Origin of the sequence: Pseudomonas nicosulfuronedens (genome assembly GCF_005877905.1) — a bacterium.
In the GTDB taxonomy this organism is placed as follows: domain Bacteria; phylum Pseudomonadota; class Gammaproteobacteria; order Pseudomonadales; family Pseudomonadaceae; genus Pseudomonas; species Pseudomonas nicosulfuronedens.
This window is the reverse complement of record NZ_SWDV01000029.1, coordinates 1-55,704: the sequence shown is the minus strand read 5'-3', so window position 1 is coordinate 55,704 and position 55,704 is coordinate 1. Positions and strand designations below refer to the sequence as shown.

General features: G+C 65.2%; 51 protein-coding genes (1 of these 51 only partly in view). 31 read left to right on the top strand and 20 right to left on the bottom strand.

From position 1 onward, the window contains the following. The 6 genes from rpmE to FAS41_RS20950 form a co-directional block, all read left to right on the top strand. Positions 1-17, top strand: the 3' portion of a protein-coding gene (gene rpmE, locus FAS41_RS20975; RefSeq protein ID WP_024766509.1) for a 50S ribosomal protein L31. The gene continues 199 nt to the left of window position 1, outside the view; 17 of the gene's 216 nt are visible here — the last part of the coding sequence; its start codon lies beyond the left edge, outside the window; it ends in the stop codon at positions 15-17. 25 nt (positions 18-42) lie between these two features. Further along, positions 43-846: a thermonuclease family protein gene (locus tag FAS41_RS20970; protein ID WP_171049527.1), complete on the top strand. Its 804-nt coding sequence runs from the start codon at positions 43-45 to the stop codon at positions 844-846. A 2-nt stretch (positions 847-848) separates the two neighbouring features. Continuing rightward, entirely contained in the window at positions 849-2,294 is a 1,446-nt protein-coding gene (locus FAS41_RS20965; protein WP_138525404.1) for a M48 family metalloprotease, read from the top strand. 103 nt (positions 2,295-2,397) lie between these two features. Then, on the top strand, positions 2,398-3,666 hold the full coding sequence (locus FAS41_RS20960) for a malic enzyme-like NAD(P)-binding protein (protein ID WP_138525365.1): 1,269 nt from the start codon (positions 2,398-2,400) through the stop codon (positions 3,664-3,666). Positions 3,667-3,846: 180 nt separating this feature from the next. Beyond that, positions 3,847-4,620: a phosphatase PAP2 family protein gene (locus FAS41_RS20955; RefSeq protein ID WP_246084910.1), complete on the top strand. Its 774-nt coding sequence runs from the start codon at positions 3,847-3,849 to the stop codon at positions 4,618-4,620. A 62-nt stretch (positions 4,621-4,682) separates the two neighbouring features. Further along, positions 4,683-5,417 carry a substrate-binding periplasmic protein gene (locus FAS41_RS20950; protein ID WP_138525364.1) on the top strand — a complete coding sequence of 245 codons (735 nt, stop codon included), beginning with the start codon at positions 4,683-4,685 and terminating at the stop codon, positions 5,415-5,417. Positions 5,418-5,443: 26 nt separating this feature from the next. On the opposite strand, the gene yccS is transcribed toward FAS41_RS20950, so the two are convergent. Continuing rightward, positions 5,444-7,639 (bottom strand): YccS family putative transporter, encoded by a 2,196-nt coding sequence (gene yccS, locus FAS41_RS20945; RefSeq protein WP_138525363.1) that lies wholly within the window; start codon positions 7,637-7,639, stop codon positions 5,444-5,446. 151 nt (positions 7,640-7,790) lie between these two features. Then, entirely contained in the window at positions 7,791-9,167 is a 1,377-nt protein-coding gene (gene dbpA, locus FAS41_RS20940; protein ID WP_138525362.1) for an ATP-dependent RNA helicase DbpA, read from the bottom strand. 324 nt (positions 9,168-9,491) lie between these two features. Here dbpA and FAS41_RS20935 point away from each other — a divergent pair, with 324 nt between their 5' ends. Together FAS41_RS20935 and rloA3 are read left to right on the top strand one after the other, a co-directional pair. After that, the gene (locus FAS41_RS20935; RefSeq protein ID WP_133860530.1) at positions 9,492-9,701 is read left to right on the top strand and encodes a cold-shock protein; all 210 of its coding nucleotides are present in this window, start codon (positions 9,492-9,494) and stop codon (positions 9,699-9,701) included. Between the two features lie 109 nt (positions 9,702-9,810). Beyond that, positions 9,811-10,323: a retropepsin-like aspartic peptidase RloA3 gene (rloA3, locus tag FAS41_RS20930; RefSeq protein ID WP_138525361.1), complete on the top strand. Its 513-nt coding sequence runs from the start codon at positions 9,811-9,813 to the stop codon at positions 10,321-10,323. Here the strand turns inward: rloA3 and mdtD are convergent, their stop codons facing one another. Next, positions 10,324-11,760, bottom strand: coding sequence for a multidrug transporter subunit MdtD (gene mdtD, locus FAS41_RS20925; protein WP_138525360.1), 1,437 nt, complete (start codon positions 11,758-11,760; stop codon positions 10,324-10,326). A 287-nt stretch (positions 11,761-12,047) separates the two neighbouring features. Here mdtD and FAS41_RS20920 point away from each other — a divergent pair, with 287 nt between their 5' ends. Together FAS41_RS20920 and FAS41_RS20915 are read left to right on the top strand one after the other, a co-directional pair. Beyond that, positions 12,048-12,590, top strand: coding sequence for a DUF2780 domain-containing protein (locus tag FAS41_RS20920; RefSeq protein WP_138525359.1), 543 nt, complete (start codon positions 12,048-12,050; stop codon positions 12,588-12,590). Positions 12,591-12,687: 97 nt separating this feature from the next. Beyond that, the gene (locus FAS41_RS20915; protein WP_138525358.1) at positions 12,688-13,251 is read left to right on the top strand and encodes a DUF2780 domain-containing protein; all 564 of its coding nucleotides are present in this window, start codon (positions 12,688-12,690) and stop codon (positions 13,249-13,251) included. A gap of 6 nt (positions 13,252-13,257) precedes the next feature. Here FAS41_RS20915 and FAS41_RS20910 read toward each other — a convergent pair whose 3' ends face one another. Beyond that, on the bottom strand, positions 13,258-14,142 hold the full coding sequence (locus FAS41_RS20910) for an acyltransferase (RefSeq protein WP_138525357.1): 885 nt from the start codon (positions 14,140-14,142) through the stop codon (positions 13,258-13,260). A gap of 134 nt (positions 14,143-14,276) precedes the next feature. Between FAS41_RS20910 and rloA2 the strand changes: the two genes are divergently transcribed. The 5 genes from rloA2 (at position 14,277) to FAS41_RS20885 (ending at position 18,847) form a co-directional block, all read left to right on the top strand. Further along, positions 14,277-14,798 carry a retropepsin-like aspartic peptidase RloA2 gene (gene rloA2 / locus FAS41_RS20905; protein ID WP_017520188.1) on the top strand — a complete coding sequence of 174 codons (522 nt, stop codon included), beginning with the start codon at positions 14,277-14,279 and terminating at the stop codon, positions 14,796-14,798. Positions 14,799-14,863: 65 nt separating this feature from the next. Continuing rightward, on the top strand, positions 14,864-15,553 hold the full coding sequence (creB, locus tag FAS41_RS20900) for a two-component system response regulator CreB (protein WP_138525356.1): 690 nt from the start codon (positions 14,864-14,866) through the stop codon (positions 15,551-15,553). Beyond that, on the top strand, positions 15,553-16,971 hold the full coding sequence (gene creC, locus FAS41_RS20895; protein ID WP_138525355.1) for a two-component system sensor histidine kinase CreC: 1,419 nt from the start codon (positions 15,553-15,555) through the stop codon (positions 16,969-16,971). The genes creB and creC overlap by 1 nt, the downstream gene beginning before the upstream one ends. A 122-nt stretch (positions 16,972-17,093) precedes the next feature. After that, positions 17,094-18,536 carry a cell envelope integrity protein CreD gene (gene creD / locus FAS41_RS20890; protein WP_138525354.1) on the top strand — a complete coding sequence of 481 codons (1,443 nt, stop codon included), beginning with the start codon at positions 17,094-17,096 and terminating at the stop codon, positions 18,534-18,536. Between the two features lie 11 nt (positions 18,537-18,547). Then, positions 18,548-18,847, top strand: coding sequence for a hypothetical protein (locus tag FAS41_RS20885; RefSeq protein ID WP_138525353.1), 300 nt, complete (start codon positions 18,548-18,550; stop codon positions 18,845-18,847). Between the two features lie 292 nt (positions 18,848-19,139). On the opposite strand, the gene FAS41_RS20875 is transcribed toward FAS41_RS20885, so the two are convergent. Further along, positions 19,140-19,763 (bottom strand): glutathione S-transferase family protein, encoded by a 624-nt coding sequence (locus FAS41_RS20875; protein WP_138525402.1) that lies wholly within the window; start codon positions 19,761-19,763, stop codon positions 19,140-19,142. A 31-nt stretch (positions 19,764-19,794) separates the two neighbouring features. Next, positions 19,795-20,760, bottom strand: a complete 966-nt coding sequence (locus tag FAS41_RS20870) for a Vgb family protein (protein WP_138525351.1) — start codon at positions 20,758-20,760, stop codon at positions 19,795-19,797. An 80-nt stretch (positions 20,761-20,840) separates the two neighbouring features. Here FAS41_RS20870 and FAS41_RS20865 point away from each other — a divergent pair, with 80 nt between their 5' ends. Then, a complete protein-coding gene (locus FAS41_RS20865; RefSeq protein WP_138525350.1) occupies positions 20,841-21,698 on the top strand; it encodes a protein phosphatase 2C domain-containing protein in 858 nt (285 codons plus the stop codon). A gap of 300 nt (positions 21,699-21,998) precedes the next feature. On the opposite strand, the gene FAS41_RS20860 is transcribed toward FAS41_RS20865, so the two are convergent. The 3 genes from FAS41_RS20860 to FAS41_RS20850 form a co-directional block, all read right to left on the bottom strand. Continuing rightward, the gene (locus FAS41_RS20860; RefSeq protein WP_138525349.1) at positions 21,999-24,398 is read right to left on the bottom strand and encodes a TonB-dependent siderophore receptor; all 2,400 of its coding nucleotides are present in this window, start codon (positions 24,396-24,398) and stop codon (positions 21,999-22,001) included. 201 nt (positions 24,399-24,599) lie between these two features. Continuing rightward, positions 24,600-25,562, bottom strand: a complete 963-nt coding sequence (locus tag FAS41_RS20855; RefSeq protein ID WP_138525348.1) for a FecR domain-containing protein — start codon at positions 25,560-25,562, stop codon at positions 24,600-24,602. Beyond that, positions 25,559-26,062: an RNA polymerase sigma factor gene (locus FAS41_RS20850; protein ID WP_425049004.1), complete on the bottom strand. Its 504-nt coding sequence runs from the start codon at positions 26,060-26,062 to the stop codon at positions 25,559-25,561. The genes FAS41_RS20855 and FAS41_RS20850 overlap by 4 nt, the downstream gene beginning before the upstream one ends. Before the next feature lie 178 nt (positions 26,063-26,240). Between FAS41_RS20850 and FAS41_RS20845 the strand changes: the two genes are divergently transcribed. Then, on the top strand, positions 26,241-26,993 hold the full coding sequence (locus FAS41_RS20845; protein ID WP_138525346.1) for a glutathione S-transferase family protein: 753 nt from the start codon (positions 26,241-26,243) through the stop codon (positions 26,991-26,993). On the opposite strand, the gene FAS41_RS20840 is transcribed toward FAS41_RS20845, so the two are convergent. Further along, a complete protein-coding gene (locus FAS41_RS20840) occupies positions 26,994-27,869 on the bottom strand; it encodes a LysR family transcriptional regulator (RefSeq protein ID WP_138525345.1) in 876 nt (291 codons plus the stop codon). A gap of 97 nt (positions 27,870-27,966) precedes the next feature. On the opposite strand from FAS41_RS20840, the gene pcaD reads away from it, so the two are divergent. Beyond that, on the top strand, positions 27,967-28,764 hold the full coding sequence (pcaD, locus tag FAS41_RS20835; protein ID WP_138525344.1) for a 3-oxoadipate enol-lactonase: 798 nt from the start codon (positions 27,967-27,969) through the stop codon (positions 28,762-28,764). A 59-nt stretch (positions 28,765-28,823) separates the two neighbouring features. Here the strand turns inward: pcaD and FAS41_RS20830 are convergent, their stop codons facing one another. After that, a complete protein-coding gene (locus tag FAS41_RS20830; protein WP_138525343.1) occupies positions 28,824-30,353 on the bottom strand; it encodes an NCS1 family nucleobase:cation symporter-1 in 1,530 nt (509 codons plus the stop codon). 409 nt (positions 30,354-30,762) lie between these two features. Beyond that, positions 30,763-32,940 carry a malate synthase G gene (locus FAS41_RS20825; RefSeq protein ID WP_138525342.1) on the bottom strand — a complete coding sequence of 726 codons (2,178 nt, stop codon included), beginning with the start codon at positions 32,938-32,940 and terminating at the stop codon, positions 30,763-30,765. A 294-nt stretch (positions 32,941-33,234) separates the two neighbouring features. Here FAS41_RS20825 and FAS41_RS20820 point away from each other — a divergent pair, with 294 nt between their 5' ends. Together FAS41_RS20820 and FAS41_RS20815 are read left to right on the top strand one after the other, a co-directional pair. Continuing rightward, on the top strand, positions 33,235-33,684 hold the full coding sequence (locus FAS41_RS20820; RefSeq protein ID WP_138525341.1) for a GNAT family N-acetyltransferase: 450 nt from the start codon (positions 33,235-33,237) through the stop codon (positions 33,682-33,684). A gap of 19 nt (positions 33,685-33,703) precedes the next feature. After that, entirely contained in the window at positions 33,704-34,222 is a 519-nt protein-coding gene (locus FAS41_RS20815) for a glycine cleavage system transcriptional repressor (protein ID WP_045212798.1), read from the top strand. Between the two features lie 647 nt (positions 34,223-34,869). Here FAS41_RS20815 and rarD read toward each other — a convergent pair. The 7 genes from rarD to FAS41_RS20780 all read right to left on the bottom strand — a co-directional run bounded on the left by rarD (position 34,870) and on the right by FAS41_RS20780 (position 40,385). Continuing rightward, positions 34,870-35,757: an EamA family transporter RarD gene (gene rarD, locus FAS41_RS20810; RefSeq protein WP_138525340.1), complete on the bottom strand. Its 888-nt coding sequence runs from the start codon at positions 35,755-35,757 to the stop codon at positions 34,870-34,872. A 131-nt stretch (positions 35,758-35,888) separates the two neighbouring features. Then, a complete protein-coding gene (locus FAS41_RS20805; protein ID WP_138525339.1) occupies positions 35,889-36,884 on the bottom strand; it encodes a lysozyme inhibitor LprI family protein in 996 nt (331 codons plus the stop codon). A 57-nt stretch (positions 36,885-36,941) separates the two neighbouring features. After that, positions 36,942-37,916 carry a serine/threonine protein kinase gene (locus FAS41_RS20800; RefSeq protein WP_138525338.1) on the bottom strand — a complete coding sequence of 325 codons (975 nt, stop codon included), beginning with the start codon at positions 37,914-37,916 and terminating at the stop codon, positions 36,942-36,944. Positions 37,917-37,984: 68 nt separating this feature from the next. Then, the gene (locus FAS41_RS20795) at positions 37,985-38,353 is read right to left on the bottom strand and encodes a type 2 periplasmic-binding domain-containing protein (protein ID WP_138525337.1); all 369 of its coding nucleotides are present in this window, start codon (positions 38,351-38,353) and stop codon (positions 37,985-37,987) included. Between the two features lie 117 nt (positions 38,354-38,470). After that, positions 38,471-39,235, bottom strand: coding sequence for a TOBE domain-containing protein (locus FAS41_RS20790; protein WP_138525336.1), 765 nt, complete (start codon positions 39,233-39,235; stop codon positions 38,471-38,473). Positions 39,236-39,328: 93 nt separating this feature from the next. Further along, positions 39,329-40,051: a ComF family protein gene (locus tag FAS41_RS20785; RefSeq protein WP_138525335.1), complete on the bottom strand. Its 723-nt coding sequence runs from the start codon at positions 40,049-40,051 to the stop codon at positions 39,329-39,331. A gap of 40 nt (positions 40,052-40,091) precedes the next feature. Continuing rightward, positions 40,092-40,385, bottom strand: a complete 294-nt coding sequence (locus FAS41_RS20780) for a hypothetical protein (protein ID WP_045212785.1) — start codon at positions 40,383-40,385, stop codon at positions 40,092-40,094. A gap of 241 nt (positions 40,386-40,626) precedes the next feature. Between FAS41_RS20780 and bioB the strand changes: the two genes are divergently transcribed. The 10 genes from bioB (at position 40,627) to FAS41_RS20730 (ending at position 53,114) form a co-directional block, all read left to right on the top strand. After that, a complete protein-coding gene (gene bioB / locus FAS41_RS20775) occupies positions 40,627-41,685 on the top strand; it encodes a biotin synthase BioB (protein ID WP_138525334.1) in 1,059 nt (352 codons plus the stop codon). A 152-nt stretch (positions 41,686-41,837) separates the two neighbouring features. Next, positions 41,838-43,043 carry an 8-amino-7-oxononanoate synthase gene (gene bioF, locus FAS41_RS20770; RefSeq protein ID WP_138525333.1) on the top strand — a complete coding sequence of 402 codons (1,206 nt, stop codon included), beginning with the start codon at positions 41,838-41,840 and terminating at the stop codon, positions 43,041-43,043. After that, positions 43,036-43,761: an alpha/beta fold hydrolase gene (locus tag FAS41_RS20765; RefSeq protein ID WP_138525332.1), complete on the top strand. Its 726-nt coding sequence runs from the start codon at positions 43,036-43,038 to the stop codon at positions 43,759-43,761. Before bioF ends, FAS41_RS20765 begins: the two co-directional genes overlap by 8 nt. After that, entirely contained in the window at positions 43,754-44,551 is a 798-nt protein-coding gene (gene bioC, locus FAS41_RS20760; protein ID WP_138525331.1) for a malonyl-ACP O-methyltransferase BioC, read from the top strand. The genes FAS41_RS20765 and bioC overlap by 8 nt, the downstream gene beginning before the upstream one ends. A gap of 105 nt (positions 44,552-44,656) precedes the next feature. Continuing rightward, entirely contained in the window at positions 44,657-45,340 is a 684-nt protein-coding gene (gene bioD / locus FAS41_RS20755) for a dethiobiotin synthase (protein WP_138525330.1), read from the top strand. Positions 45,341-45,414: 74 nt separating this feature from the next. After that, positions 45,415-45,645: a hypothetical protein gene (locus FAS41_RS20750; protein WP_081519677.1), complete on the top strand. Its 231-nt coding sequence runs from the start codon at positions 45,415-45,417 to the stop codon at positions 45,643-45,645. Positions 45,646-45,953: 308 nt separating this feature from the next. After that, on the top strand, positions 45,954-47,759 hold the full coding sequence (locus tag FAS41_RS20745) for a phenylacyl-CoA dehydrogenase (RefSeq protein ID WP_138525329.1): 1,806 nt from the start codon (positions 45,954-45,956) through the stop codon (positions 47,757-47,759). A 171-nt stretch (positions 47,760-47,930) separates the two neighbouring features. After that, complete coding sequence (locus FAS41_RS20740) at positions 47,931-49,211, top strand: GGDEF domain-containing protein (RefSeq protein WP_138525328.1); 1,281 nt, start codon at positions 47,931-47,933, stop codon at positions 49,209-49,211. Positions 49,212-49,330: 119 nt separating this feature from the next. Next, positions 49,331-51,127: an acyl-CoA dehydrogenase C-terminal domain-containing protein gene (locus tag FAS41_RS20735; protein WP_138525327.1), complete on the top strand. Its 1,797-nt coding sequence runs from the start codon at positions 49,331-49,333 to the stop codon at positions 51,125-51,127. Positions 51,128-51,335: 208 nt separating this feature from the next. Beyond that, positions 51,336-53,114 carry an acyl-CoA dehydrogenase C-terminal domain-containing protein gene (locus tag FAS41_RS20730; protein ID WP_138525326.1) on the top strand — a complete coding sequence of 593 codons (1,779 nt, stop codon included), beginning with the start codon at positions 51,336-51,338 and terminating at the stop codon, positions 53,112-53,114. A 539-nt stretch (positions 53,115-53,653) separates the two neighbouring features. Here the strand turns inward: FAS41_RS20730 and FAS41_RS20725 are convergent. Continuing rightward, the gene (locus FAS41_RS20725; protein ID WP_138525325.1) at positions 53,654-54,532 is read right to left on the bottom strand and encodes a LysR family transcriptional regulator; all 879 of its coding nucleotides are present in this window, start codon (positions 54,530-54,532) and stop codon (positions 53,654-53,656) included. 100 nt (positions 54,533-54,632) lie between these two features. Between FAS41_RS20725 and FAS41_RS20720 the strand changes: the two genes are divergently transcribed. Then, the gene (locus FAS41_RS20720; protein ID WP_138525324.1) at positions 54,633-55,340 is read left to right on the top strand and encodes an MOSC domain-containing protein; all 708 of its coding nucleotides are present in this window, start codon (positions 54,633-54,635) and stop codon (positions 55,338-55,340) included. Positions 55,341-55,704: the final 364 nt, after the last annotated feature.

Below are 55,704 nucleotides of genomic sequence, written 5' to 3'. Positions count from 1 at the left end.
TCGGCGGCAAGAAGTAAGATCGATTTCCGGGAAAGGCCTACGATGGTTTTTCACGGTAATTCGAAAAAGGCGTCCCTCGTGGGCGCCTTTTTTATGGCCGTCCTTTTTTCCCTGGATGCCAGCGCCGCTGCCTGCCCGAAGCCTGCGATGCCTGAAACGGTGCGCGTGGCGCGGGTGGTGGATGGCGACACGCTCAGGCTAGTCGACGGCCGCAGCGTCCGCCTGATCGGCGTCAACGCCCCGGAACTGGCCCATCATGGCCGCTCCGAAGAACCCTTCGCCGTTGCCGCCCAGCGCCGCCTGCAGGAGCTGGTGGCGGCCAATGATGGCGAGGTCGGGCTGGTTGCCGGCCGGCAGGGCAAGGACAAATACGGCCGCACCCTGGCTCACGCCTACGACGCCCGCGGCAACAATCTCGAATCCCGCCTGCTCGCCGAAGGCCTGGGCTACCTTGTAGCTATTGCACCGAACAACGACCTCACCGCCTGCCAGCAGGCCGCCGAGCGGCAAGCCCGCAGCGCCGGGCTCGGTCTGTGGAAGCGCGCGCCGGTGCAGACGGCGGAACAACTTCACGAAAGCGGGTTCGCGGTGGTACGCGGGCGGGTCGAGCAGGTACAACGCAATCGCGGCGGCCTGTGGATCGATCTCGACGGCCCGCTGGTGCTGCGGATCGAGGCGAAACTCGTGAAGCGCTTCGACGATGCAACCCTGCGCGATCTCAAGGGTCGACAGGTGGAGGCGCGCGGCTGGGTCATCGACCGCGCCGAGCGTGGTGGCGTGAAACCCGGACAGGCGCGCTGGATGCTGCCTGTGACCGACCCGGCGATGATGGAGGTATTGCCATGAGCATGCGCTCGTTCGGAATCCTGACCCTGCTGGCGCTGCTGAGCGTCCTCGGCGGCTGCGCCACCAATCCGGCCACCGGCAAGTCCGACTTCGTGATGATGAGCGAGCAGGGCGAGCTGGAGATGGGCCAGAAGTACAGCCAGGAGATCGGCAAGCAGTACCCGCGCTATGAGGATGCGAAACTGCAGGCCTACGTCCAGCAGGTCGGCGAGCGGGTCGCCCGCGCTGGTGACCGTCCGCAGCTGCAGTACCACTTCACCGTCATCGACACTCCCGACATCAACGCCTTCGCCCTGCCCGGCGGCTACATCTATATCCATCGCGGGCTGATGGCGTACCTGGGCTCGGAGGCGGAACTGGCGGCCGTGCTCGGCCACGAAGTCGGCCACGTCACCGCTCGGCACAGTGTCAAGCAGCAGAGCCAGTCCAGCGCCTGGGGCATTCTCGGGCAGGCAGTGGCCATCGGCACCGGCGTGGGCGCCGCGGCCGACCTGACCAACGTGCTCGGCACCGCCTTCGTCCGTGGCTATGGTCGCGACATGGAGCTGGAGGCCGATGGCCTCGGCGCCAAGTACCTGGCCCGCGCCGGCTACGACCCCACCGCCATGATCCAGGTCGTACGGGTGCTGAAGAACCAGGAAGACTTCGCCCGCGACGAGGCCGCGCGCAAAGGGCAGGCGGCCCAGCCGGTGGGTTACCACGGATTGTTCGACACCCACCCTGACAACGACCAGCGCCTGAAACAGGTGATCGGTCCGGCCCAGGCCCTGGCTGTCAGCGGCCAACGCGAAGTCGGTGCCGAGCGCTACCTCAAGGCCATCGACGGCATGCCCTTCGGCGACTCCGCCGCCAGCGGCGTGCGCCGTGGCCAGACGTTCTATCACTCGGAGCTGGACTTCACCCTGACCTACCCGGCGGGCTGGGGCATCCTCAACCAGCCGACCGCGCTGGTGGGCTACACCGCCGACCAGCAAGCCTACATCGGCATGAAGCTGGTGCCCCGGGAAGGCCAGCTGACCCCGGCCGAGTACCTGCGAAAGGGCGCTGGTGGGCGGTTATCGAACGAAGAAAGCTTCCAGCAGAGCGGCCTCGACGTCGCCACCGGCGTGGTGCCCGGCAATCCGGCGCGGCGCGCGGCGGTGATCTACCAGAAGGACCATGCCTACCTGTTCATCGGTGTGGTCAAAGGTCGCGCCTCGCTGGAGAGCGAGGACGACCACTTCATGCAGGTCATTCGCAGCTTCCGGCCGATGCGCGCCGACGAGCAGAAACTCGCTCAACCGCGCCGGATCGCCGTCGTTCAGGTCAAATCCGGGCAGACTGTCGAGCAGTTCGCGAAGGCAGAATCCGGTCCGGAATCTGACTCGATAAATCGTATACGTTTATTGAATGACTTGTATCCAACTGGTCAGCCAAAAGCGGGCGACTGGCTGAAAGTCGTACGCTAGAGGTCTTGACAGCAGGGGCTTGGGCTACCTTGGCAGGTGCAGGGTTTGTGCGTATGCTCGGGCCCCCGTCTGTCCAACAAGCAACAAAAGCGGAAGTGCCCAAATGTCTGATCTCAAGACCGCTGCCCTCGAATATCACGCCCAACCCCGCCCCGGTAAACTGAGCGTCGAGCTGACCAAGCCGACCGCCACCGCTCGCGACCTGTCGCTGGCCTACAGCCCGGGTGTCGCCGAGCCGGTGCGCGAAATCGCGCGTGATCCGGAACTGGCCTTCAAGTACACCGGCAAGGGCAACCTGGTCGCGGTCATTTCCGACGGCACTGCCATTCTCGGCCTGGGCAACCTCGGCCCGCTGGCCTCCAAGCCGGTCATGGAAGGCAAGGGCGTGCTGTTCAAGCGTTTCGCCGGTGTCGACGTGTTCGACATCGAAGTCGACGCCGAGAGCCCGCAGGCCTTCATCGATACCGTCAAGCGCATCTCCATCACCTTCGGCGGCATCAACCTGGAAGACATCAAGGCACCCGAGTGCTTCGAGATCGAGCGCGCGCTGATCGAGCAGTGCGACATCCCGGTATTCCACGATGACCAGCACGGCACCGCGATCGTAACCGCCGCCGGCATGCTCAACGCACTGGAAATCGCCGGCAAGAAGCTGGAGACCGCGAAGATCGTCTGCCTGGGCGCCGGCGCTGCCGCCATCTCCTGCATGAAGCTGCTGGTGAGCATGGGTGGCAAGGTCGAGAACATCTACATGATCGACCGCCAGGGCGTGATCCACGCCGGCCGCAACGACCTGAACCAGTACAAGGCCGTGTTCGCCACCGAGACCGACAAGCGCACCCTGGCTGACGCCCTGGAAGGCGCCGACGTATTCGTCGGCCTGTCCGGCGCCAACCTGCTGAGCCCGGAAGACCTCAAGCGCATGGCGCCGAATCCGATCGTCTTCGCCTGCTCCAACCCGGACCCGGAAATCAAGCCGGAACTGGCCCACGCCACCCGCGATGACGTGATCATGGCCACCGGTCGTTCGGACTACCCGAACCAGGTGAACAACGTACTGGGCTTCCCCTTCATCTTCCGCGGTGCCCTGGACGTACGCGCCACCCGCATCAACGAAGAAATGAAGATCGCCGCCGCGCTGGCCCTGCGTGACCTGGCCAAGCTGCCGGTACCCCAGGACGTGTGCGACGCCTACGGCGTGAGCGGCATCGAGTTCGGCCGCGAGTACATCATTCCGAAGCCGATGGACAAGCGCCTGATCACCGTCGTTTCCGATGCCGTGGCCAAGGCCGCCATCGAGACCGGCGTGGCGACCCTGCCGTATCCGAAGCACTACCCGCTGCAGTCGGTGGAAGACGTCTTCAAAGGCTGATTCCGTCTGATTTGAAAAACCCCGCCTTGGCGGGGTTTTTCTTTTTCCACTGAAGGAAATGAAGAGTTACCGATTAATGACTGAAGGCAGGGGCCTTCGGAATCGACCCGACTATGCTTCCCCGCTCATGCATTGACGCGTCTGCTGCTCTGGAGCGGGCCGGGCGCATGGGGGAACATCATGAATCGGACTTTGCTGGCAGTCGCCACCCTGGCGGCCAGTGTCGCGCTCATCGGCTGCGCCGGAGCACCGCAAATGAGCTGGCAGCGGGTGGGGGATTCGGCGCAGCGCGCCGCCACCAGCGCCGACGTCTGGGGCCCGGTGGCTGGCGCGGCAGTGATCGCCGCGGGTAACTGGGACCACAAGTGGCAGAAGTCGGCGAGTAACCACGATTGGTTCTTCGGCGGCGACGCCAACCAGGCGGCCGACCGCATGCTCAACCTAGCTACCGGCCTGAGCGTCGTCACGGCTCTGGTGGTCTCGCCCAAGGATGTGAGCACCGAGGAGAAGTGGAGCTGGCGCGGTCGCAACCTGTCGCTGCTGCTGGTAGACCGCTATGCCGTCACCGGCTTCGTCGAGGAAGCCAAGGAGTGGTCCGGGCGTGAACGACCTGACGGGATTCCCGATGACTCCTTCCCTTCCAAGCACACTGCCGTGACCGCAGTACACAACAGTTTCACCCGCCGCAACTTGGACTACATCGACATGGACCCGACCTGGCGCTACACCGCCAAGGCCGGGCTCTATACCCTCGACGGGCTGACCGCACTGTCGCGGGTGGAAGGGGACAAGCACTACCCCACCGACGTGCTGGTCGGCATGGCGGTGGGTAATTTCTTCGCCAACTTCACCTACAACCTGTTCCTCGAGGGGCCGGAAAGCGAGCGCTACAACGTGGCGGTGGTCCCGGAAACCGGCGGCGGCATGAGTCTGCGCGCGGCAATGTTGTTCTGAGGTTGGCGCGCCGGGGCGAGCAGCGTCTAGTCTTGAAAGCTTCTCCCTGGACGACACGCCCGATGCCGCTGCGCCTGCTGCTGATTCTGCTGTTCCTGTGCGTTTCCAGCGTGGCGCGGGCCGGGGAGGTGCTGCGCATCGCGGCGGATCGCTGGCCGCCCTACGCAGACCGCCAGTTGCCCGGCAACGGTGTGGCGGTGCACCTCGTGCAGGCGGCGCTCAAACGTGCCGGTTATGCCAGCGAGTACATCGAAGTGCCCTGGCCGCGAGTGCTGCATGGCGTGACGAACGGCGAGTACGACCTGGTGGCGGATGCCTGGTATTCCCCGGAGCGGGAATCCTTCGGTGTGTATTCCCAACCCTACCTGGTCAACCGCGTGCGCCTGATCAAGCGCCAGGGTTCGCCCATCACCTTCGGCAAGCTGGCTGATCTCTATCCGTACCGCATCGCCATGGTGCGCGGCTACGCCTATTCCGAGGCCTTCGATCGCGACCCAAAACTGCAGCGGGTGCCGGTGTTCAGCTTCGTCAACGCCGCGCTGATGCTGCAGGCCGGCCGTGTGGACCTGACGCTGGAGGACGAGATCACCGCGCGGGTGCACTTTAACGGTGACCTCGCCGAGCTCAAGGGGCAGCTGGAGTTCCTGCCGATGCCCCTGGCGGAGAATGGTCTGCATATCCTGGTAGGCCGGCACAATCCGCACCATGCCGAGATAGTCGAGGCGTTCAACAAGGCGATCCGTGAAATGCGCGAGGACGGCAGCTACGACCAACTGATGCGCGAGCACGGTCTCTGACGGGGCTTTGGGCTCCTACAAAAGCGTCAGGCGGCTTCGGTCTGCTCCGCGCCGATGTCCCTCTTCAGCAGGTGTGCTGCCAGGGTTCGCAGCGGTGTGAGCTGTCGGCAAATGAGTGCCAGCTGGGTCTGCACCAGCCGGTGGGCGTCATCCTGTTCGTCGGGCAGTTCTTCCAGGCGCTTGGCCAGCGCGTCTTCCTCGTCGCTGTAGATAGCCACCGGGCGTCGCTCGTTGAGGCGCGCGGCGATGTCGTCGAGACTGCTGGTCAGGCGCTCGGCAGCCTCGGCGATGAGGTCGTCGTTGACGTCCGGCGGCAGCTGGTTGCGGTGCGCGCCGAGGGCGGAGAGGTAGCTGAGCAGGGTGTGCGACAGCACCAGGAAGCGGAAGCCGATCTCCGCGTCCTTCCGGAAGTGGCCGGGCTCCAGCAGCATGTTCGACAGGGTGGTGGAGAGCGTTGCGTCGGCGTTGTGAGCGTTGCGCCGGGCGGTGCGGTAGGCGAGGTCGTCGCGCTTGCCGTTGGCGTACTGCTGCATGATTTCCCGCAGGTAGCGGCTGTTGCACGCCAGGGTGCCACCGACCAGGCGGTGCAGGCTGCGCCCGTGCCAGTCGGGCAGTACCAGGAATACGGCGATGCCGGCGATGAGCGCGCCGAGCAGGGTATCGAACAGGCGTGGCAGGATCAGCCCGTAGCCGTCGCCTACCTGGTTGAAGCAGAACAGCACCAGCAGGGTGATTGCCGCTGTCGCCAACGTGTAGCGGGTGCTTCGCGTGGCGAAGAAGGCGACTCCGGCGACCACTGCCAGCAGCGATTGGATCAGCGGGTTGGGGAACAGGTCGATCAGCGCCCAGCCCGCTACGAGGCCGACCAGCGTGCCGAGAATCCGCTGCACCATGCGGATACGCGTGGCGCCATAGTTGGGCTGGCAGACGAACACCGTGGTGAGCATGATCCAGTAGCCCTGGGTCGGGTGGATCAGGTGCAGCATGCCGTAGCCGGCGGCCAGTGCCAGCGACAGGCGCAGGGCGTGGCGGAACAGCAGCGAGGTCGGCGAGACCTGCAGGCGGATGCGCTCCAGCGCGTCCTTGAACGAGCGCGGCGAACGGTCCAGCAGCGTGCTGTCCTGCTCGTCGTCCAGTGCGTCGGGGTTACTCGCGCCACTGAGCTTGCGGTCCAGGGTGGTGAGGTTGGCCGCCAGCGCGCCGAGGGAGCGCAGCAGTCCGCGCCAGGCCGGGTTGTCCTGCTGGCGCAGGTGTTCCAGTGAGGCATTGAGGTCGGCCAGGGCCAGTTCGCTGTCGTTGTAATCGAACGGCTGGCGCAGCTGGATCGCTTTCGCCAGTGCCTTGCACGCCTTGCCCTGCTGGTTGAGCAGGCGTTGGCAACGGAACAGCACGTCGCTGTGGAAGAAGGCCTCGGCCAGCTGGTTGTACGGGTAGTGCGAGGAGCTGGCGCGCTCGTGGATGTCCTGGGCGATGAAGTAGAGCTTCAGGTAGCGGCTGATCTTCGGGCTCGGCCTGCCGTGGGAGAGGCGCGCGAGGATGGTTTCCTTGGCCTGGTTGAGCGCCACCACGACCCGCCCGTTCTGCCGCGCCAGCGCGAGGCGCTGGGCCTCGACGTCGAGATGGCGCAGCGGCTCCAGCAGCGTCGACTTGATCTTCAGGTACTCGCCCAGTTCGAGGAACAGCTTCGCCAGGCTCTGCTGCACCGGCTGGTTGGCGAACAGCGCGTTCCACAGCACCGAGAGCAGCCCGTACCAGCCCGCGCCGGCCACCAGCAGCAGCGGCTCGCGCCAGAAGTCGCTGGGCGTGCCGCCGCGCTGGTCAACGCCGATCATGGTGTAGATCGACAGGATCAGCGTGGCCGAGGCAATGGCCGCATAACGCTCGCCCAGGGCGCCGAGCAGGGGCATGGCGAAGGTCGAGAGCGCGAGCCCGGCGACGAACAGGAGCGGGTAGGGGAACAGCAGCTCCACCGCCAGCGCGGCGATGCTGAAGCAGGCCAGGGTCACCAGCAGGGCCTGCAGGCGGCCGAGCCAGTGGTCGTCGGTTTCCGCCAGTGCGCTGGCGATGACGCCGAGGAACAGCGGGATCACCAGCTCGGGCCGACCCTGCAGCCAGCACGCGAGCATGACCCCGCTGAGGGCGACGAACACCCGCAGGCTGTAGGCGAACTTGTCCAGCGCCCAGAGGCGCCGCAGAGACTGGAGCAGTGGGGAGGAGAGCATGCGCGTGCGGGACTTCCGGATGTCTGTTGCTCAGACTAGCGGATCGCTCCGGGCGCGGCTATCGCGAGCGCGACAGGTTGGGTGTCGCGTCTGCAGGAGCGGGCCGTACGCGCGACTGCCGGCGTGGCGCACTCCTGCAGGGCGAACGATGTCAGAGGATGCGTGCCTTGAACGAGCGGCCCTTGATCTTGCCTTCGTTGAAGTGCTTCAGCGCTTGCTTGGCCACGTCGCGTTCGACGGCGACAAAGGCCTGGAAGTCGAAGATGGCGATCTTGCCGACCTGGGTGCCCTTGAGCCCGGCGTCACCGGTCAGCGCGCCAAGGATATCGCCGGGGCGCAGTTTGTCCTTGCGCCCGCCGGCGATGGCCAGGCTGGTCATCGGCGGCAGCAATGGAGCGTCGTTGGCCTTGAGGAAGTCGATGCGCTCCCAGTTCAGTGGCGCGCCCTGCAGGTCTTCGATGGCCTGGGCGCGGCTGGCTTCTGCCGGGGTCACCAGCGAGAGTGCGAGGCCCTTCTCGCCGGCGCGGCCGCTGCGGCCGATGCGGTGCACATGGACCTGTGCGTCGCGTGACAGTTCGACATTGATCACGGCTTCCAGCGCAGCGATATCCAGCCCGCGCGCGGCCACGTCGGTGGCCACCAGCACGCTGCAGCTGCGGTTGGCGAACATGGTCAGTACCTGATCGCGCTCGCGCTGCTCCAGGTCGCCATGCAGGGCCAGGGCGGAAATCTTGCGGGCATTGAGTTGCTCCACCACTTCCATGCACTGCTGGCGGGTATGACAGAAGGCGACGCAGGATTGCGGGCGGAAATGCTGAAGCAGACGTACGACGGCATCGAGGCGCTGCTTGGGGTCGATCTCGTAGAAGTGCTGTTCGATCTGACTGTCGTCGTGCAGCGCTTCCACTTCCACGCGCTCGGGGTTCTTCAGGAACTTCGCCGCCAGTTGGTCGATGCCCTCGGGGTAGGTGGCGGAGAACAGCAGGGTCTGCCGGCGCGCCGGGGCCTGGCCGATGATGTCGGCGATGCTGTCGTAGAAGCCCATGTCGAGCATGCGGTCGGCTTCGTCGAGCACCAGGGTATTGAGGCCGTCGAGCTTCAGGGTGCCGCGGCGCAGGTGTTCCTGGATCCGCCCCGGCGTGCCGACCACCACGTGGGCGCCGTGCTCCAGCGAGCCGATCTGCGGGCCGAATGGCACGCCGCCGCAGAGGGTCAGCACCTTGATGTTGTCGGCGGCACGGGCCAGGCGGCGGATTTCCTTGGCCACCTGGTCAGCCAGCTCGCGGGTCGGGCACAGCACCAGCGCCTGGCAGCCGAAGTAGCGCGGATTCAGCGGGCTGAGCAGGCCAATGCCGAAGGCGGCAGTCTTGCCGCTACCGGTCTTGGCCTGGGCGATCAGGTCGCGGCCCTTGAGGATCGCCGGCAGGGCGGCGGCCTGGATCGGCGTCATCTCGCGATAGCCGAGAGAGTCGAGGTTGGCCAGCAGGTCGGCCGACAGCGCGAGGCTGGAAAATGCGGAGGTGGTCACGAAGGGAGCCCGGGTGAATCCATATGGCCGCGCAGTGTAGCAGGAGAGCACCCTCAGGAGGGCTGAGAAGCTGATATGGCAAGGGTTTGAGGCCACTCGTCCGAATTTCCAGAAGCCGCGATAAACGGTTTTTCCAAGAGATTCGCTTTCCTCAGATTTTTGTCGTAGAGTTTCCGGACTGTGTTTGCATGGGTCGCCGTCGATCGTGACCTGATGCGGTCGGTTATTCCACCCCGTCCTGCTCGACTCCTTGTAACGCCTTGCAACTCAGTTCCTGGCCGCTCACGTGGCTAATTTTTAAAGATTTGTTCCAAGGAGAACACCATGTCGAATCGTCAGAACGGCACCGTCAAGTGGTTCAACGAGACCAAAGGCTACGGCTTCATCACTCCGGAAAGCGGCCCGGACGTATTCGTTCACTTCCGCGCCATTGAAGGTACCGGCTTCAAGACCCTGGCCGAAGGCCAGAAGGTCAGCTTCGAAGTCGTGCAAGGCCAGAAAGGCATGCAGGCTGAGCGCGTTCAGGTGGTCTAAGACCCCTGGCGTCAGCCAAAAGAACCCCGGGTGGAAACATCCGGGGTTTTTTGTTGCCTATGATCTTGTTGCCCATCGTGTCGCCATCGATTTTCCGGAGCTGTCATCCATGCCATCGCCCGCTTTCCGCCTGCTGCTCGCCGGCCTGCTCATCTCGGGCAGCGCCCTGGCCGCCGACGCCCCCGTGCAGCCCACTACCTGGGGCTGGGTGGAAACGCTCACGCTGATGCCCGAGCAGGCGCCGCTCAAGGCCAAGCTGGACACTGGCGCGCAGACCTCGGTGATGGATGCGCGCAACATCGTCCGGATCAAGAAGAATGACGAGCGCTGGGTGCAGTACGACGTGATGCTCACCGACCCGGCCACCGGCAAGGAAGAGCGCCTGCCTTTCGAGCGGCGCGTCGAGCGCGTGCTCAAGTTCAAGACCGCCAGCGGCGCCGAGCGAGCTCCGGTGGTGCTGATGGATGTTTGCCTGGGCGGCAAGGTCTACCGCGAGCAATTCACCCTGCGCGACCGCCAGACCCTGGATTACCCGGTGCTGCTGGGGCGTCGTACCCTTGAGCACCTGGGCGCGGTGGATGCCTCGAAGACCCAGACCGTCGTGCCCACCTGCAAGCCCTGATCAGTGCTCGGTGACATCGGTCTCCGGATCGACCCGGCGCGGTGTGGTCCGACCATCGTCGGCGTTGAGCTGGAAGAAGATCGCCGCCGCCAGCATGGACAACAGCCCGACGCTGAAATAGGTAGCGTGGAAGGCTGACAGCACATCCCCCTGCGCGCTTTCGACATCCCCGCTGAACCCGCCCAGTAGTGCCGCGGCACAGGCGATGCCCATGCCGATGGACAGCTGCATGACAACCGAGAGCAGGCTGTTGCCGGCGCTGGCATTGTCGTCGCGCAGGTCGATCAGGCTCAGGGTGTTCATCGCGGTGAACTGCAGCGAGTTGATCCCGCCCAGTATCGCCAGTTGCACCAGCAGCAGTGCGTATGGAGTTTCCTGGTTGACCAGCCCGAGGCTGGCGATCATCGCGCCCAGCAGCAGGGTATTGCCCACCAGCAGCCGGCGGTAGCCGAACCAGTCCAGCAGCGGCCTTGCCAGCGACTTGATCACCATCGCTGCCAGCGCCATGGGAATCATGGTCATGCCGGCCTTCGACGGGCTGAACCCCAGGCCGAGTTGCAGCAGCAGCGGTGTGAGGAAGGGCAGGGAGCCGCTGCCCAGGCGTGCGAACAGGTTGCCCAGAACCCCGACCGCGAAGGTGCGCGTCTGGAACAGCGAGGGCGGGAACAGCGGCGCCTCGATTTTCAGCGCGCGCAGCCAATAGGCCGCCAGCAGCACCAGCCCGCCCACCAGTAGCAGGACCACGCGCACGTGGGGCATCTGCAGTTCGCCCAGCCCTTCCAGGGCGATGGTGATCAGCACCATGGAGCCGCCGAACAGCAGGAAGCCGATGGTATCGAAGCGTGTCGCGCGCACGCCATGCAGGTCCGGCATCAGGCGCAGGGCGACGATGAATCCCACCAGTCCTACCGGCAGGTTGATCAGGAAGATCCAGTGCCAACTGGCGTACTCCACCAGCCAGCCGCCCAGCGTGGGCCCGGCCAGCGGACCGAGCAGGCCGGGGATGGTGACGAAGCTGAGGATGCGCACCAGGTCCGTGCGCGGGTACACACGCAGGATCACCAGGCGTCCCACCGGCATCATCAGCGCGCCGCCGATACCTTGCACCACGCGGGCGCCGATCAGGGTGCCGAGGCTTGGCGACAGCGCGCAGAGCAGCGAGCCGAAGCTGAACAGGAAAATTGCGAAGAGGAACACCCGACGCGTGCCGAAGCGGTCGGAAATCCAGCCGGAGGAGGGGATCAGCAGCGCCACGGTGAGCAGGTAGGCGATCACCACGCCCTGCATGCGCAGCGGGTCTTCTTCCAGCGAGCGGGCCATGCTCGGCAGCGCAGTGTTGAGGATGGTGCCGTCCAGGGCCTGCATGAAAAAGGCGATGGCCACCAGCCAGGGCAGCAGGCGAGCCACGCGGGGCGTGAGGATGAAGGGTTCGCTCATGGTTGGTCCGTCAGGCGGGGATGGCTCTAGCTTAGGGAATCTTTGGCGGTCGTGGGGGAAAACGCCAAGGTTGTGACAGGACGATTCTCCCGTGGAGTCTTGCCCGATGATTGTACGAATGGCTTTCCGGCGCCGGGCGGCAAGAGAGTTCCCTGTCGCTGCCTGGCGAGGTAGATCATTGGCAACCCTGTGACCGGACCGTGCTTTTCCCCCGTATCGCCGCCCATGGCGGAACAATGGCCTTGGCTTCCGGTCGATATGGCGTCCGGAACCCCCAGGAGACAGCGATGTCCGTCAAACCCCGTGTCACCCTCGCACTGGCCGCCCTGCTGGCGGCTTCCTCCGCGTTCGCCTTCAATTTGGGCGATGCCGCCAAGGCGGTGTCCGGCGCGACCGGCGCCGACCCCTCGCGCGTTGCTTCGACGCCGCAGACCAGCGGCCTGCTCGGCGCCCTGACCGGCCAGCTCGGCGTCAGTGACGAACAGGCACTCGGCGGTACCGGCGCCCTGCTGGGCCTGGCGAAGAACAAACTGAGCACCGCCGATTATTCGCAGTTGGCGAAGACCGTTCCCGGCCTCGACAAGCTCACCGGCAGCAACGCCCTGGGTGGCCTCGGTGGCCAGCTCGGCGATCTGGGCGGCGGCGCTTCCAGCGGCCTGCTGGGCAACGTCAGCAGCATGGGCGACGTGAGCAAGGCATTCGGCGCACTGGGCATGGACCAGGACATGACCGGCAAATTCTCCAGCGTGCTGCTGGATTACCTCGGCAAGCAGGGGGCCAACAGCAATCTGCTCGGCACCCTGGGCAGCCTCTGGGGCACCGGCGCCTGATATCCGCCAGGCGGCGTGGAACCGCCGCGCTGCCCCCCGGTCCTATCGACGATCCGGCCCCGCCCTGGGGCCGGAATTCCGTATTCCGGAGCCGTCGATGCCCACCCGTTCCGTCGTCTTCCTGGCTGCCGCCTGGCTGGCCGCTTCTCCCGTGTTCGCGGCCACTTTCACCGAAGCCAGCGAACCCGTCACCGAGACGCAAAATGTGCCGCCGGCCGCTAGCGCGCTGCTGGGCAACCTCACGAAGCAGTTGGGTGTCAGCGAGCAGCAGGCTATCGGTGGTACCGGAGCGCTGTTGGGGCTGGCGATGAACAGCCTGAAGGAAACGGATACGGCGCAGCTGCAGAATTCGCTGCCGAATCTCGACCAGCTCGCCGGCAACAGCTCGCTGGGCGATCTGGGCGGCGCACTGGGTGGCTTCGGTGGCCTGGGCAGCGCCGCGGCGCTGCTGGGCGGGATCAACAACCTGCAGGACGTCGATCAGATCTTCGGTGTGCTGGGCATGGACCAGTCGATGATTGGCCGCTTCGCCGGAGTGATCCTCGACTACTTCACCGAGCAGGGCCTGAGCAGCCAGCTGCTGGGAACGCTCGGCGGACTCTGGGGGACGCCAACGGCTCCGCTGACGCCGGCTGCGCCGGTGGCCGGGCGGGGCGCGTAAGCCGCTTCAGAACTCCTGGCGCAGCTGTTCGATGCGCGCATCCTTCTGCTCCCACAGCTGTGACACCCAGTGCTGCACGTACTGGCGGAATTCCGGATCGTTCTCGTAATCACCCTGCCACAGCGCGGGGTCGATCTCGCGCGCCTGGATGTCGACGATGACGCGCGGCACGCGGCCGCACAGCAGATCCCAGAAGCCCGGTCGCGGACCTTTCGGGTAGACCAGGGTGACGTCCAGCAGCGTATCGAGCTGTTCGCCCAGCGCCGCCAGCACGAAGGCCACGCCGCCGGCCTTGGGGCGCAGCAGGTTCTGGTAGGGCGACTGCTGCTGGGCCTGCTTGGCCGGGGTGAAACGCGTGCCTTCCAGATAGTTCACCACGGTCACCGGCATGCGCTTGAACTTCTCGCAGGCGGCCTTGGTGATGTCCAGGTCCTTGCCCTTGAGCTCCGGGTGCTTCTCCAGGAAGGCCTTGCTGTAGCGCTTCATGAAGGGGTAGTCGAGCGCCCAGAAGGCCAGGCCGAGGAAGGGCACCCAGATCAGCTCCTTCTTCAGGAAGAACTTGAAGTAGGGGGTCTTGCGGTTGAAGGCCTGCACAAGTGCTGGAATGTCGACCCAGGACTGGTGGTTGCTGACTACCAGGTAGGAGGTGTCGCCGCGCAACTGGGCGTCGCCGCGGATGTCCCAGACGGTCGGGGTCATCAGGGCGAAGATGGCCTTGTCGATCTCCGCCCAGGTCTCGGCGATCCACATTACCCCGCGCGAGCAGGCGTCCTTCGCGGCCTGGCCGGGGACGACCAGCTTGAGCAACGCGATCAGCATCATCGGCCCGATCAGGATCAGGGTGTTGAGCAACAGCAGTAGGCTGGCGATGACGCCTTTGACGGCCGGCATGGGGTCCATTCCTTGTGCGACGGTGGCGCGGCCATGATACGCAGACAATTGTTCCGGCCCAAGCGGCGCAGGTATGGCGAACCAATGGCCGGCGTGCTAGTCCTATGCGACGTATTCCACCCCGGAGATTTCGCGTGAAACGCGCCCTCGCTCTGCTTACGCTCATCGCACTGCCCGGCCTCGCACTGGCCGCCGAGACCAAGCTCTACGGCCGCTACGAATGGGTCAGCCTGCCCGAACTCGACCAGACCCTGCAGGCCAAGATGGACACCGGCGCCTACACCTCCTCGCTGTCGGCCAAGGACATCCAGATCTTCCAGCGCGACGGCGAGGACTGGGTACGCTTCAAGCTGGCGACCAAGGACGGCGGCGACTCGGTGTACGAGCACAAGTTGGCGCGCATCTCGAAGATCAAGAACCGCTCCGATGGAGCCGGCGAGGATGAAGAGGAAGAATCCAGCCCCGGCCTCAGCCAGCGTCCGGTGATCGAGCTGCCGGTGTGCCTGGGCGGTGACCAGCGCACCATCGAGGTCAACCTCACCGACCGCAGTCACTTCAACTACCCGTTCCTGATGGGCGCCAAGGGCCTGCGCAAATTCCATGTGGCGGTGGATGCGGGCGAGCGCTTCGTGGCCGGCAAGCCGGACTGCTCCTGATCCTCGATTGACGCGGCGCGGGGCTTGGTGGACCCTTTCGGGACTTTCCCGGGAATCGGAATCCCATGCCCCACATCCTCATCGTCGAAGATGAAGCCGCCATCGCCGACACGCTGCTCTATGCCCTGCAGGCCGAAGGTTTCGAGACCACCTGGCTGAACCTCGCCGGCCCTGCCCTCGAACGCTTGCAGCGCGACGTCTTCGACCTGGTCATCCTCGACGTCGGCCTGCCCGACATCAGCGGTTTCGAAGCCTGCAAGCAACTGCGGCGTTTCTCCGAGGTGCCGGTGATCTTCCTCACCGCGCGCAACGCCGAGATCGATCGCGTGGTGGGCCTGGAGATCGGCGCCGACGACTACGTGGTCAAACCCTTCAGCCCGCGCGAAGTCGCCGCGCGGGTGAAAGCCATCCTCAAACGTACTGCACCGCGTGAAGCGCCTGCCATGGCACCCGCTGGCCATGGCCCGTTCGAGGTGGACGAGGAGCGCTTCCAGATTCGCTACCACGGCCACTCGCTGGCCCTGACCCGCCACGAATTCCGCCTGCTGCAAACGCTGCTGGCGCGCCCCGAGCGCGTCTTCAGCCGCGAGCAGTTGCTCGATGCCCTGGGCATCGCCGCCGACGCGGGCTACGAGCGCAACGTCGACAGCCACATCAAGAGCCTGCGCGCCAAGCTGCGCCAGGTCGCCCCCGCCGCCGAACCGATCCAGACCCATCGCGGCCTGGGCTACAGCTACGCGCCGGACAAGAGCTGATGCGCCTGTCACTGCGGATATTCCTGGTGTACTTCTTCTTCGTCGGGCTGACCGGCTGGTTCGTCCTGCGCACGGTGATGGACGAAATCCGTCCCGGCGTGCGGCAGTCCAGCGAAGAGACACTGGTGGATACCGCCAACCTGCTGGCCGAGATTCTCCAGGCCGACGTGAAGAGTGGCACCCTCGATCAGAGTCGGCTGCCCGACATGCTCCGAGCCTATGGTGCGCGCAGCCCGCAGGCGGACATCTGGGGCGTGAACAAGACGGCGGTGAACCACCGTATCTACGTCACCGATGCACGCGGTGTCGTCCTGCTCGACTCCCTCGGAAAGGCCGTGGGCCAGGACTATTCGCGCTGGAATGACGTCTATCGGACGCTGAACGGCGAATACGGGGCGCGCTCCAGTCGCGAATCGGCGGACGATCCGGAGTCCTCGGTGATGTACGTCGCCGCGCCGATCCGCGATGGTGAGAAGATCATCGGCGTGGTCTCGGTCTCCAAGCCCAACCGCACACTGCAGCCCTATATCGATCGCTCGCAGCGCCGGCTGGCGTGGCTCGGCGCCGGGCTGATCGCGCTCGGCCTGCTGGTGGGCGCGGGGCTGTCCTGGTGGCTGAGCCGCTCGCTGGACCGCCTGACCCGCTACGCCCAGGCGGTCAGCGAAGGCCGCCGTGCCGAACTGCCGCGCTACCGGGGGGGCGAGATGGCGCAACTGGCCGGTGCGGTGGAGCACATGCGCGTGCAACTGGAGGGCAAGGACTACGTCGAGCGCTACGTGCATACCCTGACCCACGAACTGAAGAGCCCGCTGGCGGCGATTCGCGGAGCGGCGGAACTGCTTGAGGGCGAGATGCCTGCCGAGCAGCGTGCGCGCTTCGTCGGCAACATCGCCGGGGAGAGCGAGCGTCTGCAGCAGCTGATCGAGCGCCTGCTGAACCTCGCTCAGGTGGAGCAGCGACAGGGGCTGGAAGAGCACGTACCGGTGAGCTTGCAGGAGCTGGCGAATGAGCTGATCGGTGAACGTCTGGCTCGCGCGCAGAGCGTGCAGCTGGAGAACGCGATCCCCCAGCAGGCAACCGTGGTGGGCGAGCGTTTCCTGCTGCGCCAGGCGCTGGGCAACCTGCTGGACAATGCGCTGGATTTCACACCGGCGGGGGGCGTGATTCGCTTCGACGCGCAGCCTGACGGCGAAGGCTGGCGCGTGGATTTGTTCAACCAGGGCGAAGCCATTCCGGCGTTCGCCCTGCCGCGCCTGACCGAGCGTTTCTATTCCCTGCCGCGCCCGCTGAGCGGGCGCAAGAGCACCGGTCTCGGCCTCAATTTTGTCGCTGAGGTAGCGGCGCTGCATGGTGGCGAGCTTCGCGTGGAGAATGTCGAGGGCGGGGTGCGCGCGAGCCTGTCGCTGCCGCAGCCGTAAGGTTTTGCCTACAGGTTGTTCCACCTCCACAGAATCCCCACACAGTCTCCACATTCCCACCTGAGCGTCCTCACGCGCAGGCCCCAGGCTTGCTCCGTCGTCCAACTACGGAGAAGCCCTCGATGAACCGCCATCTCGGCATCAAGCTCGGCGCCATCGCGCTGTTGATCGTCCTCTTGCTGATACCCCTGCTGATGATCGACGGCCTCGTCGACGAGCGTCAGAGCTACCGCGACGAGGTCCTGCAGGATATTGCCCGCAGCGCCAGCTACAGCCAGCAGCTCACCGGCCCGCTGGTGGTCGTGCCCTACATCCGCACCATTCGCGGCTGGCGCCTGGACAAGGCGAGCCAGCAGCGCGTGCTGCAGGAGCGCGAGGTGCGTGGCCGACTGTACTTCCTCCCGGAAGTCTTCAGCCTCGACGGGCAGATGCGCACCGAGCTGCGCCATCGTGGCATCTACGAGGCGCGCCTGTTCCATGCCGACAGCCAGGTCAGCGGCAGCTTCGTGCTGCCGGCCAACTACGGCATCACCAGCGACCTGGGCAGCTACCGTTTCGATGACCCGCTGCTGGCCGTCGGCATCAGCGATGTGCGCGGTATCGAGAATGCGCCGAAGCTGAAGGTCGGTGACGAGCTGCGCGACTTCCAGCCGGGCACCCAGAGCCAGTTCCTCGGCAATGGCGTGCATGCGGTCCTGCCGATCAAGGCCAGCGACCGCGAGCAGCGTTTCGATTACTCCTTCGAGTTGGCGCTGCTGGGCAGCAGCCGACTGGACATCACCCCGGTAGGGCGCGATAGCCAGGTCAATCTGGTCTCGGACTGGCCGCATCCCAGCTTCGGCGGCGAGTTCCTGCCCATCGAACGCAGCATCAGCGAGAAGGGTTTCAGCGCCCGCTGGCGCACCAGCTTCTTCGCCACCAACCTGGAGGACCAACTGCGTGCCTGCACCGCGCCGGCCCAGGCGGATGTTGCTCGCGCGGTTGGTGCGGATGATCCGGATACCTCCCGCGCCAGCTCCGCCGAGTGCAGCGAGTTCGGTCAGCACCGTTTCGGTGTGGCGCTGGTGGACCCGGTGGACCAGTACCTGAAAACCGACCGCGCAGTGAAGTATGCCCTGCTGTTCATCGTCCTCACGTTCGCCGGCTTCTTCCTTTTCGAAGTGCTCAAGCGCCTGTCGGTGCACCCGATCCAGTACGCGCTGGTGGGCATGGCGCTGGCGTTGTTCTACCTGCTGCTGCTGTCGCTCTCGGAGCACGTCGGCTTCGAGCTGGCCTACCTGCTGTCCGCTGGTGCCTGTGTCGGTCTGATCGGCTTCTACCTCTGTCACGTGCTGCATAGCCTTTGGCGTGGCGCCGGATTCAGCCTGAGGCTCGCCGGGCTCTACGGGATGCTCTACGCGCTGCTCAGCGCCGAGGACTACGCGTTGTTGATGGGTTCGCTGCTGCTGTTCGGTGTGCTCGGCGGTGTGATGGTGCTGACCCGTCACCTGGACTGGTATGGCATCGGCAAGCCCCGTGGCGATGATCTCGACTTTTCCCTGGAAGGCGTGCGCGTGCAGCGCTGAGGAGAATGGAGATGCCCAACCTGATGCGTTTTTCCCTGTGCCTGTTCGCCGGCCTGCTGGTCAGTGGGCTGTGCCTGCCCGTGCTGATGCTGCTCGGCCGCTTCGACTGGATCGCCCTGCTGGTGGCCACCGGCAAGCCGCTGGCGCACCTGGCGTTGTTGCTGCCGGGCGACCTGTGGACTCAACTCACTGGTGTCGAGGACGCGGCGAACAATCCTCACGTGCGCTCCTTCCTGGAGATGTGCATGGGCGTGGCACAACTCGGCCTGCTGCTGGCGCTGCCGATCTACCGGCTGGGGAGAAAGTCATGATTGGATTGCGCGAAGAGCGCGAAGCAGGACGGCGGCTGGCGCGGCGGATCGCCGGGTTGTTCGAGCAGGGGATGGGGCGGAGGGCGGTACGCGACGAGAGATTTCAGCGGCGGGTGGAGCGGCGTGGACGCCCCGTGGTGAAGTCATGGCGCGCGGGCTTTGCCCTCACCCCAACCCTCTCCCGAGGGGAGAGGGGGCTGGGCGGTTCAGGCTGGCGGGTCTGGAGCACGCCAGCCTGCTCTCTGAGCTGCGTCCCGTAGGATGGGTGGAGCGCAGCGATACCCATCGTCAGTCAGCCCGGCACAGTCGCCTGCATCGACGGCCGCTGGCTGATCTCGGCGAACCACTTCGCCAGCTGTGGGTAGTCGCTGCGCCAGTCCCAGTGCGGCTGGCGGAAGTCCAGGTAGCCCAGCGCGCAGGCCACGCCAATGGCCGCGATGTCGAAACGCTCGGCCAGCTCGATGCAGGCCGGGCCGTCGAAGTAGGCAAGGGTGCGGACGATCTTCAGCTGTTGGTTGTCCAGCCACTTATCCCAGTGCTTTTCCGGCGGGCGCATAGCGGTTTCGTAGCGGATCAGCACCGCCGCATCAAGCACCGCGTCGGCCAGCGAAGCGAGGGTGAGACGACGCCAGCGCGCCGAGCCTTCGCGAGGAATCAGTGGTTCGCCGGCGTGCTGCTGGTCGAGGTATTCGAGGATCACCCGGCTGTCGTGCAGGGTCTGCCCGTCGGTCAGTCGCAGGGCGGGAATCTTGCCGGCGGGGTTGTCCTGCAACACGCCGGCGTCCGGCGCGATGGGCGTGTGGACAGCGGCGTACAGCTCCACGGAATCGACCTGGCCGGTCTCGTGCAGCAGGACCATGACCTTGCGCACGAAGGGCGAAGCGGCAGCGTGGAACAGGACGGGGCGGGTGGTCATCGACAGCAACTCCTGGGTATCGGTCATGGGCTCAATCGTGGATCTGCACCAGGCGATCGGTGCCGGATTCGGCGCCCCATACTTCGCCGGGGCGGCCGAGCAGTTGGCGCACATTGGCGTGTTCGTGGTCGCTCGGGTAGGTGGTGAAGCGTTCGCTCTGCGGGTCGAAACGCAACAGCGCGTTGGCGGAAAAATCGCTCAGCCACACCTGGTCCATGGCATCGACATAGACCGCATAGGGCTGGGGATGATCACCCGGCAGCTTCCAGGTTTTCCACTGGTTGTCGCTGGGGTCGAAGCGCGCCAGGCTGCCGGCATTCCACTGGCTGACCCAGAGCCGTCCCACCGAGTCGGCCCAGAGGCGGCGCGGCCCGCCATCCTTGTCGGGCGAATCGAAGGGGGTGGCGCTGCCCTGGATGCCGTCGATCTGACCGATGTAGTTGCCCGCCAGCGACGCGTACCAGAGGCCGCCATCCGGAGCCACGGCGATGCCGTACGGGCCCTTGCCGCGGGGCGCCGGCCAGACTTTCAGCTCCCGGCTGCTCGGATCGAGGCGACCGTAGAAACCGTTCTGCCCGGTGAACCACAGCACGCCGTCGTCATCGAATACCGCAGTGTTGAGGTTGGCGTTGGCGGCTTCCTTGGGTAGCGGAATGACCTCCACCCCAAGACGTTGTGCGTCCACGTGGACAATGGCGTTCAGGCCGCTGTCGGTGATCCAGGCGTCGCCGTTGCCGTCGGCGATAACGCCGTGCGGGGTGGAGCCCTTGCCGAGGCTGATCTGCTCGCTCTGCCCGGTCTGCGGATCGAGCCGGCCGAGCACGCCGAGCTTCTGCGCGGTGTACCAGACCTTGCCGTCCTCGGTGGGGGCTACGTCATGCGGGGCGGAGCCCTTGGGCAGGTCGTAGTACTTCACCTCGGTGGCTTGTGCGCCGGTGGCCAGCAGCAGGCCGGTGAGGAGCAGGCAGCTCAGGGGGAGGGGCAGGACGCGAAGCATGGGGCTCTCCTTGGCAGAGTCCGGACTCAGGTGAGACTGTACGCCGGTCAGTGTGGCCGACAAAACGAAGGAGAACGGTTGTGACGACGATTTCCGTATGGGGGGCGGCCTGCCGCCAAGGCTCGCCGGTGAACGACGACGCCATCGGCTATACCACCACTTCGGCTTGGGTGCTGGATGGGGCGACCAGTCTTGGACAGGGGCTGGTGGGCGGCGAGAGCGATGCCCGCTGGCTGGCCCAGAGTGCCAATGCGCACCTGCAACAGCTGTTGGAAGAGCAGCCTTTTCAACCGACCGAGGAGTTGCTGGCGCAATTGCAGGCGGGCATCGCTGCGGATTTCCAGCGCGACTCTGGCATGGCCGTGAGCCTGGACCTCAACTTGCCCACCGCCTGTCTGAGTCTGCTGCGGGTACTGGGTGACGGTTCGTTGGAGCTGCTCAACCTCTGCGACACCTGCATCCACTTGGCTTGGGAGGACGGCCAGGTCGAGAGCTTCGGCGATACGCCGCTGGAAGAGATCGATCGCCAGTCAGTGCAGCGCCTGCTGGCGCTGCGCGAGGCGAACCCGGAATGGAGCCACGCGCAACTGTGGCAGGCCAGCCGCGAATGGGTGCGGCGCAACCGCACGCTGGCCAATACGCCGGAAGGCTACTGGTGCCTCGACCCGAGCGAGCGCTGGATTCCGCACGTGCAGCGCCGAGTGCTCGACCCCGTGGGACTGAAGGCGTTCATGCTGGTGACCGATGGTTTCGACCGGCTGCTGGATTTTCGCCGCTACGACCTGGACGCGCTGTTCGCGGCGTTGCCCGAGCGTGGTGTTGAGGCACTGATCGATGAACTGCGCGCGCTGGAAAGCGCCGATGGCCAGGCGTTGGACTATCCGCGCCTGAAGATCCATGACGATGCGAGCGTGGTGTGGGGGGCGGTGCGGCGCTGAGGCGTACTCGGCAACACGATGCAGGTGCGTAGGAGCGTTCTGTGCACGGACCACCCCTCACCCTAACCCTCTCCCAGAGGGAGAGGGGACTGTTCGGCGCAGGATGAAGTCATGGCCTGAGCCGGCACCATCAGCTCCCTCTCCCCAAGGGAGAGGGCTGGGGTGAGGGGAATCACAGGCACGGGCTGACCTGAAAAAACAGTTGCTCCTGCAAAAGGAAAAGCCCCGCTCCGAATGGGGCGGGGCTTTCAGCGGGTAGCCAAGGGGTAGCCGCGTGTTGGAGCTACCCGGCAGTGCCTATCACCACTTGTAGGTCACGCTCGCCACCACTTTGCGCTGATCGCCGTAGTAGCAGTAGTAACCGTCGCAGGTGGAGATGTAGTCCTTGTTGAACAGGTTGGTGGCGTTGACCGCCACCGAGGTGCCGTTGAGGCTGCTGTCCAGCTTGCCAAGGTCGTAGTGCACTGCGGCGTCGTACACGGTATAGGAACCGGCGTAACCGTCGAAGGTGTTGGCCTGGTCGCCATAGGTGTCGCCCACGTAGCGCACGCCGTAGCCGACGCCGAAACCGTTGAGCATACCGGCGTGCCAGGTGTAGTCGGCCCACAGGGATGCGGCGTTGCGCGGGATCAGCTGCAGGCGGTTGCCGGCGTACTGGCCCTTCTTCACCTCGGTGTCGGTGTAGGTGTAGCTGCCGATCAGCTTGAGGTTTTCGGTCAGGTTGGAGTTGGCTTCCAGTTCCAGGCCGGTGACCTTCACTTCGCCGGTCTGGCTGGAAACCGGCACACCGCCGACGTTCTCGGAGACGGTCACGTTTTCCTGGCGCAGGTCATACACGGCAGCGGTCAGCAGGGTGTCGCTGCCCACCGGCTGGTACTTCACGCCCAGCTCCCACTGCTTGCCCTCGGTCGGCTTGAACGACTCGGTGCTGGAGACGTCCGCGCCGGTGGCCGGCTGGAACGACTCGGAGTAGGACAGGTAAGGCGCAATGCCATTGTCGAAGATGTAGCTCAGCGCCGCGTTGCCGCTGAACTGGCGATCGGTACCGGAAGTGGTGGCATCGCCCTTGTTGCGGAACTTGGTGTCGGTGTGCACCCAGTCATAGCGGCCACCGAGGGTCAGGCGCCAGTTGTCCAGGGCGATCTGGTCCTGCACGTAGGCGCCGGTCTGGTCGATCTGCTGGCGGTAGTCGTAGAACGCGGTGGAGCGGTCCGGGGTGACGATGGGCTGGCCATAGATCGGGCGCACCACGTTGGTCGGTGGCACCGCGTAGCCGTAGATCGAGGTGTAGCTGGTGTCCATGCGGTTGTGGTCCAGGCCCAGCAGCACGGTGTGCTTGAACTCGCCGGTGTCGAAGTCGGCCTGGAAGTTGTTGTCCACCACGAACTGGTCCAGGTCCTCGTTCACCGAGGTGCTGACACGGTTCAGGGTGCCGTCGTCGCTGACGGTGTCGAGGTAGCCGCCAGGAGTGAGCGCGTCGAACGACAGGTCGTTCTTCATGTAGCGCAGGTTCTGGCGGAACTGCCAGACGTCATTGAGACGATGCTCGAAGGCGTAACCCAGCCACCAGGTGGTGCGGTCGTAGTTTTCCCAGTCCGGGTCGCCCAGGTTCTTGTGGTGCGAGATATCGCCGAAGGGGGCATCGTACTTGGTGCCCTTGAGCGGCAGGAACTGGGTGGTGATGCCGGTATCGTCACGGGTGAACTGGCTGAGGAAGGTCAGCTTGGTATCGTCGTCGATGTTCCAGGTCAGGCTCGGCGCCAGGTTGTAGCGCTTGTCCGGGATGTGGTCGATCTGTGTGTTGCTGTCGCGCACCACGCCGCTGACGCGGTAGAGGAAGCGACCTTCGTCATCCAGTGGGCCGGTGCTGTCGAAGTTGATCTGCTTGTGGTTGTAGTTGCCGGCCTGCAGTTGCACGGCACTTGCCTGCTCGGCTTGCGGGCGCAGGCTGGTCATGTCCAGCAGGCCGCCGGGCGGAGTCTGGCCGTAGACGGAAGAGGCCGGACCGCGCAGCGCGGCAACGCGCTCCAGGTCCCAGGTGTCCAGCTTCGGGTTGGCATAGACGCCGGTGGCCATCGGCAGGCCGTCGAGGAACTGGGTCGGCTCGAAGCCACGGATGCGCAGCCAGTCGGAGCGGGTGTCGCTGCCATAGCTGCTGGCGACCGTGCCGGGCATGTAGCGCACGGCGTCGTCGATGTTCTGCACGCCACGGTCCTGCATTTGCTCGCGGGTGGCGACGGAGATGGACTTGGCGGTCTCCAGGATCGGCGTGTCGGTCTTGGTGCCAATGCGCGAACGAGTGGCGACGTAGCCCACCGCGGGGCCGTCCGGATCTTCCTGGGCGGCGCTGATGGTGGTAGCGGACATCGACAGGGTGTCGCTCGGCACCGGGCGCAGGCTGTAGCTGCCCGATTCGTTTTCCACCAGCTCCAGCCCGCTGCCCTGCAGCGCCTGACGCAGTGCGCCGGCGGCGTCGTAACGGCCCTGCACGGCGTGTGCGCTACGGCCCTGGGCCAGCGCCGGATCGAGGCTCAGGCTCAGGCCGCCCTCGGCGGCGATGCGGTTGAGGGTGCTGGCCAACGGGCCGGCAGGCATCTGGTAGTCACGCACGGCGTCGGCGGCGATGGCCGAAGAGGTGGCCAGCAGGATAGCGGTGGCCAGCAGGCAAGGGCGGAGCGACAGTTCGAACGGGCGGCGCATTGACAACGACTCCTGAATGAAAACGGTTCTCGATGCCTCCTTGCCGGACGAGATTCAAAAAGTGATAGGGCTGGGTGAAAAAAATTTCCGGATGGCTTTTCGTAGGACCGAGGGGGGCGCCTAGCCCTTGCTCGCGAACCCCTGGCGCCAGCGCAGCCGGGGAAGCCGTTCGCGAGCAAGCTCGCTCCTGCACAGAAGTGTTCAGCCGCGCGGCACTACGCGGGACCACCACTGGCCGTGCTTCTCGATACGCACCGGCAGCGTTGGTTCCAGCGAGCTGAGCGCCAGGTCGATATTCTTTAGCGGGAAGCTGCCGGTGATGCGCAGGTCGGCTAGCGCCGGGTCCACTGCCAGGTAGCCCGGGCTGTAGCGCGCCAGTTGATCGATCAGCTCGCTCAGGCGCACGTTGTCCACCACCAGCATGCCGTGGGTCCAGGCATCGGCGGTGGCGCTATTGGCCTCCACTGCGCCGAAGCCGTCGGCGCGTACTCGTATCTGCTGGCCCTGGTTGATGACGCGCTCGTCCGGCAGTTGCTCGGGGCGTGCGGCCACGGCGGATTGCAGGACGCTGAGCAAGGTGCTGTCGCCGTCATCGCGCTCCACCAAAAAGCGTGTACCGAGGGCGCGCAGGCGGCCTTCGTCGGTTTCGACGATGAACGGGCGGCTGTCGCCGTGGGCGGTCTCCACGAGAATTTCGCCGCTGAGCAGGACGATGCGCCGCTGCTCGGCGTCGAAACGCACATCGACGGCGGTGCGGCTGTTCAGCACCAGTCGGGTGTTGTCCGGCAGGCGCAGTTCGCGCTGCTCGCCGGTGGCGGTCACCAGGTCGGAGAAGGCATAGCGTATGGGTGTGTAGCGGTTGCCGACCCCCAGCGCCAGCGCGCCGACCAGCAGCAACGACAAGCCGGTGCCGGCCAGGCGGCGAACCTTGCGCCGGGACTCGCCCGGCGAGCGCAGCAAGGCGTTGCGCGCGGCCTTGGGTGCGGCGCCAGCAAGGCTGCGGTCGAGCATGCCCAACTGGCTCCAGGCGCGGGCGTGTTCGCTGTGGGCCGAATGCCAGCGAGCGAAGGCAGCTTCATCGTCGGGGCGCGATTCGCCGGAGCCCAGGCGCAGCTGCCAGCTGATCGCCTCGTCGAGTATCTGCAGGGAAACCGGTCCCTTCACGTCGGCTCGCCGTACAGCGCGATGTAGCACTGGCGCAGGCCCTGGGCGATGTACTGGCGCACGCGCGGCACAGAGACGCCCAGTTGCTCGGCGATCTCGGCGTGGCCCAGGCCGTCCAGGCGGTTGAGCAGGAACGCGCTGCGCGCGCGGGTGGACAGCTTGCCCAGCAGGCGGTCGATTTCGCGCAGGTCGGCGAGGATCAGGCAGTGATCCTCGGCGGAGGGCTGCACGGCCTCGGGCAGGCATTTCAGTTCTTCGAGGTAGGCTTGTTCCAGCGCCACGCGGCGCCAGTGATCCACCAGCAGGCCCTTGGCAACGGTGACCAGGAAGGCGCGGGGTTCGCGCAGGGAGGGCAGCTCGCGACGGCCGAGCACGCGGACGAAGGTGTCGTGGCTCAGGTCTTCGGCGCGCTGCGGACAGCCCAGGCTGCGATTCAGCCAGGCCGTCAGCCAGTCGCGGTGATCGCGATACAAGGCGCCTACGAGTTCGCCGCTACCCATCTGGATGGCCGACAAGCTACTCCCCCAATGATCTCGAATGGGATCAAGTTAAAAAACGATAACCATTCGCAAATGATCGCAAAGTGCAGTCACGCGCGCAATTGGCACCCGTCGGCTTTTGTCCGCTGCTCGTGGCGCGATCTACAATCGGGCGCCCATTCCTATAAGAAGAACCGTCATGTCCGAACCGCTGCTGCTGATTGGCTCCTACCTGTCCCCCTACGTGCGCAAGGCGCTGGTGCTGCTGGAAATGAAGGGGGTGGACTACCGTATCGATTCCATCGTGCCGTTCTTCGGCAACGAGGATTTCGAGAAGCTGAGCCCGCTGCGCCAGGTACCGGTGCTGGTGGACGGCGAGCTGGTGCTCAACGACTCCTCGGTGATCTGCCAGTACCTGGAAGAGCGTTATCCACAGCCCGCGCTCTACCCGGCGGACATCGCCGAGCGCGCCCGTGCCCGCTGGATCGAGGAATTTGCCGACAGCCGCATGGGCCAGGTGGTGATCTGGCAGCTGTTCGACCAACTGGTGATCGGTCGTGGCGTGTGGGGACGCGAGCCCGATGTGGGGGTATTGGAGAAGACCTACCAGCACGACCTGCCGGCGGTCTTCGATTACCTGGAGGCGCAGTTGCCGGCGAGCGGCTGGCTGTTGGGCGAGTTGTCCATCGCCGACATCAGCGTCGCCTGTTTCATGCGCAACGCGCAGTTCGCCCGCTACGAGCTGGACGCCCAGCGCTGGCCGAAGCTGGCGGCGATGCTCGCGGCAGCCTTCGCTCTGCCTGCATTCCAGACGCTCAACCAGTTCGAGCGCGCTATCGCCCGCACGCCCATCGCTCAGCAGCGCGAGGCGCTGATTGCCGCCGGCGCGCCGGTCAGCGAGGTCTGCCACATGCGCGAGCAACCGGTGCGCGGGCCGATGAGCCGTAGTTGATCAGGACTCCCGCAGGAAGCCCCAGAGCCGTTGCGCGACCGGGCCGTGGGCACGGTCGCGCCGGCGCGCGGCGACCAGCTCTTCGCGGCGACCGGGCAGGTCCGGCCCGCTGAGATCGCACAGGCGTCCTTCGGCCAGTTCCTCGGCAATCAGATGGCGCGGCAGGTGACCCCAAGCCAGGCCGTGCAGCACCAGCTCTTTCTTCATCGCCTGGTCCGGCACCGTGCATTGCGGTGCGCCGTCGAGGGTGAAGTAGTCCGCCGGTGGGGAGTGCCGGGCGCTGTCACGCATCACGCACTGGGTGAGCGCGCGCAACTGTTCGGGACGGATGTCCGTGGTGTTCGCCAGCAGCGTCGGCGCGATCACCGGGATGAAATCCACTTCGCCCAGGTGCAGCCACTCCAGGCGCGGGTCGGCCTTGTCCACGCGGTGCAGGATCAGATCCGCCTCACCGTCGAGCAGCCGCTCCAGCGGACCGCTGACGCTTTCGAAGTACAGCTGCAGGCGCGTGTGAGGCTGCGTGGCGAAGAAGCGCGCAAGCTTTTCCAGCAGGGCAGCTCGTGGGCAGAAGTCGCCGAGCACCACGCGCAGTTCGCTCTCCTCACCGGCCGCCAGGTGCGCGGCGTGGTCCCGCAGGCTGCCCAGTTCGCGCAGCAGGTCCCTGGCGCGGCGGTGGAAGGATTCGCCGGCGCCGGTCAGGGCGACGCGGTAGCCGCTGCGGTCCAGCAGCTCGAAGCCGAGCTGCCGCTCCAGGCGGGCGACAGCGGCGAAAACTGCCGGGTGCGAGCGGTGCAGTTGCTGGGCGGCGGCCTGGAAGCCGCCGGCTTCAACCACGGTGTCGAAGCACTGCAGGTCGTGCAGGGTGAAGTCGTGCATGTCAGGTTTCTTGACAAAGTTGTTCAGTGCTTTGTAATTTCTTCGGAATACGACCGCAACTACCTTCGTCTCCACATTCACTTGAGGAGACGCTCCCATGAGCCCGCTTCATTACCTGGTCACCCGGGATAACGCGCGCATCGCCTATCGCCTGGACGGGGCCGCCGAGCGCCCGCTGCTGGTGCTGTCCAATTCCATCGGCACCGACCTGCATATGTGGGACGGACAGATCGCTGCGCTGAGCGAGCACTTCCGCGTGCTGCGCTACGACGCCCGGGGGCACGGAGCATCCAGCGTTCCCCCCGGCCCCTATTCGCTGACGCGGCTGGGGCAGGACGTGGTCGAACTGCTTGACTCGCTCGGCGTGCAGCGTGCGCATTTCCTGGGGCTTTCACTCGGCGGGTTCGTCGGCCAGTGGCTGGCGCTGAATGCTCCGCAACGCATCGAGCGACTGGTTCTGGCAAACACCTCCGCCTGGCTCGGGCCGCAGGAGCAGTGGGATGCGCGCATCGCCGAGGTACTGGCGGCGGCGGATATGCGGGGCACCGCGGCAACCTTCCTCGCCAACTGGTTTCCGGCGCTCTGGCTGGAGACGTCGAGACCGGAGGTAGAGCCTTTCCGCGCCACGTTGCTGGCGACCAATCGGCATGGATTGGCCGGCTCCTTCGCCGCCGTGCAGGAAGCCGATCTGCGCAGCGCATTACACGATGTCCGCCTGCCTACGCTGGTGGTCGCCGGGCAGTTCGACACCGTGACTGCCGCCAGCCACAGCGAACTGATTGCCCAAGCGATCCCCGGTGCGCGCGTGTTCACGCTGCCGGCGGTGCACCTGTCGAACGTCGAGTTTCCCCGTGAGTTCGAAGGCGCCGTGCTGGACTTCCTGCTGGCGCCCTGAATGAACAAGGCCGCCCGAGGGCGGCCTTGTCGCTTATCCACAGGCCGATCAGCACAAGATCAATGATGCGCAGCGTCTACCGCGATGGATTCGCCGGATACGTCCGAATAGACGCGCTTGCGGTCGGCCAGGGCATAGTGGATCAGCGCACCGAGACCGGCGCCGAAGAACCAGGAGAAGTGCGACAGCGCCTCGAAGGCCGGCACCAGCGCGAGGACGATGGCGATCAGCGCTGCCGGAACGAACGCCGCCACTGCTCGCAGGTTCACGCCGCCGCTGAAGTGGTAGGTCGCCTCGCGGCTCTCGCTGTACAGCTCCGGCAGGTTTACCCGGCTGCGGCGCACCAGGTAGTAGTCGGTGACCATGATCCCGTAGAGCGGGCCGAGCAGGGCGCCCAGGCCGCCGAGGAAATACACGATCACCGCCGGACTGTTGTACAGGTGCCAGGGCAGGATCAGCACCGCGATGGTGGCGCTGAGCAGGCCAGCGCGGCGGAAGTTCAGCAGATTGGGCGCCAGGTTGGTGAGCACGTAGGCCGGGGCGACGAAGTTGGCCATGATGTTCACCGCCACGGTGACGATCAGGAAGGCCAGGCAGGCCAGTACCAGGCCGAAGGTGTTGGGGATCGCGGCGACGATTTCGGTGGGGTTCTGCACCAGCTTGCCGTCGATGCTGAACTGCGCGCCGGCCAGCACCACGGCGATCAGCGCGAAGCCCAGCATGTTCACCGGCAGGCCCCAGAAATTGCCCACGCTGATGGTGCGGCGGTCCGGGCAATTGCGGGTGAAGTCGCAGAAGTTGAGGATCATGGTGCCGTACAGCGAGACCCACAGCGCAGCGGCGCCCAGTACCTTGAGCCACATCGCAGAGCCGGTTGGCGCATGGCCGCTGGACCAGGCAATCGACAGGCCGGCGCGCCAGTACATCCAGCCGGCGAGGCTGGCAAAGGCCACCAGGATGATCGGGCCGGCGAAGGATTCGTAGCGGCGCACCATCTCCATGCCGTAGGCGAAGATCACCAACTGCACGCACCAGATGCCGAGGAAGGTGATCCAGCCGAGGGTCGACAGGCCGAGGATCGAGTCCTGGTCATAGGCTGCAAGGCTCGGTGCGATAGCGGTGAGCAGCACGCGCAGCACTACCGAGGCGAGGTAGGTCTGGATGCCGAACCAGGCGATGGCGATCACCGCGCGGATCAGCGCCGGCACCTGCGCGCCGTGGATGCCGAAGCTGATGCGGCACATCACCGGGTAGGGCAGGCCGGTCTTCTGGCCCATGTAGCCGGAGAGGTTCATCAGGCCGTAGATCACCAGCGCGCCGAGGGCGAATGCGGCGAGGATCTGCGCGCCGCTCATGCCCAGCGCGAAGAGGCCGATGGCGAAGGAGTAGTTGGCGATGTTGTGCACATCGTTGGTCCACAACGCGAACAGGCTGTAGCGCCCCCAACTGCGGCCGGCAGCCTTGGTCGGTGCCAGGTCGGCGCTGTACAGGCGCGGGCTCAGGGTCGGCGCGGCCACCTTGGCGGATGCCGTGCTGTCGACAGGTTGGACGGGGGTAACGCCGGACAGGTGCGTGGGACTACTGGTCATGGGCTACTCGGCTTTTGTATGCACGGCTTTTTGTGGTTTGTGTGCAAAAGCCAGTTCCGTGCCAGTGCAGCCGCTCGCGCGCTGTCGGCCGTTCCTCCGGCGCGCGCGAAGATCGCTTGAGCCCTTTATTGGTGCGGACTGCGCGCATGTCCAAGTGGTCAGGAAATTTATTTTCCATAGCAATCATTGACTTGTGAGTCAGGTTGGACGAGATCGCCGATAGTGCGTGGTGGGGATTTTGTACACAAAAATTGTGCACATGCGTTACGTCCCGCACTGCTGCTCCCTTGTCGGGGCGGCTCAGGACGTGAGCGCTGTTCGCGTCGGGCGGGCTAGCAGGCCGACTCCAGCCGGCAGCCATAAAAAAACCGCCCCGGAGGGCGGTTTCTTCAACACATCGCGAAAGTCCTTACAGACCGTTCTTGGCCTTGAACTCGCGACGGCGGCGGTGCAGGACCGGCTCGGTGTAGCCGTTGGGCTGTTTGGTGCCTTCGATGACCAGTTCCAGCGCGGCCTGGAAGGCCACGTTGTCGTCGAAGTTCGGCGCCATCGCGCGGTACTGGGCATCACCGGCGTTCTGGCGATCCACCACCGAAGCCATGCGCTTGAGGCTTTCCAGCACTTGCTCCTCGGTCACTACGCCGTGGCGCAGCCAGTTGGCCAGCAGCTGGCTGGAGATGCGCAGGGTGGCGCGGTCTTCCATCAGGCCAACGTCGTTGATGTCCGGCACCTTGGAGCAGCCGACGCCCTGGTCGATCCAGCGGACCACGTAGCCGAGGATGCCCTGGGCGTTGTTGTCCAGCTCGTTCTTGATCTCTTCCGCGCTCCAGTTGGTGTTGGGGGCGAGCGGAAGGGTCAGGATGTCGTCCACCGAAGCCGGTGCGCGCTTGGCCAGTTCGGCCTGACGGGCGAACACGTCGACCTTGTGGTAGTGCAGCGCGTGCAGGGTGGCAGCGGTCGGCGACGGAACCCAGGCGGTGTTGGCGCCGGCCAGTGGGTGAGCGATCTTCTGCTCGAGCATGGCGGCCATCAGGTCGGGCATGGCCCACATGCCTTTGCCGATCTGGGCTTTGCCCTGCAGGCCGGTGGCCAGGCCGACGTCGACGTTGTTGTTCTCGTAGGAGCCGATCCACTTCTCGGTCTTCATGGCGCCCTTGCGCACCATGGCGCCGGCTTCCATGGAGGTGTGGATTTCGTCACCGGTGCGGTCGAGGAAGCCGGTGTTGATGAACACCACGCGCTCGGCGGCGGCCTTGATGCAGGCCTTCAGGTTGACGGTGGTGCGGCGCTCTTCGTCCATGATGCCGACTTTCAGCGTGTTGCGCGGCAGGCCCAGCAGGTCTTCGACGCGGCTGAAGATCTCGGCGGCGAAGGCGACTTCTTCCGGACCGTGCATCTTCGGCTTCACGATGTACACGCTGCCGGTGCGGCTGTTCTTGCGGGTAGCGCTGCCGTTCAGGTTGTGAATGGCGATCAGGCTGGTGAACAGGCCGTCCTGGATGCCTTCGGGCACTTCGTTGCCCTGGGCGTCGAGGATCGCCGGGTTGGTCATCAGGTGGCCAACGTTACGCACGAACAGCAGGGAGCGCCCATGCAGGCTCAGCTCGGAACCATCGGCCTTGGTGTAAACGCGGTCCGGGTTCATGGTGCGGGTGAAGGTGCTGCCGCCCTTGGAAACCTGCTCGGCGAGGTCGCCTTTCATCAGGCCCAGCCAGTTGCGGTAGACCACGACCTTGTCGTCGGCGTCGACGGCGGCCACGGAGTCTTCGCAGTCCATGATGGTGGTCAGCGCGGACTCCATCAGGACGTCTTTCACGCCAGCAGCGTCGGTCTGGCCGATCGGGCTGGTCGGGTCGATCTGGATTTCGAAGTGCAGGCCGTTGTGCTTGAGCAGCACGGCTTTCGGCTTGGCGGCTTCGCCCTGGAAGGCCAGGAACTGAGCGGCATTCTTCAGGCCGGTCTCGCTGCCATTCTTCAGGGTGACGGCCAGTGCGCCGTTCTTCACCACATAGGCGGTAGCGTCGACATGGGAGCCGGATTCCAGCGCAGCGGCTTCGTCGAGGAAGGCGCGGGCGAAGGCGATGACCTTGTCACCGCGGACCTTGTTGTAGCCCTTGCCCTTCTCGGCACCGTTCTCTTCGCTGATCGCGTCGGTGCCGTACAGTGCGTCGTACAGCGAGCCCCAGCGGGCGTTGGCGGCGTTCAGGGCGAAGCGCGCGTTCATCACCGGCACCACCAGCTGCGGGCCGGCCATGCGGGCGATTTCTTCGTCGACGTTCTGGGTGCTGGCCTGGAAGTCGGCCGGCTCGGGCAGCAGGTAACCGATTTCCTGCAGGAAGGCCTTGTAGGCGGCTGCGTCATGCGGCTTGCCGGCGCGGGCCTGGTGCCAGCCGTCGACTTTCGCCTGGATGTCATCGCGCTTGGCGAGCAGGGCCTTGTTCTTGGGGGCCAGGTCGTTGATTACGGTTTCTACGCCCGCCCAGAACTTGCCGGCTTCGATGCCGGTGCCGGGAATGGCTTCGTTGTTCACGAAGTCGAAAAGGACTTTGGCGACCTGCAGGCCACCGACTTGAACGCGTTCAGTCATTGCTTGCCTCACTCTGCTCAGGACCAGCTCTGGACACAGGCAAAACGCCTTGTAGTCCGAGCCGCGGAATACTACATGATGCCGTGGGAAAAATCAGTGGGCTAGCGTCGCGGTTAGACCAAAGTACGCATATCAGTCACGTAGCAGGTCTTATGTTCGCAAATATCCTTTGGATTGTTCCAGATAAATCTTAAAACTGTACACGCATTACCCGAATGGGTACCTGTGGCAGCCCGTCGCATCCGGCTAACCTCGCCGTGCCTATACTGCATCTTCCCTCCTGGAGAATCCCGCATGTCCGTGACGCTTGCCACCCCCACCGATCTGGATGACCTGGTTCCGCTGTTTTCCGGCTACCTCGATTTCTACGAGGTGCCTGCGCCGCACGCGAAGATTCGCGAATTCCTCGGGGCACGTATCGGCAGCGGGCAGTCCACGGTGTTCATCGCGCGCAGTATCGATGGGCTGGCGGTCGGCTTCGTGCAGCTGTATCCGTTCTTCGCTTCCCTGGCGCTGCAGGCGTCCTGGCTGGTCAGCGACCTCTACGTTTTGCCTGCTGCGCGTCGCGATGGCTACGGTGAAGCGCTGATGAACGCCGCCCGCGCCCACGGCGAAAGCACCGGTGCCTGCGGCCTGATGCTGGAGACGGCGAAGACCAACCATGCTGGTCAGTCGCTGTATGAGCGTCTGGGCTACAAGCGGGACGACAAGTTCTACACCTATTGGCTGGACCTCACGGCCTAGCCCTTCGCGGAGACTGCTCATGGACCACCTCGTATTGACCGTCATCGCCCAGGACCAGCCCGGTCTGGTGGAGCGCGTGGCCAAATGCATCGCCGCCCACGGCGGCAACTGGCTGGAAAGCCGCATGTCGCGCATGGCCGGGCAGTTCGCCGGGATCCTTCGCGTGGCCGTGCCCGCCGAGGGTTATGACGAGCTGGTGGAAGGCCTTCAGGAACTGAGCGAGCACGGCATTCGCGTGCTGCTGGCGGAGAGCGGTATCGAGCCGGCCTGCAACTGGAAGCCGATCCATCTCGATCTGGTGGGCAACGACCGCCCCGGCATCGTCCGTGACATCACCCAGCTGCTGGCCGAGCATGGTGTGAACCTGGAAAGCCTGACGACCGAGGTGCTGCCAGCGCCGATGAGCAGTGAGCCGCTGTTCCACGCCGAGGCGCTGCTGGCCGTGCCGCTGACCCTGCCGTTGGAAACCCTGCAGCAGAAGCTGGAAGAACTGGCGGATGACCTGATGGTGGAGCTGAATTTCCACAGCGGGGAATGATTGTTCTGCATTGATTGCAAAGCTTGTGGAAAAACCTGTGGGCTCTCTGTTGATGAATTGACAGGGGGCCCATTTTGTCTGGGCCTCCTGCTGATCCATTTATCCACTTGCGGTGTCGTTGCTGTGCACAGATTGCGGGGATCGCACCGTGGGCAATCTGTTGATAAGTTGCTAGGACCTGCTAGCCACTTGGCTTCCAGTGATCTGGTCGTTTTTTGCACAAGGCGTGCACGGCAAGCTGAGTGCTCCGGACTCTCCAGTCGCTGTGCACAAAACCACTGGAAGAGTCTGTGGAGAAGCCGTTCATGGAACGCTGAGGGCCGCGCTGTTTCTGGTCTTCACAGTGTTGTCCACTTTCTGAACGGACGCCGGTTGTCCATCCACACGAAGCGGGGATCAGCCTGTGGAAAAGCCAGGGAAATGGCTTGGCAGCCCAGAAACCACGAGACGTGCGTAGTTTTGATCAACTAGTGATCGGATTGCCGTGGGCAACCAGGGAGTGCTGCACAGAGAAGCGTGCGGCGGAGCGGCTTGTGGAAGAAATGGTCGTTATCCCCGCATTCGCGGGATAGAGCTGTGGACAATCTGCGGGTGACTGCCTGCAAGCCGCAGCTGGCGCGGCTTGCAGGCAGTGGGTCAATTAATGATCAGTCGCCGCGGGAGAGGCGGTACCAGATGTCCACGCTGTAGACGACCAGGCCCGCCCAGATGCAGCAGAGGGAGATCAGGCGAGTGGTGTCCAGGTGCTCGCCAAACAGCAGGATTGCCTGCAGCAGCACCAGGGTCGGTGCCAGGTACTGCAGGAAGCCCAGCGTCGCGTAAGGCAGGTGGCGCGCGGCAGCGTTGAAGCACACCAGCGGCACCAGGGTGATCGGGCCGGCGGCGGCGAGCCAGATGGCGTCCTTGGTGGTCCAGAAGTCTGCGTGCACGCTCGGGCCGTCGGCGAACAGCACGAGGTAGCCGATCGCCAGTGGCAGCAGGATCCAGGTCTCCACTACCAGGCCCGGCAGCGCAGCCACCGGCGCCTGTTTGCGGATCAGCCCGTAGAAGCCGAAGGTCAGCGCCAGTGCCAGCGATACCCAGGGCAGGCTGCCCAGTTGCCAGAGCTGCTGGGCCACGCCCAGCGCAGCGAGGCCGACCGCTACCCACTGCAGCGGGCGCAGGCGTTCGCGCAGGATCACCAGGCCCAGCAATACGTTGATCAGCGGGTTGATGTAGTAGCCCAGGCTGGCCTCGATCATGTGGCCGTTGTTCACCGCCCAGACGTAGACCAGCCAGTTGCTGGCAATCAACAGGCCGCTGGCGGTGAGGACGGCGATGCGCTTGGGATTCTCGCGCAGCTCGCGCCACCAGCCGGGGTGCTTCCACACCAGTAACAGCAGGGCGCCGAACACCGCCGACCAGAGGGCCCGGTGGGTGATGATTTCCAGCGCGGGGATGCGTTCGAGCAGCTTGAAGTAGATCGGGAAGAGTCCCCAGATGACATAGGCAGTCAAGCCCAGAGCGTAGCCCCGGCGGGGATTGGCGGTGGCCATGGAACATCCTTGGTTAGGCAGCTAATGAGTGGCTGCACAATTCTAGGGCGCGCAACGGGGCTTGTCTGTGCTGCTTCGCTGGACGTCCCGGTAGCGTCGGCGAATGGGCGTAACGATGTCGTTACAGCGCGCTACGGGTCGCCGTAAATCTCCTTGAACGGCACCTTGCGCGAGGAGGTGGTTTTCCATTGGCCATTGACCAGTTCCTCAGTGCTCAGCAGGACCATATCCGGATCGCCACTGCCTCCAGCAGCATCCTCTATCTCACGTTTTACTTCGACTGGCTGATTGGCTTCCACCCTGTATTCGCTCTTCTCGTGGTAGCAGCAGCCGCTCTTGGAAAAGGTGATCAGCCGTTTGCGCTTGCCGTCGATATCGAAGAAGCCCAGGTTTTCCAGTGTCAGCGCGCTCAGCTCAGGACTGTAGATAAAGCGTTGCCGTCCCGCATCGAAGAGAAAAACGTCGTAGCTTGGCCCGCCATAGGAGCCTCGGTTGCCGTTCTGTACTGCAAAGTCCGGCTGGCCATCGAAATTGAAGTCACCTGCATTGATCACGCCCTGATAATCGTAAAGCCTGGCTGAGTTCACCAGTGGTTCGCCGTTCTCCTGCCGCGTCAGGAAAACATTGGGTAGATAGATTGCCTGTGCCACCTCGTTGCTGCCGGCGCGCTCGATGCCGAGGAAGGCCGGACCCTCGCAGGTCTGCTCCGGACAGGGTTGCATGTCGAGTAGGAAGTCATAGCCCGGCGCGGTGTTACTGATCCTTAGTGCCTGCTTCCAATCGTGGCCCTGGGCATCGACGCCGGTTCCAGGCCCCAGCTCCTCCAGACGCTCGCGGTAGGCGTCGCTCAAGCAGTCGGTCAAGGTCTCGGTGGCTTCACAGCGTCGCCGGGTGTTTTGCAGCCAGCTGCGCTGGGCTTTCTTGAGTTGTACCGGGTCGAGTTCGGGGCTGCCCAGATGAGCACGGTAAGTCAGACTCAATTGATCATCGAGTGCTGAGAGGTCATCGTTTGCACAGATGGCTTGTTCCATCGGGGTGCTGGCTTTCTGGCAGTCAAAGCTGGCAGCCAGTGCCGACGGCAGAGTGACCGACAGGCATGCGATGAAGGGCAGGCGCAGTACTTTCATGGTGTGTCTTCCGTGAAGAGGAACTGTGCCGAGCACTCCTGCGTCGGCACGGAGAAATCAGAACAGCCGCAGCGGCTCCTCATCCAGTGCCGCCAACTGCTCGCGCAGTACCAGCACCTGCTCGCCCCAGTAACGCTCGGTGCCGAACCAGGGGAAGCTCGGGGGGAACGCCGGGTCGTCCCAGCGGCGTGCCAGCCACGCGCTGTAATGCATCAGGCGCAAGGCGCGCAGGCCTTCGATCAGCGGCAGCTCGCGCGGGTCGAAGTCGTGGAATTCCTGGTAGCCGTCGACCAGTTCCGAGAGCTGCCCGAGGCGTTCCTGGCGCTCGCCGGCAAGCATCATCCACAAGTCCTGCACCGCCGGGCCCATGCGGCAGTCGTCGAGGTCGACGACGTGGAAGGTCTCGTCGCGGCACAGCAGGTTGCCGGGGTGGCAATCGCCATGCATGCGGATGGGCGTGTATTTCACCCGGGCATACAGGTCATCGACTTTCTTCAACAGGTCGCGGGCGACGGATGAGTAAGCCGGCAGCAGGCTCTTCGGGACGAAGTTGCCTTCCAGCAGGGTGGCCAGGGACTCGTGCCCGAAGTTCGCCGGGGTCAGCGCCTCGCGGTGTTCGAAGGGCCGATTGGCGCCCACGGCGTGCAGGCGACCGAGCAACTGCCCGAGGCGATAGAGCTGGTCGAGGTTGCCCGGCTCCGGCGCGCGGCCGCCGCGGCGGGGAAACAGGGTGAAGCGGAAGCCGGCATGCTCGAAGAGGGTCTGGCCCTCATGCACCAGCGGCGCCACCACTGGGACTTCGCACTCGGCGAGCTCGGCGGAGAAGGCGTGCTCCTCGAGGATCGCCTCGGTAGTCCAGCGGCCCGGGCGGTAGAACTTGGCGATCAGTGGCTCGCTGTCCTCGATGCCCACCTGGTAGACGCGGTTCTCATAGCTGTTGAGCGCCAGTACGCGGGCGTCGCTGAGGAAACCGATGCTTTCCACCGCATCCAGCACCAGGTCGGGGGTGAGGTCGGAAAAGGGATGGGACATGGCGACGTTCCGGCAATGGTAAAGCTGCCTAGTTTACCCAGTCCGCCCCCTTTGGGTGCGCAGTCGCCTCAGCGGTCGGTGCAGTGTTTCCCCAGGTAGTCGATGAAGTCCGTGGCCAGCGCCCGGCGTTCGCCCTTCACCAGGGTCAGTTTCTGCATCGCGCGGGCGTTGCATCTCAGTAGCTGGGTCTGTTCCGTGCTGTGCAAGGGCGTCAGCAACAGGTCGTAGGGCGTGCCTTGGCGGACCTGCTCGGTGAGTTCGCTCTCATCGCCTCCGATCAGCAGGACCTTGTTGCGGGTCTCGATCTGGTATTGGTCCACCAGTGGTTCCAGCGTCGACATCAGCTCATTGCTGGCTCCCACGCGCAGGACATCGGGGCCGGCCTGGCTGGTAAAGGGCAGGAGCAGCAGGGCGAGCAGCAGCAGTGGGCGGCGCATGGTGGGAGCTCCGGTTGACCAAGGCCCCGCCCGGTGTGGGCAGAGCTCAGGCCGTTATTGGAGCGCGGTGCGACACCCTGGGGCTTGATATGAGGCAGGGAAACTCATGTGGCGAGGCTAGAGGGGCGTGCCGAGGATCACCTGCGCCGGGGAGAATTGCGCGCGGACCGCCGAACCCGGTTGCAGGCCAAGGATATCGATGCGTTCCGGGTCGGTCAGGGCGCAGAGCATCTGGCCGCTGGGCAGTTGAATGCGGACTTCGCTGGGGCCGTCGTCGGCTTCGCGGATGTCGTCAACGTGGCCTTCCAGCGCGTTGAGCCCTTCCGGGCAAGGGATGTGTGGCAGGTCGACGTAGAGCCAGCCGGCCTTCATCAGCGCCACCACCGGCACGCCGTCAGCCAGTTCCAGCTTCTCGGTGCTCTCGCGGGTCACCCGCGCCTGGATGCGCGCGCCGCCGGGCAACTCGATGCTCACCAGGTCGTTGAGGCCGGACGGCTCCACCGCGCAGACGCGCCCATGCAGCTGATTTCGCGCGCTGGTGCGCATCATCAGGCGGCCGATCAGCTCCAGGTCGGCCTGGTGCTCGACGTGCTCGACTATATGTTCGCGCAGGGCTTCCAGGCGCTGGTACAGCGCCAGCAGGCGTTCGCCCTCGGTGGTCAGGCGCGCACCGCCGCCGCCCTTGCCGCCGACGCTGCGTTCCACCAGCGGCCGGTCGGAGAGGTTGTTCAGTTCATCGATGGCATCCCAGGCCGTCTTGTAGCTCATCCCGGCGGCCTTGGCGGCGTGGGTGATCGAGCCGAGCTGGGCGATCTGCGCCAGCAGGGCGATGCGCTGCGGGCGACGGGTAACGTGTTGGGTCAACAGGCTGAGGGTGGTCATGGTTTCGCGGGTACTTATTGGTATGCGACGAGGCTCCGTTGCTGGCGTGCAAAACGCAAGGGGCAGATGTCGGGAATGTGGCCGAACGGTCGTCTATTCCGGGGCCGGCGTGCGTGCCAGGCAGTAGACGTCGACTCGCCGTGCACCGGCGCGGCGCAGCAGGCGGGCGATGCGCTCGGCGGTGGCGCCGGTAGTCAGCACGTCGTCCACCAACGCCAGATGCAGGCCTTCGACCTCCGTGCCACTGGCCAGGGTGAAGGCGCTGCGCAGGTTGCGCTTGCGGGTAGCAGCGTCCAGGCCTTGCTGGGCGGGGGTGTCCTGTGTGCGGCGAACGAGGCGGTTATCCACAGGCAGTCCCAGTGGCGCGGCCAGCCACTGCGCCAGCAGTTGCGCCTGGTTGAAGCCACGTTGACGCTCGCGTCGGTGCGACAGCGGTACAGGGATCAGCCGGTCCGGGCGCAACAACCCTTCCTCGTAGGCATGCAGCAGATGACGCTCGAGCAATTGGCCGAGCAGCCGGCCGAGCGGCGCATTGGCCTGGTGCTTGAAGCGGGTGACCAGTGCATCGACGGGAAAGCCGTAGCGCAGGGGGGCCTCGACGCGGTGGAAGGCTGGCGCGCGGCGCAGGCATTGGCCGCAGGTCAGCCCGGAAACCGGCAGGGGGAGGGCGCAGATCGCGCAATGCCCGGCGAGCCAGGGCAGGTCATCGTCGCAGCCGGCGCAGAGAGGCAGGGCGGCCTGTTCCGCTGCTCCTCCACAGAGGAGGCATTGCAGACGAGGCCGCCACCAGGCGGGACGCCATTGAAGTAACCGCATTCAGCCCCTCCAGGGGCGGGGCTGTTCAGCGGGGATCGGCTCAGTGGATCAGCCAGCTCAACACCACCAGTCCCAGCACCGTCCAGATCAGCCCGCCGAAGATCGAGCGCCGCAGGAAGGCGCGGATGCCACTGTAGAGAAACAGCAGGCCAATGAAGAGCAGGACGAAGCTGAAGATCGAGACGTCGATTCCCACAGCCCGCGCCAGACCGTGGAAGAAGTCGTCCATGGCGCGCCACAGGCCGCCAAGTACACCCGACAGCAGATCGACGATGAAGCGGATGGCCTTGCCGACCATCTGGCCAAGGCCGTCGAAGAATCCTTCTGTTCCCATCTGGGGTATGACTCCTGAGTGTTCTGCCTGATTGGAGCGGCGATTGGATGGATCGGTTCAGCCGCAACTGCAACCGGATCGCTGTAATTGATCAATAAATGATCACTTGTCGACCTGTGTCGCGAGAGTGGTTGACAGCGTCACAGCTCCACATATGATGCCTTGAGCCTGATTTCCCCGGTGGCGCGCCGCCGGGGCACCTTAGACAAGAGGCGCCCCCAAGCGTCGAAGGACTTTGCCGATGAGTGCCACCGCAGCCCAAGTAACCCGCCACGACTGGACCCTTGCCGAAGTCCGCGCCCTGTTCGAACAGCCCTTCAACGACCTGCTGTTCCAGGCGCAGACCCTGCACCGCGCACACTTCGATCCGAACCGCGTGCAGGTTTCCACCCTGCTGTCGATCAAGACCGGCGCCTGCCCGGAAGACTGCAAGTATTGCCCGCAGTCCGGCCACTACAACACCGGCCTGGACAAGGAAAAGCTGATGGAAGTGCAGAAGGTGCTGCAGGCCGCTGCCGAAGCCAAGGCTATCGGCTCGACGCGCTTCTGCATGGGCGCCGCCTGGAAGCATCCTTCGGCGAAGGACATGCCCTACGTGCTGGAAATGGTGAAGGGCGTGAAGAAGCTCGGCCTGGAAACCTGCATGACCCTGGGCAAGCTGACCCAGGAGCAGACCCAGTCGCTGGCCGAAGCGGGCCTCGACTACTACAACCACAACCTCGATACCTCGCCGGAGTTCTACGGCAACATCATTACCACCCGCACCTACAGCGAGCGTCTGCAGACCCTGGCGTACGTGCGCGAAGCGGGGATGAAGATCTGCTCCGGCGGCATCCTCGGCATGGGCGAGTCGGTGGACGACCGCGCCGGCCTGCTGATCCAGCTGGCCAACCTGCCCGAGCACCCGGAATCGGTACCGATCAACATGCTGGTGAAGGTGAAGGGCACCCCGTTGGCCGAGGAAAAGGACGTCGATCCGTTCGACTTCATCCGCACCCTGGCCGTCGCCCGCATCATGATGCCGAAATCCCACGTACGCCTGTCCGCCGGCCGCGAGCAGATGAACGAGCAGATGCAGGCCCTGGCCTTCATGGCTGGCGCCAACTCGATCTTCTACGGCGAGAAGCTGCTGACCACCACCAACCCGCAGGCCGAGAAGGACATGCAGCTGTTTGCGCGCCTAGGGATCAAGCCCGAGGAGCGCGAGGAACACGCCGATGAGGTACACCAGGCCGCTATCGAGCAGGCGCTGGTGGAACAACGTGACTCCCAGCTGTTCTATAACGCGGCTTCGGCCTGATAGAGCCGCTCTTCTTCATGTAGGAGCGAGGGGGACACCTGGTTCTTGCTCGCGAACAGTCTTTCCGAGTACTTCGGTGCTGGGCGATTCGCGAGCAAGCTCGCTCCTACAGGTCCTCGTCTTGCAGGACCACCGCCGACACGGGGTTGCGTATGCCTTTCGATCTCGCCGCCCGTCTGGCCCAGCGCCAGGCGGACGACCTCTACCGCCGCCGTCCGCTGCTGGAATCGCCGCAGGGACCGGACGTGGTCATCGATGGCCAGCCGATGCTGGCCTTCTGTTCCAACGATTACCTGGGCCTGGCCAATCACCCCGAGGTGATCGCGGCGATGCGCGCCGGTGCCGAACGCTGGGGCGTTGGCGGTGGCGCCTCGCACCTGGTCAACGGCCATTGCGGTCCGCACCATGAGCTGGAGCTGGCGCTCGCCGAGTTCACCGGTCGCCCGCGCGCGCTGCTGTTCTCCACCGGCTACATGGCGAATCTGGGGACTGTCACCGCCCTCGTCGGCAAGGGCGACAGCGTGCTGGAGGACCGCCTCAACCACGCTTCACTGCTGGATGCCGGCTTGCTTTCCAGTGCGCGCTTTTCGCGCTATCTGCACAACGACGCCGCCAGCCTCGCTTCTCGTCTGGAGAAAACCGAGGGCAACACGCTGGTGGTCACCGACGGCGTGTTCAGCATGGACGGCGATCTGGCCGACCTGCCCGCACTCTGCGTCAAGGCCAGGGACAAGGGCGCCTGGGTGATGGTCGACGACGCCCACGGTTTCGGCCCGCTGGGTGCGACCGGTGGCGGCATCGTCGAGCACTTTGGCTTGGGGATCGAGGACGTGCCTGTACTGGTCGGCACCCTCGGCAAGGCCTTCGGCACTGCTGGGGCTTTCGTTGCCGGCAGCGAGGAGCTGATCGAGACGCTGATCCAGTTCGCCCGTCCGTACATCTACACCACCAGCCAGCCGCCCGCCGTGGCCTGCGCCACGTTGAAGAGCCTGGAATTGCTGCGCGCCGAGAGCTGGCGCCGTGATCACCTGAATGCGCTGATCGCGCGCTTCCGCGCCGGTGCCCAAGCCATCGGCCTGGAGCTGATGGACAGCCCGACGCCGATCCAGCCGATCCTCGTCGGTGGCAGCGCCCGGGCCATGGCGTTGTCCGCGGAGCTGCGCCAGCGAGGCATTCTGGTCGGCGCGATCCGTCCGCCCACGGTGCCGGCAGGCACGGCTCGCCTGCGCGTGACCCTGTCCGCCTCGCATAGCGAAGCGCAGGTCGACCGCCTGCTGGTAGCGCTCGCTGAAAGCTGGCAGCGCGTGTCGTCTAGCCTTCTGGCAGAGATCGATGCCGAGGAGGGCGATGATGCGTGACCAACTGATCCTGCTGCCGGGCTGGGGCCTGGGCAGCGCTCCCCTGGAACCGCTGCGCGACGCGCTGCTGGAGCAGGCGCCGCATTTGAACGTGCAGATCGAGCCGCTGCCGGCGGATGCCGACCCGAACGCCTGGCTCGACGAGCTGGACGACAACGTCGCGCATGACGCCTGGATTGCCGGCTGGTCGCTGGGCGGCATGCTCGGCGCCGAACTGGCGGCTCGCCGCGCGGAGTCCTGCCGGGGGCTGGTCACCATCGCCAGCAATCTCTGCTTCCGCCGCCGCGAGGACTGGCCGGATGCCATGGCCAATGAAGTCTTCGAGGACTTCTTCGAGGCCTTCCTGCTGGAGCCGCACCTGGTGCGCAGGCGCTTCACGATGCTGGTCAGCCAGGGCGCCCGCGACGCGCGTACCCTCGCACGCCAGCTACAGGTGGCGTTGCCGCAATTGAATGTCGAAGGCTTGACCGCCGGCCTGCAACTGCTGGGGCAGCTCGACACCCGCGCTGCCCTCGGCCGCTATCCCGGCCCGCAGCTGCACCTGTTCGCCGCCAACGATGCGCTGGTCCCGGCAAGCGCCGCCGATGCCTTGCTCGACTGGCTGCCGGACGTTGAAGTGAGCCTGTTGCCCGGTGCCAGCCACGGCCTGCCGCTGGAGCAGCCGGACGAGGTGGCGAGCGCCATCCTGAAGTTCATCCACGAGGGCGACGATGCCTGATTGCAGTACCAGCGCGCTGCCCGACAAACGCCAGGTAGCCGCCTCCTTCTCACGTGCCGCGTCGACCTACGACGCAGTGGCCGAACTGCAGCGCGCCGTCGGTGGCCGCCTGCTGGAGCTGCTGCCGGCGCAGACCGCGCCGCAGCGCTGGGTGGACCTGGGCAGCGGCACCGGTTATTTCACCCGCGCCCTGGCGGCGCGTTATCCACAGGCTCATGGCCTGTCCGTCGATATCGCCGAGGGGATGCTGCGCCACGCCCGCGAGCAGGGTGGTGCGCTGCATTTCATCGGTGGCGATGCCGAACGGTTGCCATTGCGCGATGGAATGAGCGACCTGCTGTTCTCCAGCCTGGCGGTGCAATGGTGCGCGGATTTGCCGGCGGTGCTGGGCGAGGCGCGTCGCGTGCTGCGTCCCGGCGGCATCGCGGCCTTCAGCAGCCTTTGCATCGGCACCCTGGGCGAGCTGCGGCAGAGCTGGGAGGCGGTGGACGGCTTTGTCCATGTAAACCGTTTTCGTGCCTTCGAGCAGTACCAGCAGCACTGCCAAGGCAGCGGCCTGGAAGTGCTGGCGCTGCGCACCGAGGACCGTGTCCTGCACTTCCCCGACCTGCGCAGCCTGACCCATGAACTCAAGGCGCTCGGTGCGCACAACCTCAACCCCGGCAGGCCCGACGGTCTCACCGGGCGTGAGCGGGTGCGTGCGCTGATCGCCGCCTACGAGCGCTTCCGCCAGCCCGAGGGGCTGCCGGCGACCTACCGGGTGGTCTACGCCGTGCTGCGCAAAACCTGAAACCTGTGGGAGCGAGCTTGCTCGCGAACCTGCACAGCACTGGAGCTGCCGGTGAGTTCCGTTCGCGAGCAAGCTCGCTCCTACAAATAGCTCCAGAGGAAAGTCATGTCCCACGCCTACTTCGTCACCGGCACCGATACCGAAATCGGCAAGACCACCATTGCCTCCGGCCTGCTACATGCAGCGCGGCTGGTCGGGTTGTCCACGGCGGCCGCCAAACCGGTGGCTTCGGGCTGCGAGCGCAGCCCCGAGGGACTGCGCAATTCCGACGCGCTGGCGCTGCTGGGCGAATGCAGCGTGCCGCTGGCCTATGAACAGGTAAACCCCTTCGCCTTCGAGCCGGCCATCGCCCCGCACCTCGCTGCCCGCGAGCAGGGCGTGAAGCTGACGGTGGAAGCGCTCAAGGGACCGGTGCGTTCGGTGCTAGGCCTGGGCGCCGATTTCACCCTGGTGGAAGGCGCCGGTGGCTGGCGCGTGCCGCTGGCAGGGGAGGAGAACCTGTCCGACCTGGCCATCGCCCTGGAGCTTCCGGTAATTCTTGTCGTCGGCGTGCGACTGGGCTGCATCAACCACGCCGTGCTCAGCGCCGAGGCAATCCAGCGCGACGGCCTGGTGCTGGCCGGTTGGGTGGCAAACATCGTCGACCCGGCGACCTCCCGTCTGGAAGAAAACCTCGCGACCCTCGCCGAACGCCTGCCCGCACCCTGCCTGGGACGCGTGCCGCGCCTGGCCCGCGCGACCCCGGCGGCGGTGGCGGCGCACCTGGACCTGGGTATCCTGGATTTGTAACCGCCCCTTGGCCTGGCGGACAGCGTCTGCTTGAATACTGGCCACTTGCTGCTTTTTGCTGTGGAGGCGTGTCGATGGAAATCTCCGGTAATGCTTTCTCTGCGGGCCTTTATGGCGTGCAGAACGGCCAGCGCCGCGTCGATCGCGCCAGCACTGACATCGCCACTGCCGGTAGCGCGCCCAGCGAAGTGCTGAACGACCGCCTGGTCGATCTGCGCCGCGGCGAACATGAGGTCAAGGCCAACGCCAAGGTCATCCAGGCCGCCGACGAAACGCTCGGTACCCTCATCGATATCCGCGCCTGACGGCCACTTTTCCCTTACCCGAAATGCTCTGGCGGCCGGCTGTCCTCGTGACACGCCGGCCGCTCTGCCATGGGCTTTAATTAGTCTCAGGACGTCCTTGCGAAACCACCTTGCGGACAGCTCGGCGAGCGTGACCAGGCGGTCGGTTTGCACGCTTGACAAGGGTATGGCGTAAACGTATGTTTCAAACGCCTGTTTGACTGTCCGGATGCGTGCGCGCACCGACTGGGCGGCCGGGAATGCTCCCGCACTGCGACCGCAGCAACCGGTCGCCCATTAACCAGAACCCTTCGTAGAGGTTTACCGCTATGCCTGATTACAAGGCCCCCTTGCGTGATATCCGTTTCGTTCGCGACGAGCTGCTGGGCTACGAAGCGCACTACCAGAACCTGCCGGGCGCCGAAGACGCCACCCCGGACATGGTCAATGCCATCCTCGAAGAGGGTGCGAAGTTCTGCGAACAGGTAATCGCTCCGCTGAACCGCACTGGCGACCTGGAAGGCTGCAAATGGAGCCCGGAAGGCGTCAAGACGCCGACCGGCTTCAAAGAGGCCTACCAGCAGTTCGTCGAAGGCGGCTGGCCGAGCCTGGCCCATGACGTCGAGCACGGCGGTCAGGGTCTGCCCGAATCCCTCGGTCTGGCCATCAGCGAGATGGTCGGCCAGGCCAACTGGTCCTGGGGCATGTACCCGGGCCTGTCCCACGGCGCCATGAATACCCTGCACGCCCACGGTACCCCGGAGCAGCAGCACGCCTACCTGACCAAGCTGGTTTCCGGCGAGTGGACCGGCACCATGTGCCTGACCGAGCCGCATTGCGGCACCGACCTGGGCATGCTGCGCACCAAGGCCGAGCCGCAGGCTGACGGCACCTACAAGATCACCGGCACCAAGATCTTCATCTCCGCTGGCGAACACGACATGGCCGACAACATCGTCCACATCGTGCTGGCCCGCCTGCCCGACGCCCCGCAAGGCACCAAGGGCATCTCGCTGTTCATCGTGCCGAAGTTCCTGCCCAACGCCGAAGGCAACGTGGGCGAGCGCAACGCCGTTTCCTGTGGCTCCATCGAGCACAAGATGGGCATCCACGGCAACGCTACCTGCGTGATGAACTTCGACGCCGCCACCGGCTTCCTGATCGGCCCGCCGAACAAGGGCCTGAACTGCATGTTCACCTTCATGAACACCGCTCGCCTGGGTACCGCGCTGCAAGGCCTGGCCCACGCCGAAATCGGTTTCCAGGGTGGCATCGCCTACGCTCGCGAGCGTCTGCAGATGCGTTCGCTGACCGGCCCGAAAGCTCCGGAAAAAGCCGCTGACCCGATCATCGTGCACCCGGACGTACGCCGCATGCTGCTGACTGCCAAGGCTTTCGCCGAAGGCAACCGCGCCATGCTGTACTTCGCTGCCAAGCAGGTCGATATCGTTCAGCGCAGCCAGGACGAAGAAGAGAAGAAAGCCGCTGACTCGATGCTGGCCTTCCTCACTCCGATCGCCAAGGCGTTCATGACCGAAGTGGGCTTCGAAGCCGCCAACCACGGCGTGCAGATCTATGGCGGCCACGGCTTCATCGCCGAGCACGGCATGGAGCAGAACGTCCGCGACAGCCGCATCTCCATGCTGTACGAAGGCACCACCGGCGTTCAGGCGCTGGACCTGCTGGGTCGCAAGATCCTCATGACCCAGGGCGAAGCGCTCAAGGGCTTCACCAAGATCGTGCACAAGTTCTGCCAGGCCAACGAAGCCAACGAAGCGGTCAAGGAGTTCGTTGCACCGCTGGCGGCGCTGAACAAGGAATGGGGCGACCTGACCATGAAGGTCGGCATGGCTGCCATGAAGGACCGCGAGGAAGTCGGCGCCGCTTCGGTCGACTACCTGATGTTCTCCGGTTACGCCTGCCTGGCCTACTTCTGGGCAGACATGGCTCGCCTGGCTGCCGAGAAGCTGGCTGCCGGTACCAGCGAAGAGGCCTTCTACCAGGCCAAGCTGAAGACCGCGCGCTTCTACTTCCAGCGCATCCTGCCGCGCACCCGCGCACACGTTGGCTCCATGCTGTCCGGCGCCAACAACCTGATGGACCTGGCCGAGGAAGATTTCGCCCTCGGTTACTGATCAGCGCGTTAGGCGGACGGCTTGCCGTCCGTCTGCTGAACAGGAAGAAGCCCGCCGCAAGGCGGGCTTTTTCGTATCTGCGATCACACAAATGCCTGCAGAAAATGCCATCATTACGCCACTTGCCGGCCGCCTGACCGTGAGCCCGGTATCCACCCTGCGGAACCCCTTGTGCGACCCACGGCCCCCTATCGGCTCAGCCACTTCCTCACGCCTCTGCTGCTGATCCCGGCCGGCATCGCCGCCGGCTCCCTGGCCGAACTGTCCGACTTCTTCACTTCGCTGTTCAACGTCCTGCCGACTCTGTTGCTGTTGCTCGGTGGCGCGCTTTGCCTGGTCTACAACCGCCTGCGCCAGCTGTTCATGCTGACCTGCGTGTACATTGCGTACTTCCTGCTCGATACCCAGGTCGACTACTTCCAGGCCCGCCGCGTGGTGATGCCCGAGGCCGCGCTGGTCTTCCACCTGTGCTGCGTGCTCCTGCCGCTGCTCTATGGGATGTACGGCATCTGGCAGGAGCGCATGCACCTGCTGCAGGACCTGCTGGCCCGCAGCGCCGCGCTGATTGCCGTGGCCGGTGTGGCGACGGCCCTGGCCAAGCGTTTCCCGCAGGGCCTGGCGGAGCTGCTCAGCGATACCTACTGGCCGGCCCTGCACGGCCAGTGGATGAACCTGGCGCAGCTGTCCTACTTCGGTTTCCTCATGGCCTTCATCGCCCTGGTCGCCGCCTACGTGCGCCAGCCGCGGCCGCTGCACGCCGCACAATTGGTGGGCCTGCTCGGGCTGCTGTGGATGCTGCCCAAGGTGTTCATCCTGCCCCATGCGCTGACCGTGATGACCAGCCTGGTGATGCTTACCCTGGCCGGTGCGGTCGCGCACGAGGCCTACCAGATGGCCTTCCGCGACGAACTCACCGGCCTGCCCGGCCGCCGCGCGCTGAACGAGCGTTTCCAGCGCCTCGGCCAGCAGTACGTGCTGGCGATGATCGACGTGGACCACTTCAAGAAATTCAACGACAGCCATGGCCACGATGTCGGCGACCAGGTGCTGCGCATGGTCGCCAGCCAACTGCGTCGCACCGGTGGCGGTGGCAAGGCGTACCGTTATGGCGGTGAAGAATTCACCCTGGTGTTCGCCGGCAAGACGGTGGAGCAGTGCCTGCCTTATCTGGACGGCGTGCGTCAGGCCATCGAGGGCTATGCGATGCATCTGCGCGACCGTGGCAACCGTCCCAGAAACGACCGCCAGGGCCGCAGCAAGCGCAGCGGCAAGGACGCGCAGACCGTCTCGGTAACCATCAGCATCGGCGTCGCCGAGCGCGATGGTGAGCGTCGCAGCCCGGAGGAGGTCATCAAGGGCGCTGACGAGGCGCTGTACTCGGCCAAGAGCGGCGGGCGCAACCGCGTGGCCGTGCATGGGCAATCCCGTCGCGGAGCGGTGCGCACTGCCTGACCCGGCCGGGTTATGACCCCGCATTCAGCGCGTGCAGCGTGATTGTCCGGGCGGTCATGGGCCGTTAGGTTCGAGGTTTCCGCGCCGTGCTGGCGCCCCGAACCGAACGGAGATTCGCGATGCCCGAGTACAAGGCCCCCCTGCGCGACGTGCGCTTCCTCACCGACGAAGTCTTCGACTTCACCGGCCGCTACGAAGCCCTCGGCGCCACCGACGCCACCCCGGACATGTTCGCCGCCATCCTCGAGGAAGGCGCGAAGTTCTGCGAGCAGGTCATCGCCCCGCTGAACCGCTCCGGCGACGAGGAAGGCTGCCACTTCGACAACGGTGTGGTGACCACGCCCAAGGGCTTCAAGGAAGCCTTTGCACAGTACGTCGAGGCCGGCTGGAACGGCGTTTCCAGCGACCCGGAATATGGCGGTCAGGGCCTGCCACCCTCCCTCGGCCTGCTGGTCAGCGAGATGATCGGCGCGTCCAACTGCTCCTGGGGCATGTACCCCGGCCTGACCAAGGGCGCCATGGCTGCCATCCACGCCCATGGAACCGCCGAGCAGAAGACCACCTACCTGCCGCGCATGACCAGCGCGATCTGGACCGGCACCATGTGCCTCACCGAGCCGCACTGCGGCACCGACCTGGGCATCATCAAGACCCGCGCCGTGCCCAACGCCGACGGCAGCTACGCGATCACCGGCACCAAGATCTTCATCTCCGCCGGTGAGCACGACCTCTCCGAGAACATCATCCACCTGGTCCTGGCCAAGCTGCCTGACGCACCGGCCGGCACCAAGGGCATCTCACTGTTCATCGTGCCCAAGTTCAACCTGGACGCGAACGGCGACGCCGGCGAGCGCAACGCCGTGGCCTGTGGCTCCATCGAGCACAAGATGGGCATCAAGGCCTCGGCCACCTGCGTGATGAACTTCGACGGCGCCAAGGGCTTCCTGATCGGCGAGGCCAACAAGGGCCTGGCCTGCATGTTCACCATGATGAACCACGCGCGCCTGGGCACCGGCATGCAGGGTCTCTGCCTTGGCGAGACCAGCTACCAGGGCGCGGTGCGCTACGCCCAGGACCGTCTGCAGATGCGCTCGCTGACCGGCCCGAAGGCGCCGGAGAAGCCCGCCGACCCGATCATCGTCCACCCGGACGTGCGCCGCATGCTGCTGACCATGAAGGCGTTCAACGAAGGCAACCGCGCGCTGGCCTACTTCACCGCGCAACTGCTGGACATCGAGCACCTGTCCCAGGACGCCGAGGAGCGTGAGCGCGCGGCCAACCTGTTGGCCTTCCTCACGCCGATCTGCAAGGCCTTCATGACCGAGACCGGCCTGGAAGTCACCAACCACGGCATGCAGGTGTTCGGCGGCCACGGCTTCATCCGCGAGTGGGGCATGGAGCAGCTGGTGCGCGACTGCCGCATCGCGCCGATCTACGAGGGCACCAATGGTATCCAGGCGCTGGACCTGCTGGGCCGCAAGGTCCTCGGCAGCCAGGGCAAGCTGCTGATGGGCTTCACCAAGCTGGTGCACCAGCTCTGCCAGCAACACGCCGAACACCCGCGGTTGAAAGCCCAGGTGGCCCAGCTGGCGGCGCTGAACAAGCAGTGGGGCGAGCTGACCCAGAAGGTCGGCATGGCCGCCATGAAGAACCCGGACGAAGTCGGCGCCGCCTCGGTGGACTACCTGATGTTCTCCGGCTACGTCACCCTCGGTTACTTCTGGCTGCGCATGGCGCTCGTCGCCGGGCAGAAGCTGGAGGAGGGCGCCGGAGAGAAGGCCTTCTACGAAACCAAGCTGGCCACCGCCGAGTTCTACTTCAGTCGCCTGCTGCCCCGCGCGTCGGGCCATGTGGCAGCGGCTGAGGCGGGTTCCGAGGTGCTGATGCGCCTGTCGGCCGAGCAGTTCGCCCTGTAAACCCCGCGCCAGACAAGGAGGCCCGCCCTGCGCGGGCCTCCTTGCCCATCGCTACAAAATGTGACCAATCTGTAGTTGTATGGTCACAACATGACGCTTAAAGTCTGAAAAGTTGTTGGAGTAAACTCCGGCGGCGTACCTTCGTGTACCTCCTATTCTGATACCGCTGGCTGCCTGATCAGCCGTCGTTTTCGTTCGAGGATCCATCATGGCTGACTACAAAGCTCCCCTGCGCGACATGCAATTCGTCCTCAATGAAGTCTTCGAGGTCGCCAATCTCTGGGCCGAACTGCCCGCCCTGGCCGAAACCGTCGATGCCGAGACGGCGTCCGCGATTCTCGAAGAGGCCGGCAAGGTTACCGGCGGCGTGATCGCCCCGCTGAACCGCAGCGGCGACGAAGAAGGCTGCAGCTGGAGCGCCGAGGGCGTGAAGACCCCGGCTGGCTTCCCCGAGGCCTACCGCACCTACGCCGAAGGCGGCTGGGTGGGTGTCGGCGGCGCGCCGGAGTTCGGCGGCATGGGCATGCCCAAGGTGATCGGTGCCCAGGTCGAGGAAATGGTCAACTCGGCCAACCTGTCCTTCGGCCTGTACCCGATGCTGACTGCCGGCGCCTGCCTGTCGCTGCTCAACCACGCCAGCGAAGAACTGAAAGCCAAGTACCTGCCGAACATGTACGCCGGCACCTGGGCCGGTTCCATGTGCCTGACTGAGCCGCACGCCGGCACTGACCTGGGCATCATCCGCACCAAGGCCGAGCCGCAGGCTGACGGTAGCTACAAGATTTCCGGCACCAAGATTTTCATCACCGGCGGCGAGCATGACCTGACCGAGAACATCATCCACCTGGTGCTGGCCAAGCTCCCCGACGCGCCGGCCGGCTCCAAGGGCATCTCGCTGTTCCTGGTGCCGAAGGTGATGGTCAACGCCGACGGCTCCCTGGCCGAGCGCAACGCCGTGTCCTGTGGCTCCATCGAGCACAAGATGGGCATCAAGGGTTCCGCCACCTGCGTGATGAACTTCGACGGCGCCACCGGCTGGATCGTCGACGCGCCGAACAAGGGCCTGGCCGCCATGTTCACCATGATGAACTACGAGCGCCTGGGTGTTGGTATCCAGGGCCTGGCCACCGGCGAGCGTTCCTACCAGAGCGCCGTGGAGTACGCCCGCGAGCGTATCCAGAGCCGCGCGCCGACCGGCCCGGTCGCCAAGGACAAGGCTGCCGACCCGATCATCGTCCATCCGGACGTGCGCCGCATGCTGCTCACCATGAAGGCCCTGAACGAAGGCGGCCGTGCCTTCTCCAGCTACGTCGCCATGCAGCTGGACACCGCCAAGTACAGCGAAGAGCCGACCACCCGCAAGCGCGCCGAGGAACTGGTCGCCCTGCTGACCCCGGTGGCCAAGGCCTTCCTCACCGACATGGGCCTGGAAACCACTATTCACGGCCAGCAGATCTTCGGCGGCCACGGCTTCATCCGCGAGTGGGGCCAGGAGCAGCTGGTGCGCGATTGCCGCATCACCCAGATCTACGAAGGCACCAACGGCATCCAGGCGCTGGATCTGATGGGCCGCAAGATCGTCGGCAGCGGCGGCGCCTACGCCAAGCTGTTCACCGACGAGATCCGCGCCTTCACCGCTTCTGCCTCCGCCGAGCTGGCCGAGTTCACCGGCCCGCTGAACGCCGCCGTGCAGAACCTGGACGAGCTGACCGCCTGGGTCCTGGACCGTGCCAAGGGCAACCCGAACGAGATCGGCGCCGCCTCGGTCGAGTACCTGCACGCCTTCGGCTACACCGCCTACGCCTACATGTGGGCCCTGATGGCTCGCGCTTCGCTGGGCAAGGAAGGCCAGGACGAGTTCTACGCCAGCAAGCTGGGCACCGCGCGCTTCTACTTCGCCCGCCTGCTGCCGCGCATCCACTCCCTGAGCGCCTCGGTGAAGGCTGGCAGCGAGTCGCTGTACCTGCTGGATGCCACGCAGTTCTGAGCCTCCGCGTCTGAAAAGCCCCGCTCCGGCGGGGCTTTTTTATGGGGATATTTCTTTTTCCAAGGGTGCTATTTCGAATCTTTGTAAGCCATGGCTTACAAACAGCGGTGGTGATCGGCGTCTATCTGACAAAGGCCTACAGCGGTAACCTTTCTCTCAGTCAGGACATTGCGCAGGAAGCGCCAACGACAATACGGAAACAAGGGAATCCACCAAGGACGGTGGCTAGCACGGACGTCAGGATATCGGTCTGCAAAACCCCGCTTCGCAAGAGGCGGGGTTTTTTCTTTGCCTGGGATTCCTGCACCTCAAACCCGAGCCTGCGTGGACTGCTCACCCGTAGGACGATTAACGCGCTAGCGTTATCCGCCATCGTCCGGGCCGGCGCATGACCTGTTCCAGGTTATGCGCCCTATGCGGCGGGCATCCGCATGGGTATCGCTGCGCTCCACCCATCCTACAAACGGCGGCGGGGCAGACATGGAGCGCGAACGTAGGATGGTGTGGAGCGTAGCGATACCCATCACCCCTGGTGGTCGTCAGACTGCCCCGTCGAGCAACGATCGCAGTAGCTCCACCGTCGGCTGTTGCCGCTGCGCATCGCGATAGACCAACCCCACGCTCAAGGGAATCCGTGGTTCGCTCAAGGGTTTCCAGAGCAGGTCCTTGTGAGCGTGTATTTGTCGGGTACGGCCAGGCAGCACGGTCGCGAAACGACTTTGCGGCAGGCTGTCGAGGATGCCGCTCATGTGGTTCAGCTCCGCCTGCACCCTTGGCCGCCGGCCGATGGCTGCCAGCTGTTCCTGCCAGATCTGCCGGACGCGGAATTCTTCGCCGAGCAGCAGCATCGGTAATTCCGCCGCCTGGGCCAGCGACACCTTCTTGAAATCCTTCAGCGGATGATCCGCCGGGATCACCAGTTGCAGCTCGTCCGGATACAGCTCCACGCCGTGCAGTGCCGGCTGGCGCGGCGGCAGGAAGCCGATGCCGATATCCAGCTGGCCGATCAGCAGGCGGCGCTCGATCTCCACCCCGGAGAGCTCGTAGATGCGCACCTGCACGTGCGGCTGCGCTGCATGCAGACGTTCCACCAGGTGCGGCACCAGGCTCGCGTTGACCGTCTGCAGCACACCGATAGTCAGGCTGCGTGCGGTCTGGCCGCGAAATCCCCGCAGTGCCTCGCGGGCGCGCTCCAGACCTTCCAGGAGCGGCACCGCGTGGTTGTACAGCGTATGTGCGGCGGCGGTGGGCAGCAGGCGTTTGCCGCTGCGCTGGAACAGCGCCACGTCGAGGTTCTGCTCCAGCTGACGGATCTGCTGCGACAGCGCCGGCTGGGAAATCGCCAGGCGTTCGGCGGCGCGCCCGACGTGGCCTTCCTCATACAGCGCAACGAAATAGCGGAGTTGGCGGAAATCCATAAGGTCTGCTTATCAACGAAACTGGAAAATCGAAATGGAGTGTTGCCTATCCAGGCCTCTACTCTAGCGCTTGTCCGCTGTCTCAGATGGGTAGACAAAGGTGGAAAGCATCGTCATCCAGGGCGTTTTCATAGGCAAAGTCGAAGAAAGCTGGGGAGGTTTGCTCAGCGACATCGGCAAGCTGGAAACGCATCAGGAAGTCTGGCTCGGCGCCGAAGGGCTACCGGGCGACGCACGCGCCGACCTTCGTCGCGATGGTGGCCTGGATCGCGCGCTGCACCACTACCCGGCCGAGCACTATCGCCACTGGCGCAAGCAGCACCCGCAGACGCGCTGGCGACAGCCGGCCTTCGGCGAGAACCTGTCGACCTTCGGCCTCAATGAGCAGGAGGTCTGCATCGGCGACCTGTTTCGCTGGGGTGAAGCGCTGATCGAAGTGAGCCAGCCGCGCTCGCCCAGCTACCGCCTGGCCAAGCGCTGGAACCTGCCCGAACTGCCTTTCGAGGTACAGGAACAGGGGCGCTGTGGCTGGTTCTACCGGGTGCGCCGTTCCGGCATGGTCGCCCCCGACGCACCGCTGGAGCTGGTGCAGCGGCATTACCCGCAGCTCACCGTGGCGAGCCTGCTGGACTGGTACTTCGGCCAACCGCTGGAACGTACCGGACTGCGCCTGATGATGGCCTGCGACGCGCTCTCCCTGCGCTGGCGCAAGACCGCCGCGCAACGCCTCACCAGTGGCGTGCTGGAAGACTGGACGGCCCGCCTGGCGGGCCCCGAATGTTCGGAGCAGGGCGGCCTGCAGAGCTGAGCCGCACTGTTTCGCAAATGCCCTCGCGCCCGCCCCCGGACGTCGTCTTGGTCCTGCGGGGCGGCTTTTATTGCCGCCGCCGAGCCTGTCACGGGGCCCGGCGGCGTTGTCATGCCGACGTAACACCGCATTCCTAACCTTCCGCCGATAGCTTCTACTGACAACCCGAGCCGTCAGAAAGACGGCCGTGCGGAAGGAACCTTCTGATGAGCGAGCGTTTCCAGGATTTCCACGACCGACTGGCGGCCTTCGACGACCAGCCGATCAACCCCTCCGGCAACGTGCCGATGAGCGAGCTCATCGATGCCTCACGCCGCCGCCTGCTGAAGAACAGCCTGGTGCTGGGCGCCGTCGGCTTCCTTGG

What these genes read in the sequence shown, in the direction of transcription:
- rarD (WP_138525340.1), bottom strand. Translation starts at nt 35,757, where the DNA reads ATGGCCACCGCCAATCCCCGCCGGGGCTACGCTCTGGGCTTGACTGCC.
- FAS41_RS20935 (WP_133860530.1), top strand. Translation starts at nt 9,492, where the DNA reads ATGTCGAATCGTCAGAACGGCACCGTCAAGTGGTTCAACGAGACCAAA.
- FAS41_RS20955 (WP_246084910.1), top strand. Translation starts at nt 3,847, where the DNA reads ATGAATCGGACTTTGCTGGCAGTCGCCACCCTGGCGGCCAGTGTCGCG.
- FAS41_RS20815 (WP_045212798.1), top strand. Translation starts at nt 33,704, where the DNA reads ATGGACCACCTCGTATTGACCGTCATCGCCCAGGACCAGCCCGGTCTG.
- rloA3 (WP_138525361.1), top strand. Translation starts at nt 9,811, where the DNA reads ATGCCATCGCCCGCTTTCCGCCTGCTGCTCGCCGGCCTGCTCATCTCG.
- FAS41_RS20920 (WP_138525359.1), top strand. Translation starts at nt 12,048, where the DNA reads ATGTCCGTCAAACCCCGTGTCACCCTCGCACTGGCCGCCCTGCTGGCG.
- FAS41_RS20805 (WP_138525339.1), bottom strand. Translation starts at nt 36,884, where the DNA reads ATGAAAGTACTGCGCCTGCCCTTCATCGCATGCCTGTCGGTCACTCTG.
- FAS41_RS20915 (WP_138525358.1), top strand. Translation starts at nt 12,688, where the DNA reads ATGCCCACCCGTTCCGTCGTCTTCCTGGCTGCCGCCTGGCTGGCCGCT.
- FAS41_RS20875 (WP_138525402.1), bottom strand. Translation starts at nt 19,763, where the DNA reads ATGACCACCCGCCCCGTCCTGTTCCACGCTGCCGCTTCGCCCTTCGTG.
- FAS41_RS20800 (WP_138525338.1), bottom strand. Translation starts at nt 37,916, where the DNA reads ATGTCCCATCCCTTTTCCGACCTCACCCCCGACCTGGTGCTGGATGCG.
- FAS41_RS20750 (WP_081519677.1), top strand. Translation starts at nt 45,415, where the DNA reads ATGGAAATCTCCGGTAATGCTTTCTCTGCGGGCCTTTATGGCGTGCAG.
- creD (WP_138525354.1), top strand. Translation starts at nt 17,094, where the DNA reads ATGAACCGCCATCTCGGCATCAAGCTCGGCGCCATCGCGCTGTTGATC.
- bioC (WP_138525331.1), top strand. Translation starts at nt 43,754, where the DNA reads ATGCCTGATTGCAGTACCAGCGCGCTGCCCGACAAACGCCAGGTAGCC.
- bioF (WP_138525333.1), top strand. Translation starts at nt 41,838, where the DNA reads ATGCCTTTCGATCTCGCCGCCCGTCTGGCCCAGCGCCAGGCGGACGAC.
- FAS41_RS20960 (WP_138525365.1), top strand. Translation starts at nt 2,398, where the DNA reads ATGTCTGATCTCAAGACCGCTGCCCTCGAATATCACGCCCAACCCCGC.
- FAS41_RS20780 (WP_045212785.1), bottom strand. Translation starts at nt 40,385, where the DNA reads ATGGGAACAGAAGGATTCTTCGACGGCCTTGGCCAGATGGTCGGCAAG.
- FAS41_RS20965 (WP_138525404.1), top strand. Translation starts at nt 849, where the DNA reads ATGCGCTCGTTCGGAATCCTGACCCTGCTGGCGCTGCTGAGCGTCCTC.
- FAS41_RS20820 (WP_138525341.1), top strand. Translation starts at nt 33,235, where the DNA reads ATGTCCGTGACGCTTGCCACCCCCACCGATCTGGATGACCTGGTTCCG.
- pcaD (WP_138525344.1), top strand. Translation starts at nt 27,967, where the DNA reads ATGAGCCCGCTTCATTACCTGGTCACCCGGGATAACGCGCGCATCGCC.
- FAS41_RS20790 (WP_138525336.1), bottom strand. Translation starts at nt 39,235, where the DNA reads ATGACCACCCTCAGCCTGTTGACCCAACACGTTACCCGTCGCCCGCAG.
- FAS41_RS20885 (WP_138525353.1), top strand. Translation starts at nt 18,548, where the DNA reads ATGCCCAACCTGATGCGTTTTTCCCTGTGCCTGTTCGCCGGCCTGCTG.
- FAS41_RS20870 (WP_138525351.1), bottom strand. Translation starts at nt 20,760, where the DNA reads ATGCTTCGCGTCCTGCCCCTCCCCCTGAGCTGCCTGCTCCTCACCGGC.
- creB (WP_138525356.1), top strand. Translation starts at nt 14,864, where the DNA reads ATGCCCCACATCCTCATCGTCGAAGATGAAGCCGCCATCGCCGACACG.
- yccS (WP_138525363.1), bottom strand. Translation starts at nt 7,639, where the DNA reads ATGCTCTCCTCCCCACTGCTCCAGTCTCTGCGGCGCCTCTGGGCGCTG.
- FAS41_RS20765 (WP_138525332.1), top strand. Translation starts at nt 43,036, where the DNA reads ATGCGTGACCAACTGATCCTGCTGCCGGGCTGGGGCCTGGGCAGCGCT.
- FAS41_RS20950 (WP_138525364.1), top strand. Translation starts at nt 4,683, where the DNA reads ATGCCGCTGCGCCTGCTGCTGATTCTGCTGTTCCTGTGCGTTTCCAGC.
- FAS41_RS20795 (WP_138525337.1), bottom strand. Translation starts at nt 38,353, where the DNA reads ATGCGCCGCCCACTGCTGCTGCTCGCCCTGCTGCTCCTGCCCTTTACC.
- FAS41_RS20860 (WP_138525349.1), bottom strand. Translation starts at nt 24,398, where the DNA reads ATGCGCCGCCCGTTCGAACTGTCGCTCCGCCCTTGCCTGCTGGCCACC.
- FAS41_RS20730 (WP_138525326.1), top strand. Translation starts at nt 51,336, where the DNA reads ATGGCTGACTACAAAGCTCCCCTGCGCGACATGCAATTCGTCCTCAAT.
- FAS41_RS20785 (WP_138525335.1), bottom strand. Translation starts at nt 40,051, where the DNA reads ATGCGGTTACTTCAATGGCGTCCCGCCTGGTGGCGGCCTCGTCTGCAA.
- FAS41_RS20970 (WP_171049527.1), top strand. Translation starts at nt 43, where the DNA reads ATGGTTTTTCACGGTAATTCGAAAAAGGCGTCCCTCGTGGGCGCCTTT.
- bioD (WP_138525330.1), top strand. Translation starts at nt 44,657, where the DNA reads ATGTCCCACGCCTACTTCGTCACCGGCACCGATACCGAAATCGGCAAG.
- FAS41_RS20745 (WP_138525329.1), top strand. Translation starts at nt 45,954, where the DNA reads ATGCCTGATTACAAGGCCCCCTTGCGTGATATCCGTTTCGTTCGCGAC.
- FAS41_RS20825 (WP_138525342.1), bottom strand. Translation starts at nt 32,940, where the DNA reads ATGACTGAACGCGTTCAAGTCGGTGGCCTGCAGGTCGCCAAAGTCCTT.
- FAS41_RS20735 (WP_138525327.1), top strand. Translation starts at nt 49,331, where the DNA reads ATGCCCGAGTACAAGGCCCCCCTGCGCGACGTGCGCTTCCTCACCGAC.
- FAS41_RS20840 (WP_138525345.1), bottom strand. Translation starts at nt 27,869, where the DNA reads ATGCACGACTTCACCCTGCACGACCTGCAGTGCTTCGACACCGTGGTT.
- FAS41_RS20845 (WP_138525346.1), top strand. Translation starts at nt 26,241, where the DNA reads ATGTCCGAACCGCTGCTGCTGATTGGCTCCTACCTGTCCCCCTACGTG.
- FAS41_RS20910 (WP_138525357.1), bottom strand. Translation starts at nt 14,142, where the DNA reads ATGCCGGCCGTCAAAGGCGTCATCGCCAGCCTACTGCTGTTGCTCAAC.
- FAS41_RS20850 (WP_425049004.1), bottom strand. Translation starts at nt 26,062, where the DNA reads ATGGGTAGCGGCGAACTCGTAGGCGCCTTGTATCGCGATCACCGCGAC.
- bioB (WP_138525334.1), top strand. Translation starts at nt 40,627, where the DNA reads ATGAGTGCCACCGCAGCCCAAGTAACCCGCCACGACTGGACCCTTGCC.
- creC (WP_138525355.1), top strand. Translation starts at nt 15,553, where the DNA reads ATGCGCCTGTCACTGCGGATATTCCTGGTGTACTTCTTCTTCGTCGGG.
- mdtD (WP_138525360.1), bottom strand. Translation starts at nt 11,760, where the DNA reads ATGAGCGAACCCTTCATCCTCACGCCCCGCGTGGCTCGCCTGCTGCCC.
- FAS41_RS20725 (WP_138525325.1), bottom strand. Translation starts at nt 54,532, where the DNA reads ATGGATTTCCGCCAACTCCGCTATTTCGTTGCGCTGTATGAGGAAGGC.
- FAS41_RS20830 (WP_138525343.1), bottom strand. Translation starts at nt 30,353, where the DNA reads ATGACCAGTAGTCCCACGCACCTGTCCGGCGTTACCCCCGTCCAACCT.